This is a genomic window from Enterococcus camelliae (genome assembly GCF_042685105.1).
In the GTDB taxonomy this organism is placed as follows: domain Bacteria; phylum Bacillota; class Bacilli; order Lactobacillales; family Enterococcaceae; genus Enterococcus_G; species Enterococcus_G camelliae.
Genome location: NZ_JBHUMO010000005.1, coordinates 1 through 49,464, shown reverse-complemented (window position 1 = coordinate 49,464; position 49,464 = coordinate 1). Strand labels below are relative to the sequence as shown.

Here is a 49,464-nt window from a genome sequence, read left to right as displayed (position 1 = left end):
TCCTAAGTGTCTAGCATTGCGGCCCTTCGGGTCTGAAACTGTTTTCTTTCGTGGTCGCATCCTGGTCTTCATAGGTAAATCAATGTTACGAATTGAGAGCACAGTAGCATTGATCAACGCATAAACGGTCTTCGTGCATGGAACGCGTTCCTCAGGATGCGATTTCCTATAGGATCGCACAAACGTATCCACACTGTGAAGCCGTAGCCCATTCTTAGGCACTAGCTTTTCTGACAAAGCCGAAAGAAATGGTGCAGAATACTTATGATGATTTCTCGCATGCGAGTTGGCGCGATTTTCTTGATAGATTCGTGCACCTGAGACCGCGATATACTGTTCGTAGTAGTTACGTTGATAGTCAAGTTGGCGCGTTTTTCCGCGTCTCAATTCGCGGGAAACAGTCGATTGGCTGATTCCTAATTCGCACGCCATTTCAGCTTGTGTATAGGTACCGCATTTCGCCAGCTGTTCTAATTTTCCACGTTGGATGTCAGAAAGGTGCTTAAAGTGACGATTTTCTGTGGTATAATTGGCTTTAGTCATGTAGATACCTCTTTCATACTTATGGTTTTGTCGCTTTTAAGTATAACGTATCTACATGATTTTTTTTATTTCTTTATGCATTTCATTTTACAACTTACCTTTAAAAATTTTTATGTATGTTTGATTGACTGTCATATTAGGAAATGATAATATGATTCATATAAGAAAAAACTAATATGAGGTGATGAAATGAATGAAAACTATACTTTGCAGTTGAAATTATTGCATGGTTTTTCAAATAGGATCAGATATGCAATTTTAATGTCACTAAAAAATGGGGAACAAAATGTGACTGACCTTATTGAAACTGTTGGGGGTTCCCAATCGAGTGTTTCACAGCACCTTGCTTGTCTAAGAGATTGTGGATTGATTGAAAAACGTAATGAAGGAAAATATTATTTTTACCGGTTAACTACTCCTAAAATCGTTCAGTTATTGGATTTATTAAATGAAACAATAAGTGATTTTCATTGGGATGAAGCGACAGAAATTCTCAAATGTAAACATCATATGGATTAATTAGGAGGAAACGGAAATGCCAAAGAATGAAAAAGACAATGATTGCTGTACGGATGAAAAATTGGAACGGAATGAAACGGAGTGTCATGATGAATGTTGCATGAATGAAAAGTTGAAACAGAGCGAAGTAAATAGCACTGGCGCCTGTTGTGATGATGAGCTCAAGGAAAATAATCAAGGGAATCGTGTTAATAAATCTTATCAAATTGAGGGAATGGATTGCGGCAATTGTGCGTTGACGCTTGAAAAAGCCATCAATCAATTACATGGAATTCAAATGGTTACCGTCAATTTTAGTACTGGCACGATGAAGATTCTAGCCGATGATCAAGTGAATTTACAGGAGATTCCCGCAACAGTTGCTAAACTTGGCTATAAGATTGCGAATCAGCCTAAATTGGATATCATAAAAATTAAGGGAATGGATTGTGGCGGTTGTGCTCAAACAATTGAAAAACATTTTTCGACTCTACCACAAGTGGGCAAGGTATCCGTTAGTTTTGCCACTGGTACGATGCAGATTGAACATGCGCTAGCGATTAAAGACATTAAGCATGAATTGAAGAAGATTGGGTATTCTGGTTCCATAGAAGAAACCCATGATTCTAAAACATCTTTCTTTATTGTTGATGGCAATCAAGTGGTTATTATTTCAGGTTTATTATTGATTCTCGGATATTTTACTTCAATTATTTCAGCCTCATTTTTTTCAAATTTGTTTTTTGCTCTATCAATGATTATCAGTGGTTCACGGCCAGCTAAAAGTGCCTATTATACTTTGAAAAGTATATCACTGGATATGAATGTCCTCATGATTTCAGCTGCCATTGGTGCAGGCGTTATCGGTGAATGGAGTGAAGGTGCACTAGTTGTTTTCTTATTTGCGATTGGTAGTCTTTTGCAAAATAAAGCGGTTGAAAAAACGCGAAATTCTATTAAAAGTTTGCTGGATTTAACACCTGAAGTGACGCAAGTGAAACAAGGTGATCGTTTTATTGAAAAACAGGTTACTGACATCCAATTAGATGACGTGATTTTTGTTAAAGCCGGTGAGCGAATTCCTTTAGATGGTGTTGTGCTAAAAGGAAATTCTTCTGTTGATCAGGCACCAATTACAGGTGAATCAATTCCTATTACCAAAGTCGTCACTGATGCAGTCTTTGCTGGTACGATTAATCAGGAGGGTTCTTTAGAAATAAAGGTAACCCATTTGAGTGGGGAATCAACGATTGCTCGTATCATTCAAATGGTAGAAGAAGCGCAAGAAAAAAAGGCCCCTTCGGAAGCTTTTGTAGATCAATTCGCTAAAATATATACGCCAATCGTATTTATTATGGCGTTAGCAGTCATGATCGTTCCACCACTTTTTAGTCAATCCTCATTCTCGGAATGGTTTTATAAGGGATTAGAATTACTGGTTGTTGCTTGTCCCTGTGCTTTGATCATCTCTACGCCAGTGACTATTGTTTCTGCAATTGGAACCGCGGCTAAAAATGGCATATTAATTAAAGGAGGAAACTATTTAGAAAAAGCGGGGAGTTTAACTGCTATCGCTTTTGATAAGACTGGAACGATTACAGAAGGACGGCCAAAAGTTTCCAAAGTTCAAGGATATGGTGAAACTGAAACTGAAGTCTTACGTTTACTGGCAGCACTGGAAGTCCATACAACTCACCCAATCGGGCAAGCGATTGTAACTTATGCTACGGAAAAACAAGTACCAATTTTAGCAGCAACTGCTTTTCAAAATATTTCAGGAAAAGGAGTGACTGGAGATATTTCTGAAGTAACGTATTTTGCGGGAAATGTCGCTCTATTTGAAAAGGATATTTTAACACCTGAGCAGATGCAACAGGTGAAACAATTTCAAAGCTCAGGACATACAATTGTTCTTCTGGGTACGGCTACTAGAGTGTTAGGATTGGTAGCTGTTGCAGATAGTATTCGTCAGTCATCAAAGCAAGCAATTGAAAATCTGCAAGAGTTGGGTATTCGACAAACAATTATGCTAACTGGTGATAATCAGGGAGCTGCACAAGAGATTGCTCAAAAAACAGGAGTCACTACAGTTTATGCCAATCTATTGCCAGAAGAGAAGGTTCAGAGAATTGAACAATTAAAAAATGACGGAGAAGTTGTTGCAATGGTCGGTGATGGTATCAATGATGCACCTGCACTTGCATTGTCAGATGTTGGGATTGCAATGGGCGGGGTAGGTACCGATACCGCGATTGAAACAGCAGATATTGTTTTAATGGCAGATAATTTAACACAATTACCGTTTACAGTTGAATTAAGTAAAAAGGCTCAAAAAATTATCAAACAAAATATTACATTTTCACTGCTTGTTAAACTAATTGCTTTATTATTCATTTTCCCTGGTTGGTTAACTTTATGGATAGCAGTTCTTAGTGATTCCGGATCTGCGATTTTGGTAACTTTAAATGCTTTGAGAGTGATAAAAAAAGAAGAATATTAAGTTAAGATTGCATGTAAAAAAACGAATCTTGAACATAGGGGGGGATGACGGGAAAGTATCAACGGTTATGATTAGAATCAATAACAAATGACTTTATCATAATAATAGATGGTTACGTATATCAATTGATGATAAAGAATCAGGAACCGAAGAACACATAATCTCATTTTATAGTTTACTAAAGGTTTGATTCAGGTATAATAACACCTAGAGAACGGAGGAATTTGTATGTCCAAAAATAAAATAGCTACCTATGAACTAGTGTTAGCTCAATTAAAAGGTCTACTTGAAATCGAAACCAATTGGATTGCTAATTTAGCTAATTCTTCTGCATTATTAAATGAATCTTTTCCAGAAACGGTCTTTGCAGGTTATTATTTGTTTACTGAAGGCAAGCTGGTTTTAGGACCTTTTCAAGGGAAAGTATCTTGTACACGGATCGCCTTAGGTAAAGGCGTTTGTGGTGAAGCTGCTGAAAAAGGCAGCACGTTGATTGTTGAGGATGTTACCAAACATAAAAATTATATATCTTGTGATTCGGCAGCGGTATCTGAGATTGTTGTTCCGATGATTCACAATGAAAAGCTACTTGGGGTCCTTGATTTGGATAGCCGCTTGCTTGCGAGCTACGATCAAATAGACCGAGAGTATTTAGAAAAATTTGTTCACTTACTACTGGCCAATTTCAAAAAAGAACCTTCCCATAGTTAGGGAAGATTCTTTTACCGTTCAGCGTCATTTAATGGGTATATCGTTATCTCTTACCCGACAAAACGCCGTATAACCAATCAAATGGTGCAAAGAAGATATCTTCCATTAGTATCCGCCTCCTTGTAAGAAAAGCATAGCATGAAAAAAGATTACATGAAGATGAGTTTTGTTACGTTTTAAAAAAGTTTAAGACGAACATGACAAAAAAGTTTATTCTGGTTGAGGATAGATTTCAAAACCATATTGTTTAATATGTTCCTGTAACATTGTCAAATAGGTGGAAGCTAAGGGGCTAATGACCCTTTGCTTTTGCTTTAACCAACCGATTGTGATGGTGTCATCATATTCGAGAGGGATAGCAACAATTTTGTCATCATTCAATTCACTACTGATAATACCAGAGCTAATTGTATACCCATCTAAGCCGACCATGAGATTAAAAATTGTTGCGCGATCGCTCACTTTGATTTCTTTTTTGCGATTCCACGTACTCAGAATTTCTTCAGAAAAATAAAAAGAATTGTTTTCTCCTTGTTCGTAACACAAATACGGATAGGGTTCTAAGTCTGACAGGGTTAGACTTGCTTTTTTTGTGAGCGGATTGTTTCGACTAACAAAGACATGGGGTTTGGCATCAAACAAAGGAGTAAAAAGCAAATCTTTTTCTTTAAAAAGCTTAGTCATCACCTGACGATTAAAGGAATTTAAATAAAGAATTCCTAATTCACTTTTAAATTGTACAAGATCATCAAAAATGTTTTCTGTCTCGGTTTCACGTAAGGTAAATCGATATTCGTCATTTGGCACTTTCCGAATGAGTTCAACAAACGCGTGAACGACAAACGCGTAATGTTGCGCAGAAACGGAAAAACTTTGCTTTCGTAACCCTTGATGTTTATATTTTTCTTCTAACAAATTTACTTGATCGAGAATTTGACGACTATACATTAAAAACTCTCGCCCTTCATTTGTCGGTGAGACACCTGTTTTACTGCGCAATAATAATTGAATGCCAAGCTCCTGTTCCAATTCTTTAATTGCGTTTGAGAGGCTCGGTTGTGTAAGGTAGAGTTCCTTGGCAGCTTCATTAATTGAGCGTTTCTCAATAATTTTTTCTAAGTAAATTAGTTGTTGTAGACGCATTGTTTTCCTCCATTTTTTTCTTAATTATAGAGCATGTTATAGGGAATAGCTATAACGTGCTCTTATTTTTTTCAGTTATCGCTTTTGGATTCCTCGTGTTAGAGTAATGCTAATTAGAACAAAGGAGGAACGAACATGGTCAAAACATCGGTCATTGGCTTTCCAAGAATTGGTGAATTTCGAGAATTGAAGTTTGCAACGGAAGCGTTTTTTAGAGGCGATATTCAAAAAAAGGATCTTTTGGAAAAAGGAAAAGAGTTGCGTAAAAAACATTGGCAACTTTTAAAAGATGAAGGAATAGACGAGATTCCAAGCAATGATTTTTCATTTTATGATACAACGCTGGATACCGCTTGCTTATTGAATGTTGTTCCAGCTAAGATTCGTTCGTTGCAGTTAGAACCCTTGGAAGAATATTTTGCATTGGCTCGTGGTTATCAAGGAGAAAAGGGCGACGTGAAGGCCTGGCCAATGAAAAAATGGTTTAATACAAACTATCATTACCTTGTCCCGAAAATAGAGGCAAATACGAAAATTCAGGTGGTGGGTACCAAAATTTTTGATGAATTCACTGAAGCAAAAGTTTTAGGAATTGATACTCGTCCCGTTATCCTCGGTCCATTTACTTTCTTGCAACTTGCAGAAATCGAAGAAGGTATTGACCAAGAGAAGCTCATCTCACAATTGATTGCTGCATACCAAGAAATTCTTTCAAGACTAGCAGATCTTGGCGCCAAAATAATTCAATTAGATGAACCTGGACTAGTGATGGATTTATCGGCGAAACAAGTGCAAGTATTTGAAAAAATTTATCAACACTTGTTAGCAAAGCGTCCATTAAAAGTTTTGGTCCAAACCTATTTTGGTGATGTGCGTGATGCGTATCAAACGCTGATTCATTTACCCTTTGATGCAATTGGGTTAGATTTTGTTGAAGGAAAGGAAACGCGACGTCTCATTGCGGATGGATTTCCCACAGATAAAGTTTTGTACGCAGGTGTGGTCAATGGAAAAAATATTTGGCGTAATCATTTTCAACAAACATTGGCTCTTTTGGAGGACGTGAAAAACCAGGCGTTTGTTCTTTCAACTTCTTGTTCTTTATTGCATGTGCCTTACACAACAGCGAATGAAAACTTCCCTAATGAAATCGTAACGCATTTTGCCTTTGCAAAAGAAAAACTAACAGAACTAACTGCATTAGCAGAATTAGTTGCGCACAAAAGTATGCATTTACTTCAAGAGAACACGGAATTGTTTAGCCAAAAACGCTTTGAAGAAAACGAACTTGTAAAAGAAAAACTTCAACAATTAACTCCCGATGATTTTGAAAGGGTCCCTAATTTTGATGAGCGGCGCCCCATTCAAAAAACAGTGTTTCATCTTCCAGAGTTACCAACGACCACGATTGGTTCATTTCCTCAAACAAAAGAAGTGAAACAAAATCGGTTGAAGTGGAAAAAAGGCGAGATTGATCAGGAACAATATGAACAGTTTATTGAAGAGAAAATTAGTGAATGGTTGATTTGGCAAGAGTCTATCGGATTAGATGTCCTCGTTCATGGTGAGTTTGAACGAAATGATATGGTGGAATATTTTGGACAACAGTTAGAAGGCTATTTGTTCAGTAAGAATGGATGGGTTCAATCATATGGCACGAGAGGAGTTAAGCCACCTATCATCTGGGGTGATATTGCTCGTAAAGCTCCGATGACGGTGAAATGGTCTGTCTTTGCTCAAAATCAGACCCAAAAAGTTGTCAAAGGCATGCTAACCGGTCCTGTGACAATTTTGAATTGGTCTTTTCCGAGAGAGGATGTTTCGACAAAAGAATCAACGCTACAATTGGCTCTAGCAATCCAAGAGGAAGTGCTTGATTTAGAAAAAAATGGCATTCGAATGATTCAAATTGATGAAGCAGCTTTAAGAGAAAAATTGCCACTCCGTCGTTCAGATTGGTACTCAGAATACCTAGATTGGGCGATTCCAGCATTTCGTCTGGTCCACAGCAAAGTAAAACCAGAGACACAAATTCATACGCATATGTGCTATAGCGAATTTACGGACATCATTGCTGCCATCGATCAAATGGATGCAGATGTAATTTCTTTTGAGGCTTCAAGATCCAATTTAGCTATTCTAGATGAACTGGTTCGCCGAAAGTTTAAGACAGCTGTTGGTCCAGGTGTTTACGATATTCATTCGCCTCGTATCCCCTCCGTTGCAGAATTAACAGCAACGATTGAGGCAATTTTAGCAAAGGTTCCTCGTGAGAAGGTATGGATCAATCCGGATTGCGGATTAAAAACAAGAGGAATTGAGGAAACAAAGGCAAGTCTTGCTAACATGACAAGAGCAGTGAAAGGCATTAGAAAGAAGTGAACGTAGAATGGAACGATTATTATCTTTTGAGGTTTTCCCCGCCAACACAAATGATGGTTTTGTTAAATTAGTTGAGACTGTCAAGGCATTATCTGAACTTAAGCCCTCATTCATTAGCGTCACTTGTAGCAATAATAATCAGTCCATCGAGCAGACGACGATAAAAATTGCAAATTACATTCATAATGAATTGGGCATTGAAACGATTGCTCATTTACCAGCCGCATATCTTTCAAAAGCACAAGTAAAACGAGTGATTGATACTTTGGCAAACTTGGGGATTCATCAGGTGCTCGCCTTGCGTGGTGACCATTTACCTAACTTACCACCGTTAACTGATTTTTCCTATGCAAGCGAATTAATTACGTTCATTAAAGAAATAGCACCAGATTTCACGATTTCTGGTGCTTGCTATCCAGAAGTTCATCCGGATTCTCCAAATCGCGTGGCGGATATTAAAACATTGAAATTAAAATGTGATGCTGGCTGCAATCGTTTGATTACACAATTATTTTTTGATAATGAACTATTTTACGAATTTGTTGAAAGATGTCAATTGGCAGAGATTGATGTGCCGATTATCGCTGGCATTATGCCTATTGTTAATCGAAAACAAGCGATTCGGCTAGTTCAAACAACAAAAACCAAGTTACCAAGGAAATTTTTAGCGATTCTCGAGAAATATGAACACAATCCACAAGCATTGAGAGAAGCTGGCTTGGCTTATGCGGTCGACCAAATTGTGGATTTATTGACACAAGACGTTGCTGGTGTTCATCTTTATACGATGAATAATGCATCCGTGGCTCAACATATTCATCAACAAACAGCTGCTCTTTTCCAAATAGCCGCTTCTTTTGACCAATCCTTTCCCCAAAAACACTAAGAAGCTGAGGGTGGTGCATCTGTTTGAGAACTAGTAGGTATAAAAAAAGATTTTATGAAGGATTGGGTTTGCCTTGTCACAAAATTGAACGAAAAGAGTACCTATGAACTCTTGCGACAAACAGTAACTGTTTATCGTAAGAGTTTTTTTGTGAAAAAAAATCGAAAACGTAAAAAATTTGTATTTTTTTCAAAAAAAATCCTATGTTTTTCATTTTCGATTACCGTTATACTTGTGTCAAATAAAGCGCATACATTGCGTTTGTAAGGAGGAAAAGATACATGAAAAAGAGTCGTAAATTGATTACGTTGTCAATGGTTCTAGCAGTCGGATTAGGATTGGCGGCATGTGGTTCAGGAAGCAGTGGGGATAGCAAGGGATCGGACAAAGGGGGAGACAGTAGTTCTAAAGTTACAAACAAGGATAAACCGTTAGTTTGGTTTAATCGACAACCGTCTAATTCATCAACAAGAGAACTAGATAAGGCAGCATTAAACTTTAATGATAAAACGTACTATGTAATGTCTACTGAATAAAGCACAAACAGCAATAATGAGCTATTTCAAGCAATGATTATTTAAGTAAACTGCAAGGTTTTTAGCTAGTTAAAAACCTTGCAGTTGAGCAGCTTTTCCCTCTGCCAATAGCTTGCCGTCCTATTTTTCGCGCTAATTTTCTAGAATCGGCTCAATCTTTTTTGCCAGCAGAGCTTGCCGGTCTCCTGAAAGCTTTCCGCAGCCTCAAAAGTAAATGGGGAATTACTAGCTGTGGTCTAAGTTTTTACAGCTAGTTTGACACCATTTAGGAATGAAATCGGCACGTTTTTTGCCGAGTTGCTTCCGGCTGGCTGCTCAAAGCTTTGCAGGAGACAAGGAAAGCCTCCTAGCGATTCAGAATTTTCTCCTAATTATTCAGTAGGCATTATGTAGGATTTGATGCACAACAAGGGGCACAAGTTCAAGGACAAATGGTAAAAGACTATATTGAAAAATATTGCTAAGATTGATCGCAACGATGACGGAATTATTGGCTATGTACTAGCAATTGGTGATGTCGGTCATAACGACTCTATCGCTCGTACCAGAGGCGTTCGGGAAGCATTAGGAACAGCCTTTAAAGGATCGGGTGGCATTAATAGTGAACCAGTGGGAACCAACGTTGAAGGAAAAGCAAAAGCTGTCAAAGATGGTGAATTAGAAGTTAACGGGAAAAAATATATCATTCGTGAACTTGCTTCCCAAGAAATGAAAAATAACTCAGGAGCTACTTGGGACGCTGCAACAGCTGGAAATGCCATTGGAACTTGGGCATCATCATTTGCAGATAAAATTGATGTCATCGCTTCAAATAATGATGGCATGGGCATGTCTATTTTTAACTCATGGTCAAAAGACAATAAAGTTCCAACATTTGGTTATGACGCAAATAGTGATGCAGTAGCAGCAATTAAAGATGGTTATGGCGGTACTATTAGTCAACATGCGGATGTTCAAGCTTATTTAACATTACGTGTATTAAGAAATTCACTGGATGGCGTTGACATTGATACAGGAATTGGAAAAGCGGATGAGGCTGGAAATAGCTTAAGTTCCGATGTCTACACTTATAACGCAGATCAACGTTCTTATTATGCCTTGAACGTGGCAGTAACTGGTGATAATTACAAAGATTTCACAGATTCAACCAAAATCTATGAACCAGTATCACACCAATTAGATAAAAAAACCTCACCAGAGAAAAAGGTATGGCTAAATATTTATAACTCTGCAGATAACTTTTTGGGTTCAACTTATCAACCATTATTGGAAAAATACGACGATCTTCTTAATTTAAAAGTTGAATACATTGGGTTCGTTCATTTTGGGAGAAACTTCTGACTGGGGAAATAGAAAATGATAAAGATAAAGTGAAAAAAAGCACAAAAAGACTTGCGATTTTTTCTTTTTTAGGTAAAGTAGAGAAGTATTGAAAAGAAAAGGAGCGATGAATTGTGTATTCACCAGGAGAAATTTTAACTATCAGTATTGAAAACGGAACCAAAAAAATTGCGAAACCCTTTGTTGCCAAGTTGATTTTAGGTTTTATTGGCGGCGCAATGATTTCATTAGGTTATTTAGCCTATGTAAGAGTGTCAGCTTCGATCCCTAGTAATCTAGCTAGCTTACAAGCGCTTGTCGGGGCCTCTGTCTTTCCAATCGGATTAATTGTGATTTTATTAGCAGGTGGGGAGTTAATTACAGGGAATATGATGGCAGTCAGTACGGCTTTTTATGATAAAAAAGTGTCGTTCCAAGCATTACTTCTCAACTGGTTGACCATTACTTTAGCGAATATCTTGGGGGCTTTGTTTGTCGCGTATTTTTTTGGTCATGTAGTCGGCTTGACTGCTAATGGTGTTTACGCAGATCAAGTTCGTCAATTGGCCGAGCATAAAATTTCTGCTAGTTGGTATCAGGCAACGATATCAGGAATTGGTTGTAATTGGTTTGTCGGGCTGGCTCTATGGTTGTGCTACGGTGCAAAGGATGCAGCTGGGAAAATTCTTGGTATCTGGTTTCCAGTGATGATTTTTGTTGCTATTGGGTTTCAACATAGTGTTGCAAATGCGTTTTTGATCCCAGCTGCTATTTTTGAAGGAGCTGTCGGTTGGGGTGATTTTTTCCGCAACTTTGTATTTGTGTATCTTGGTAATTCAATAGGTGGAGCAATTTTTGTATCAGGTTTTTATTTTGTCAGCTATAAAGGTCATTAAGGAATATGCGATGAATGAATCTATGACTAGGTAAACAAAATCACAAAAAAGCCAAACAATGATTAGGCACTTCCTTTCTTGGCAAACGTACTGAAAGGAAGAGACACAATCTCAATTGATTGGCTTCTTTTTTGTATTAGTAAAAATTATTTTTAGTGGGAACTTCATTTGTTGAGTAACCTTGTTGTTGGAGCGTTTTTAAACGGACAACATAACTTTCTGATTTGGTATGCAAAATGACAGTATTCACATTAATTTTGGTAATCTGGCCTGATATTTCTTCGCCCGAGACATCCTTTGTTGTGATGAAATCTCCGATATTCAATTCCATAGAACCCATCCTCTCATCTGTATACACCCTATCATAACATAATTTAGGAATGGATGTATTTTTGATGATAAAATAATGAGAAAATATATTCTTATAAGCAATGAAATTCTCCATCATAGATAAACGAATGGTCTGAAGAGCGATGATGGCAGTATTTGGACTTGTGTGAATTGGCTTTTTTTTTAAATAATCATTACTTCCTAAAAAGTGATAGCAGTGGGGAATGGACTTTTATCGACGATAGAATGAACGGGGGAAAAATACAGATTGCGAGAAAAAGCCAACAATTGAACTAGCCGAAACAATGTTTCTTATTATTTGTCAGATAAAAACAAAAGCGGAATAATTGAATGATTCTTGGTAGGGACAAACGAGAAAAAGTGCTACAAATCTTTTAATAGCTTTTTTTGATGTAGATTTGGCTTTAATTATGCGAAATTTTGGGAAATAAAAAAAGAAGAAATACTGACGTACCAGCATCTCTTCTTTTTTATGAACACTTGTGAAACCCGTATGGAGGCGGCGGGAGTCGAACCCGCGTCCAAACATATTGCTACCTAAAAATCTACGCTCATAGTCGACTCATTTGAAGGTTCGCTTTACAGCTTGCCGAACGACAGGCAGTCTGTATTGCTAGTCTGATGATCTCTTCATTAGTTTACAGACGGAAAAATAATGCGTATCCCACTTACGTTAGGACCCTGATTCGAGCACATGGGCGATGCCGAGAGGATCTACGCTAACTGTTTTTAGGCAGCTAAAGCGTAAGAGTTGTTATTGTTTTTAGCAGTTATATTTAACTGTAACGTTTTTACGTAGACGTAACCTACGAAGCGCAATTCAGGCTCAATTATGCCTGTCGAATCCGTAACGCCCCCGTTAAAATAAGGGAGCTCTTAACAGCCCCCTTAGTATACCATAAAATGATAAAGGAATGGTACTAAATCAAATCAAAATGTTTCAAAGCATGAACAATGCCACCGTCAGTATTGTTTTTGGTTACAAACGTGGCGCGTTCTTTTAGTTCTTTTGTTGCATTGCCCATCGCAATTTTTTCGTCGCACGCATCAAGTAGGGCGATATCGTTGGGTCCATCACCGAATCCATACGTTGGAATGGTTGACAGTTGCAATGCCTCTTTGATTCGCTTGACCGCACTTCCTTTTGATGTTCCTTTGCGAACAACATCAATCGAAAAAGGGCTATTTCGATAAAAAGTTAGTTCTGGGAACATTTCATGATAATAGTGATCCGCTGTGTTACCTAGTATCAGAAGCATGTTTACTAGTGATTGCTGAAATTTTTGCGGGTGTACTTCAGGGACAAATGCGTGAATAAATTCGAAAGCCTCTACAAGGTAACGATTGGAACCAGATGCCCAAATGTCTTTCTCATTGTAAAATACGACTTCTTGATTTTTCAGATGCACCGCGTCAATCATTCGTTGGCAGATTGTCTTGTCAATATATTCTTGATAGACAACTTGATTATCTAAACGAATAAAGGCACCATTCATAACAGTATCAGAGGTGATACCAGCAGCAGCTTTAATTTGTTGAATCTGTGGTTCAGCTCTTCCCGTTGCAATAATTGGTAAGACGTTGTTTTGTTTGAGACGGGTGATTGCCTCGGCAACTTCAGGGGTAATTTGGGAATGGTTATCTAGTAATGTCCCATCTAAATCAAAAAATGCTAATGCACGATAAGTCATTTTGCTGCTCCTTTCAAATACTCTTTGATAATAGCAAAAAATGAACAAAAGGCAAAGCTTTCGCGAAGAAACGATGAATTTATTGGTAGAATCTGGATAATTTAGTATACTAAGCAGTAGTAATAAAGGAGCGAAATAATGATATTTTTTTATGTGGGCTTTTTTTTCTTGATAGTTGGCATTGCTTTTTTTCTTTTTCCACCTAAGGGAGAAAATTTGATTTATGGGTATCGGTCTGAACGTGCGAAATTTTCTGCAGATAGTTGGTTGTATGCGCAACGTGTTGCCAGACAATATTTTCTGATAGCGGGTGGTTTGATGACCGCAATTGGTAGTTGGCTACGGCTGTCGGGGCACACTAATTTTTTCCTAATTGAATTGTTAGTGATTCCGTGGTTTATTGCACCAATGTTTGGACGGATTGAACAAAAACTGGATCGATTTAATCGATCATTACGAGGTGATGAAAATGAACATATTAATGATTGAGGATAATGAATCGGTATCTGAAATGATGCAAATGTTTTTTTTGAATGAAGGATGGGAAGCAACCTTTAAGTACGATGGGAAAGAAGGCTTGGACTGTTTTCTCGCAACACCGAATGAGTTTGATATGATTACACTTGATTTAAATTTGCCTTCAATGGATGGTATGGTAATTGCACGGGAAATTCGAAAAGTTTCTAAAACCGTGCCCATTATTATGCTAACGGCCAGAGATTCTGAAAGCGATCAAGTGATTGGGCTAGAAATGGGTGCCGATGATTACGTGACTAAGCCATTTAGTCCATTGACCTTAATTGCTCGCATGAAGGCACTGCATCGTAGAACAGAATTAGTTGAAAAAAAAGGGAATCAACAAGTAAAAAATGATCAAGAGTTTGATATTGAGACCCAATTTTTGAAAGTAAATACCAAAACGCGAGAAGCCTATTTGAATGGCAAACTAATTGAAGGATTGACACCAAAAGAATTTGATTTGCTTTATACACTTGCAAAGAAGCCGAGACAAGTCTTTTCTAGGGAGCAACTTCTTGAGTTGGTCTGGGACTATCAGTACTTTGGTGATGAACGGACGGTAGATGCACATATCAAAAAATTGCGACAAAAAATTGAAAAAGTTGGTCCGCAAGTGATTCAAACTGTTTGGGGAGTTGGCTATAAATTTGATGATTCAGGTGTTGCCTGATGAGATATTTGTATCAACAACTAATTGCTTTTACAGTAGTTATTTTTATCACGCTTTTAACAATGGGCATTGTTTTTACTCGCATGACAAAGCAAACCGTGGAAGAAAACAACTACCAACAACTATTTGGGTATGGTGATGCTGTCCAAAAAGTGGCAGAAACCATTAACGATCAATACCAAGTCAATTTCTCGAAAGAAGCCGTAATTCAAAATGCGCTGGCAACTTCGGAGTTAATGTTAAACCAACAGAATGTAAATTTTGTTTTTATTACGACAAACAGACAAATTATTTATCCACTCCACTCGGTTGAAAAACCAAGTATATCCATTGCTACATCAACTTGGGATGCACTTTCCTCCGGGGAATCGCAGCAATTAACTTCTGATATGAATAGTTTTGGTAAAAAAGAGGCGACTTCTTATGCAATGATTCCCTTTGATTACGATGGTCACTTTTTTGGTGTTCTGATTGTGAGCCAACCGGCCAAGAATATTCAAAAATCAGTTAAACAGTTGACTGCTAACCTTCTAAAAGGCGTGATTATATCGGTTATTGTCGCTTTAGTCATTAGTTATTTTTACGCGCGTTTTCAGGTTGAGCGAATCAATCGTTTGCAAAAAGCAACTAAGGAAGTGGCCAATGGAAATTTTGATATTCATGTGCCAGTACATGGCCGCGATGAATTTGATGATCTAGCAGAAGATTTTAATCAAATGACTGTTTCTTTGAAGGACTCTCAGTTGGAAATTGAACGGCAAGAGGAGAGAAGAAAACAGTTTATGGCTGATGCCTCACATGAAATGCGTACACCATTGACAACAATCAATGGCTTACTCGAGGGATTACAGTATCATGCCATTCCCAAGGATCAAGAAGAAAATGCGGTTAAATTGATGAAGAACGAAACAGAGCGTCTGATTCGTTTAGTAACAGAAAATTTGGATTATGAAAAAATTCGAACCAATCAAATTTCAATGGTCATTAAAAAATTTGATGGGACGCAAACCTTGTCTGAAATTGTTACGCAGCTCCAAGCAAAAGCGGCTAGTTCAGGAGATACGCTGAGTCTAATCACGAAAGAACCTATTCAGGTTTATGCCGACTATGATCGGTTTAAACAAATTATGGTAAATATTATGCAAAATGCGATTCAGTTTACGGAAAATGGGACGATCACCATTCGCATTTATAAAAAAGATTTGGAAACAGTGATTGAAATAGCGGACACAGGTATCGGGATGACACAAGAACAACTAACCAATATTTGGGATCGCTATTACAAAGTGGATCCCTCTAGGAAAAATAAAAAATTTGGTGAATCTGGCTTAGGGTTACCAATTGTCCAACAATTAGTACGATTGCATCAGGGAACAATTAGCGTGACGAGTGAACTCGGAAAGGGGACCACCTTTACCATTGCTTTTCCAGATACAGAAAAAAAGATCAATGAAACAAGTTGAAAAACATACAACAAAAAAGCCAAATAGAAAAAATGCCGGTGAGTATATTTTCTGTTTGACTTTTTGTTTTAAAGAAGCAGAAACTAAAGAATGAACGCGGCTGAGAAGTGACTGACTGTTAGTGTCTGGCAAAAGCAATCTTTTTTATCTTTCTTTTTTTGTAAATAGAAAATAGGCAACCAGGATAGTTGCTAGAAAAGAAAGAATCAACACAATTTTTAAAAAAGTAAACACCGTGAGTTGTGTCCACTGTACTGAAGAAAGACGGTTTGTTTGAGCGAGTGCTTGAATCGTTGTTGGAGCTTTCACGGTTAGTCGGGTAGTTCTATTTGCATCTTTGATAGAGAAAGTATTATCCGGTACATTGTTTTTTATCAAAGAAAATTGTGAGTGCTCGATACTTTTCTCAATTTGTGGTTGAAAAAGAAAGAGTACAACGCCAATAATCAAAAAAATTCCTAATAAGGGTAGAATCATTTTTTTTAAAAAAACGCCCAAATTTATGTGAGGAGTGACTGATTGATTGTCCAACACTCGTCTGATATAAAAAAAGGACAGGAGTACAAATAATCCACCGATAAGAATCGTTGATAGATGAATAAAAACAGGCAAACGATCAAGGATAGTATGGGTTGTTTCCTTAATAGTTGCTCTTGCTGCTTGATAAGTAGATTGTTGAACATAGTGATTGATTTGTTCCATTAACTTTCTAAATGAAACTTCATATAGATATGCAAGTGTTAATAAACTAGCTGAGATGAATAGAGAAAACCAATAGAGGAATGTGGGGTGCTTCGTTTCTTCTAGAAATTGCTTCTTCATTTTTGACACCTTCTTCACGTTAAGTATAAAAAAGGAATTTGAATTATATATGAACATATCTAGAAAAAAATCGGAGTCAAAAAAGGACGATAGATGCTCTTTAAGGCATCTATCGTCCTAGGACAATGAGTTTTGCTATTTGCCACTTGTGGATTCTGTAGTGGAGGTCGTATCTGGATTTAATTGTTTGTAGGTTTCTGTTTTAAATAAATCGACGGTAGATTTGTTTCCATTCTTGGAGTAAACACTGGTTGAATTTTCGCCAAGTTTATTTTCTATCGCTTCCAAACGATCCATTTGTTTCAAGTAGCTATATTTCGTTGAATCAATTGTCGTTAGACCACTATCTGTATAGAATCGGAGTAAGTCCCCGTTATTAATCGTATCGGAGGTGTCTAATTGCTCTCGCACTTCTTTTTTCCAAGCTTTTACTTGTGCTTTCAGTTTTTCCGATGGTTCTGTAACGGCCTGACCAGTCGCATTTTCATAAAGGGTATCTCCATAATAGGTATAATTTGGTGTGACAAAGCTACCATCTCTGAATGCTACGACTTGATTGTGATCTTTTGAAAGTAAATCTTGTCCAAGTTGGATATATTTACTCGTATCAACTCCTAAAAGATGGAGCAGGGTTGGCAATGCATCTACTTCTCCACCATATGTGTGGTTCACACCACCACTGGTCGTACCTGGAATATGAATCATATAAGGGACTCGTTGCATTTGGGCATTATCATAATCCGTCCAAGTATCTTTTGTTTTCCCTAGTAAAGTTGCTAATTCTTTGTTTCTTGAATTTGAGATACCATAATGATCACCATAAAGAACAATAATCGAATTATCATAGAGACCACTCGCTTTGAGATAGTCGAAAAATTCTTTAATCGCGGTATCCATATAATTTTCAGTTGCAAAGTAGTTGTTGATGGTTTCGTCATCAGTTGTTGCTTGTGGGAAGCCAGCTTCATTCCCCGATAACTCTGAATATGGGAAATGATTTGAAACTAAAATGAATTTTGAATAAAAAGGTTGTTGCAACCGTTCCAAATATTTTATTGATTGGTTAAGGAAAGGTTTGTCCATTAAGCCATATTGGAATGAATTTTCATCATTCACATCATAATAGGAAGAATCGAAGAAATAATCGTATCCAAAATGTTTGTACGTTTCATTTCGATTCCAGAAATTCCCAACATTCCCATGAAATACTGCACTTGTGTAGCCTTGTGTTTGTTGTAGAATATTTGGCGCAGATTGGAACGTATTTTTTCCACCAAGTTGCGTGAATAGGGAACCTTGATCTAGCCCAAATAGTGAATTTTCCATCAGTGTTTCGGCATCACTTGTTTTACCCGCTTTCACTTGGTGGAAGAAATTGTCAAAACTGTAGGTGCTATTACTGTTGTATAGACTATTTAGAAAGGGTGTTACTTCATGTTCGACGCCATTCGCATCTTTTAGTTTATAGTTAATAATAAATTGTTGAGTACTTTCTAAATGGATGTAGATAACATTGCGACCCTTAGCAATACCAAATAAACTGTCATTTGGAGCTGCATAGTGTTGACGAACGTATTCCTTCACGGCGTCTAAATCCGTCGCACTCGCTTTCGCCCGTACTTGATTGGTCTTATAGGTTTGGACAGCATCATAACCTGTGAAGGTATTTATACCCAAGTATTTTACTAAATAATCATTTGAAAAGGTTCTGGTTAATAACTCAGGGCGATCCGTTTCAGCAAGAAATAAATTCCCACTGAAAATCATAATAGAGAGTGCAGAGACAGCGAAAGCCATACGTGCACGAACGGGTGCGACTTGCATTTTGATTTTTTTAAAAGCCAAAGCAAGTATTAAGACTAGGATATCTACGAAATAGAAAACATCGTACCATCGAAACAAGCGCAAAGCACTTTCGCCTAGACCACTCGAAACTTTCCCAGCTCCTAACATGGTATTGATTGTTATAAAATCAGTAAATTCTCGGTAATAATTGACATTCGCATAAAGCAGAATGGTCATCGCTGCATAAACGATCATCATGACCACGTATGAAGGTGCTTTACGCCGAATATATAATGCTACCGACAATAACAAAAGGGTAGAAGCGATTGGATTGATGGCCACAATAAAATACTGCAATGGATTTTCTAGGCCAACTTTCAAGTCCACCGTAAAGGCTAATATATTCTTTAACCATAACAATACGGCTAATAATGAAAAGAAGCCCAATCTCGTATTAATAAACGAGCTTATCTTTTGTTTAAACAAGGAATGATCCCCACTTTCTTTGTACTAGTCATGAATCAGTAAATAAATTTCTCTAGAAACTTCTCAACTATCCCCATTATTCTACCCACTTGTGAAACCAGTGTCAAATAAATCGGCAATATATAGAAGGTCGTTTTTTTAAATTAAACTTTTCTTTAACTAACTAGAAAGACAAATGGATTTATTTTTTGATATACTATTTATAATTGAAGAAGTAGGTGACTTAATGAAAGTAACAGTTACAAAGAAAGCAGAAAAAAAATTGAGGCAAGGAGTTCCTCTAATCCAAAAAGAGGATATCGAAGAGACAATTTTTTCTAATGATTGGGTTATTTTCCAATCTCAGCGAAATGAAGAGCTAGGCAGAGGCTATCTTGGAAAACAAAACAAGGGCATTGGTTGGGTTTTAACGAGAGAAAAAAGACCAATTGATGAAGATTTTTTTGCAAAAACATTTTTACACGCAAAGATGAAACGAGAATCATTTTTTAGTTGTTCAGAAACCACGGCTTTCCGCTTGCTTAATGGAGAAGGAGATGCTTTAGGTGGATTGACAATTGATTGGTATGATGGTTATGTTGTTTTTTCATGGTATAATGAGACACTTTATCATCACAATGAAGAAATCCTAGCCGCTTTTCAAACGGCTTTTCCGGAAGTGAAGGGTGCGTACGAGAAAATTCGCTTTGCTTCCAAATTAGAGGAGTCAAGGCATTTATATGGACAGAGAGCGCCGGAACCTCTTTTAATCAAAGAAAACGGTATTACCTATGCAACGTATTTGGATGATGGGCTGATGACAGGGATTTTTTTAGATCAAAGAGAAGTTCGTGGCAAATTGGCGTCAGGCTTTTTACAAGGCAAATCGATTTTGAATATGTTTAGTTACACAGGTGCTTTTTCGGTTGCGGCTGCCAAAGGTGGAGCAAAGGAAACGACCAGTGTTGACTTGGCCAATCGTAGTCTTGAACGGACAAGAGAACACTTTCAAGTGAATGACCTGCCTTTGAAAGATCAGCACATCTATGTCATGGATACCTTTGATTATTTTAAATATGCAAAGCGTAAAGAGATTTTCTATGACTGTATTATTTTAGATCCACCAAGTTTTGCTCGCAATAAAAAGCGAGTGTTCACTGTTGCCAAAAATTATGGGGAACTTATCGAGCAAAGTTTGGCTATTTTATCATCAAAAGGTTGGTTAATTGCATCGACAAATGCTGCGAATTTGCCTTTAGACAAATTTGAAAAGCAGATTGAACAAGCTTTCCTGAAGAAAGGAGTTCAGCTGAAGAAGCAAAGTGTTTTCTCCTTACCAGCTGATTTTGCAACAACCAAATTTTTTCCAGAGGGAGAATATTTAAAGGTACTTTTCTATCAACGAATCGATTAAAATGGAGGGGCGACACATGGTTACAGTAAAAGGAGTTACGTTTGGAGAAGGTCGGGTCAAACTTGCTGTGCCATTAACAGCAAGAAGCCAAGAGGAGTTAGTCAAACAAGCAGATCAAGCAGCGCATAGTGCGGCACAAGTAGTTGAATGGCGTGCTGATTACTATGAAGATGTGCTTTTAGAAGACAAATTAATTGAAACGCTAACCTTGATTCGAATGGAATTGGGAGAAAAAATCTTATTGTTTACTTTTCGGACCAAAGAAGAAGGCGGTGAACAAGAGCTATCACTGAAACAATACGAAAGACTATGCACTGTCATTGCGGAATCACAACGCGTTGACATGATTGATCTGGAATTAACGAGGGTTGAGTTTTTAGGTCGAGGCTTTATGCAAAAAATCAAAGCAGGACACGTTACAACGATTATCAGCACCCATCATTTTGATCAAACCCCACCTGATGGACAACTAATGTTTCAAATTGGCATGATGAATCAATTCGGGGCAGACATTGGGAAAATTGCAACGATGCCGCATTCTCTACAAGACGTTCTTCGCATTATGAACATCATACAACGGGCAAAGGGCATTAATCACTTACCTTTAGCTGTGATGGCCATGGGAGACTTAGGAAAAGTAACCCGTGTCGGTGGGGAATTAATTGGATCGGTACTGAGTTTTTGTTCGCTTAACCAAGCGTCAGCACCTGGCCAAATTCCAATTGAAACGATGAACACATTTATTGAAGCGATGGCAATTGAACAAATAGAAATAGAGGGTGACTAGTTTGGCAAAAAAGAAACTACCAAAGACCAACGCCATTCGTCTGATTGAGCAAAAAAAAATTCCATACAAGGAATACACTTATGAGTGGTCAGAACATCATGTCAGCGCAAGTGATGTTGCCTCTCAAATGGATGGCAAGGCAAATCGAATTTTTAAAACGCTCGTAGCCGTGGGGAATAAAACCGGACCAATTGTCGCCGTGATACCTGGTGAAGATGAAGTTGACTTAAAGAAACTCGCACAAGTAAGCGGAAATAAAAAAGTTGAGATGTTGCATCTCAAAGACTTAGAGGAAACAACGGGCTATATCCGGGGAGGTTGTTCTCCAGTTGGAATGAAGAAATTATTCCCAACGTACATTGATCAACAAGCCAAAGAACGGGCAGTGATAATTGTCTCAGCAGGACGACGCGGGTTACAAATGGAGTTGGAAGCTGAGGCTTTAGCAACAGTCGTTCGAGGAAAATTTGTCGATATTGTTTCATCCTAAACGAAAAGAGTTGGTCTCAAATCGAAGACAGATAGGTATCACTAGTTAATCATTGCTTCCAGTATGCTTTTATGGAGGAGTATTCAACTAGAGCTAATCTGTCTTAAGGATTTGTTGCACAACTCTTTTTTTTATTGAAAATAGGAAGCCTCAAGTGCCGCATGCACCCCCGCAGAATGCCCCGTACAAAATGCAGCAGTGATATTAAATCCGCCTGTATAACCATTTACATCCACCAATTCCCCTGCAAAGAAAAGACCGTTCTTCTTTTTGCTTTCCATGGTTTTCGGCTGAATTTCCTTTGTATTGACTCCACCACCAGTAACAAAGGACTTTTCAATAGGCAACGTTTTGTTTACCTGAATGGGAAATGCCTTCCACAAGTCAACAATGCCAGAAATTTGCAATTCCGTCAGTTGATTTGCTGGTGTATCAGCTACTCCCAATTGATTTAAAAAGAAAACAAGCAGACGTTCTGGTAAAAAAGTGGCCAGCTCATTTTTGGTCGCTTTTTTGGACTGATTAAGTTTCATGGATAGCGTGTGAATCAGCGTTTCTTTTGTTTGTTCTGGAAAGCAATCCAGAATAACGGACACTTTTGATTGTGTTTCTAACAGTTGATTGACAAATGAAGAACAACGCAGTGCCGCCGGACCAGAAAGACCAAAATGGGTAAATAAGAGATCCATTTTGTGCTCAGTCACAAGTTTCCCTTGAGCATTCACTACTTGCAATAAACAGTCACGTAAGGAAATTCCTTGCAGCTCCTTGGACTGGATAAAGGGTTCATCTGATAATAAGGGAGATTCTGTCGCATACAAAGGAGCAATTGTATGTCCAACTGATTTTGCAAAGCGATAGCCGTCTCCTGTTGAACCAGTGGAAGGATACGTTTTGCCACCAGTGGTTAAGACAACACAAGGAGCAGAGAAGGTCTCAAATTCTGTCTTGACTCCTGTTATGTGGGTGTCATCGAACAAAAGGGATTTGACCGTGGTGTTGGGGAGTAGCGTCACACCTAGTTCTTTTGCGGTATTGATCAACGTATCAACAATGGTCTTAGACTTGTTTGTTATTGGAAACATTCGTCCATGATCTTCTTCCTTTAAGGAGACTCCATGGCTTTCAAAAAAAGCCATTACATCAAAGTTGTTAAATTGTGCAAACGTGCTATAAAGGAAACGACCATTACCAGGAATATGGCGGATTAAATCATCTACTTCTCGGTTGTTAGTTACGTTGCAACGTCCACCGCCAGTCATTAAAAGTTTTTTGCCATATTTTTTATTTTTATCAATTAAGAGTACATTTGATCCTTGCTCCGCCGCAGCAATACTGGCCATCATGCCACTTGTCCCACCACCAACGACAATCACATCATAATTTTTATTCATAAACCCTCCATTAAGTAAGGTAACATTCCAATGTAAAAAAAGCATGCAACCTCGATTATTTTTTGATACTATATATAGTATCAAAAAAAGGAGGAACTTACATGTCAAATACTACAAATTATATTCAGAAAATTCAAACAAAAATTCATGAAAATGACCCACATCAACCTGAATTTTTGCAAGCGGTAGATGAATTTCTTTCGACGATTGCACCATTTTTAGAAGATCACCCTGAAATTGAGCAAAATGATTTACTATCTGTTTTAACAGAGCCTGAGCGTCTTTTGCAATTTCGTGTTCCTTGGCAAGATGATCAAGGGAATTGGCAAGTTAATCGAGGGTATCGTATTCAATTTAATTCAGCTTTGGGACCTTACAAAGGTGGGCTCCGTTTCCATCCATCTGTCAATCTTAGTATCCTGAAATTTCTAGCATTTGAACAAATTTTTAAAAATGCCTTGACTGGTTTACCAATTGGTGGCGGAAAAGGTGGCAGTGACTTTGATCCAAAAGGAAAATCAGATCAAGAAATTATGCGTTTTTGTCAAAGCTTTATGCTTGAACTAAGTAAGTACATTGGCCCCAATTTAGATGTTCCAGCGGGTGATATTGGTGTAGGTGGCAGAGAAATTGGCTATCTTTTCGGTATGTATAAACGTCTTCGTTCTTACGATGCGGGCGTATTAACTGGCAAACCGCTAGAATTTTGGGGGAGCTTGACACGCACAGAAGCAACGGGCTATGGGGTAGTCTATTTTGTTAAACATTTATTAGCAGATCAGCAAAAAAACATTGAGGGCCGAAAAGCGTTGGTTTCTGGTAGTGGAAATGTCGCAATTTATGCAATTGAAAAATTGCAGGAATTAGGTGCGACTGTCATAAGTTGTTCAGATTCAAATGGTTATATTATTGATGAGAATGGCATTGATCTCAGCCTACTTAAAGAAATAAAAGAAGTTAGAAGAGAACGCTTGACGGCCTATGTAAACGAAAAAGCGAGCGCTCAGTATTTTGAAGGATCGTTATGGGATAAAGAAATTTCGGCCGAGTTAGCTTTCCCATGTGCAACGCAAAACGAAATTGACGAAGAAGCAGCAAAACGGTTAGTAAGAAATGGTGTATCAGTGGTTGCCGAAGGGGCGAACATGCCTGCTTCACTTGAAGCAGCTAATTACTTTGTGTCAAATGGTATTTATTATTGCCCAGGTAAAGCGGCTAATGCTGGTGGTGTAGCGGTATCTGCATTAGAAATGAGTCAAAATGCTCAACGTTTACAATGGACCTTCGCGGAAGTAGATGCACGACTAGATGGTATCATGAAAGAAATCTATCAAGCTTGTTACGATACAGCTGTGAACTATGGACAAAAAAATAATTTTGTTCTGGGAGCGAATATTTCCGGGTTTGAAAAAGTTGCTAAAGCAATGCTTAGACAAGGACTTGTCTAGTTTGAGGCGATAGGCGGTGCATCAATCTTTGCTTGCCATTTTATCAAAAAAAAAGTAAAGTTAATTTGTAGTTAATTTATCTCATAGGAGGAGAAAAAATGGCCCATATCGCATTTGATTATTCAAAAGTTGCCCCATTCATTAATGAACATGAATTAGGGTATATGCAAGGAATGATTTCAGCAGCAGATAAAATGTTGCGTGAAGGAACAGGTCCTGGCAGTGATTTTCGTGGATGGTTGAACTTACCTAAGGATTATGACAAAGAGGAATTTGCACGTATCAAACAGGCTGCCAAAAAAATTCAAGATGACTCAGAAGTATTAGTTGTAATCGGTATTGGTGGCTCTTACCTTGGCGCGCGAGCAGCTATAGAATTTCTACACCATTCTTTTTACAATGTTTTACCAAAATCAGAAAGAAGCTGCCCACAAGTCTTTTTTGCAGGAAATTCTATTTCCTCTACGTACCTTGCTGACTTAATAGAAGTAATTGGGGACCGTGATTTTTCTGTCAACGTCATCTCCAAATCAGGTACGACAACGGAACCTGCAATTGCATTCCGTGTATTCAAAGAATTATTAATTAAAAAATATGGAAAAGAAGAAGCCAATAAGCGAATTTACGCTACGACAGACAAAGCTCGTGGAGCAGTTAAAGTGGAAGCAGATGCTGAAAAATGGGAAACATTTGTTATTCCTGATGATGTTGGTGGACGTTTTTCTGTTTTAACTGCTGTTGGTTTATTACCTATCGCAGCTAGTGGAGCAGACATTGATGCCTTAATGCAGGGGGCTGCAGATGCAAGTGAAGCTTATTCAAGCGACAAACTGGAAGAAAATGAAGCCTATCAATATGCGGCGCTACGAAATATCCTTTATCGTAAAGGAAAAGTTACTGAATTGTTAATTAACTATGAACCAGGGATGCAATATTTTTCTGAATGGTGGAAACAGTTATACGGAGAATCGGAAGGAAAAGATCAAAAGGGAATCTATCCATCAAGTGCAAACTTTTCAACTGACTTGCATTCTTTAGGACAATTTATTCAAGAAGGCAATCGGAACATCTTTGAAACAGTCGTAAAAGTTGAAAAAGCAAGAAAATCAGTGACAATTCCTACCCAAGAAGCTGATCTGGATGGATTAGGTTATCTTCAAGGAAAAGAAGTTGATTTTGTTAACACAAAAGCATTTGAAGGTGTGTTGCTTGCACATACAGATGGAGGAGTACCAAATCTATTGGTGAAAATTCCAACAATGGATGCCTACACTTTGGGGTATTTAATGTATTTCTTTGAAGTTGCTGTAGGTGTATCTGGTTATTTGAACGGCGTGAATCCATTTGATCAACCAGGAGTGGAAGCTTATAAAAAGAACATGTTTGCCCTACTAGGCAAACCAGGCTATGAAGAATTATCAAAAGAATTGAATGCACGCTTGTAGAATCACGAAAAAGTACACTCACTGAGTGTGCTTTTTTTGTGCAAAAAAAAAGGCCATTTTTAGCTCTAGTCTAAAAATGGTCCCTACTGTTTGTTTTCGTCAGACTGTCCACAAGTCATTGTCAATCGAACTCCTCTTATTTGTCGGATTTTAAGTTCTTAATTGCATCTTCAATTGTAACGCCATAAGCAAAGTGTTGTTCATCAGTTGCATCAATGGCCACGAAAGCATTTTTGACAGAATCGAACGCAATTCGATAAGTCATATTTGTTTTGGTAAAAGTCATTTGTCATTCCTCCTTCTTTTTTATATGATGAGATGGTGTTATTCCCTAACACCATCTCTAAGCTACCACCTTTTCATTTATTTTTCAAAAATATCGTTTCTTTCTTAATTAAATTTTTAAAAAGGTTAACCGAATCCAAGAACAAAAAACGCTAATTTATCTGCATAACTAATATTGTGAATGTCTCTTTTGGTTTGATTTAAATAATCCATCCGATCAGTAATAATCCCATTAACGCCATAAAGCATCATTCTTTCCATTGTGTTTTTATCATTTGGTGTCCACACATAGATTTCTTTCCCTTTTTTTTGAACGAGAGAAACATATTTAGTAGTCAAGGAAGTCATTTCCATTACGATAAAATCGCCCTTTGTTGTAGGCGGACTTACAAGATTAAAAGGTGTAATATAGCCTGTCTTGATGCTTGGCGACAAGGTTTTCATTTGTTCTACCACATCGTAGTTTAACGACTGAACTTGATGATGTTCCTTTTTAATAATGCTACCGTACTGTTCTAAAAATCTCTTAACCATCGCTTCAGGGTTCTTTTTCTGTGTTTTGATTTCAATCAGTAGCTTTTGGTTTAATGCTTGAGCTGCTTTTAAATAATCATCAAAAGTTGGAATTTTCCCCGTTTGCCCGTTCTCTTTAAGAGTTAAATTTAAAGCTGTCTCCAGGGTATTACGCTCAGGAACGAGTCTTTTATTGGCCAGATGGTTGTAATTAAAGTCGTGAAAAACGATAAAGTGATGGTCACTGGTTTCTTGAACATCCATTTCAACATAATCTGGATGAAATTCTTTTGAGGTTTTGACTAAACTTGGAATCGTATTTTGAATACCGTTCTTATCGGATACGCCGCGATGCGAAATGGTTATTGGATTTTTGATTGAAAAAGCTTGTAAATAGTTAAAATTGTAAGTCAATGTTGCCCCACTCAAGAGAATTCCTAAAAAAAGGAATAAGTATTTGCTCATTTTGAGTTGAGTAGCAGAAACGGAAGCGGGCAGACTCTCATCAATTTCAGGCAAACATTTCTCTTTTTCCATCATAAAGATCATATAATAAAAACTGCTAAAAGTTGTGAGTACGAGTGAAACGACTAGCATGATTTGTAAACAAAGCATAAAGAAAACAGCAGAGTAGATTGAAATAGATGGGAGAGCACGATCAAAATAAAATTGACTAAACGAAACAATTGAAAAAATAAGGGTATTCATCAGACTTATCATAAGAAATAAGAGGCCAAAACTACCTAACATAAATAGAAAAGTTTTTTTTGTTAAAGCAAAACTTGTTCGAACTGCATGTTTGACAGTGGAGCGATTTAAAATAAGATCCGGTAATACAAAAAACAATCGATAACCAAGATAGAGGAAAAAAAGATATATCAGACAAAAACCAACAACGAAAAGCCAGCGATTTGTAAAAATATAATCAAGTATGAAAGCTGGTATTTGGACTTTGGCTAACAAATCGGATCGATACGGCAAAAAACTAAAGGGGAATAGTAAAACAATGTAAAAAAGAAAAAAGAACACAACGGCCGCATTAAGCGATTTTAGTTGCTTTTTCGCCAATGAAAAAATTTTTTTGACAGATACGGATTGTTGTTTTTGGATAAAAAACATACTATACAGCAAAAAAGAAAACTCCAAATATAAAATAGCTAAAAAAGTAAGAAGCAAAAGAATAAAGGCCAGAAAGAGAATAGGTTGGTGATATATCGCTTGTGGAAAATTTGAAATTGAAAAATAGGTACTATCGGTTTGATCCAGTAAAAATTTTGTCAATAGTGTGAGCCCAGGTATAGCAATAATTAGGATAAACAAATGGGCAAGTATCACATCACGGAAATAGGCTCGACTGTTTTTGAAAAAAGTGAGTGGCCAGAAAAAATCTTTTTTCAATGTCTTCATGTAAGCATCCCTCCAGAAAATAAAAAAAAACATCTAAATGGTGGCTACGCAATGGTTTGTCAAAAAAGCTCTGACAACTGGTAGTCACCACTTAGGAATGTTAAGTGTTTATAGTTAACCAAGTAAACTAGATAAAAATGTTCCGCCATAAATAAGCGCAAGGCTGTAAAGATAAATTGAGAAAGGTTTGGCCAAGAAAATAATGAAGGCATATCGCTTAAAGGATATCTTCGTAAGACCTGCCATCAAACAGAGTGCATCATCTGGTGCAACTGGTAAGAAAATGGCTAATGCGAAAAATCGTTCAAACCGTTTTTCATTTGTTAACCAATTCGAATATTTGTTATAAGTGTGTTCACTCATCATGCTTAATATGAACGGTTTGCCATAACGCCGTGCTAACAGAAAAATAATCAAGGAACCGACGCAAATGCCAATGTAATTGTATAGAAAACCAGCATAAGGTCCAAATATTAACACACCAGCGGCAGTTGAAATACCACCTGGAATAATTGGAATAACAACCTGCAATATTTGGATAAGAATAAAGATGATTGGACCAATAACTGTCGACGTGCCAACTAATCCTCTTAATGAATTAATGTCTTTAAAAACACCAAGATTGTAAAAATAGACAGCCAAAGCTACGGAAAAACCGATACCTATTACTGAAATGATGTTTATAATCCGTCGTGAAATTGCTACATTCATTCTTTCTGTCCCCCTTTATTGTTTATTTTCTCTATCATAAACAGAAAAACCGAAAAATACTAGTAAAATCATCGAAATGTTACGAACGGTTTTGTAAGATAGCACGATGATTTCTCAACACCATTATACCAATTGCTCTTAACAAATAAATGGGACTTACGAACGATTTTTTTTAACATAGTGCCATTTTAAAACCAATTGTTCTACCAAACTTGTCATCATGAATGCAGCTGCAATTGCGCCAGCTGTTAGAATGACCGTCAACATATTCTGAACGCCCACTCCTGAATTACCCAAAACAAATTCTCTGACTGCTTGGTAAGCTGGTGCGCCAGGAACTAATGGGACAATACTGGGAACAATAAAGATAATCATGGGCATTTTTTTTCTTCTTGAGAAGTAAACACTTGCCAATCCTATGAAAAACGCCGCAAAAAAATTGGCAGAACCAATCCCAAAGGAATGTTCTCGAAGGAAAAGAAAGATTAGCCAACTAATCATTCCTGTTATACCACAAGCATGCAAGGCCTTTCTAGGGATGTTTGTTAGCACACCAAAGGCGATAGTTCCCAAATAACTAAGTAATAATTGCATCAACCAGTTCATTAAAGAAGCCCTCCTAAAAGCGTTAATGCCGTTGCAATTCCAACGGCAATGGCAGAAGCAACGATAATTGCCTCAGTACCTCTAGCTTGACCGCTGATAATATGCCCGGCGAGGATATCCCGAAAAGAGTTGGTGATAGCTACTCCTGGAACCAATGGCATAACACCTCCAATGATGATATGATCGGCGTTCATTGACTGAAAAAAATGACCCAATAAAATAGCAATAACGCCAATCAAAAATGAGGCAAAAAACATATCAAAAAAGCGCAATTCTATACGTTTTTTTATAAAGATGCTAACAAAAAAGCCCGAGGCACCTACCAAAAAAGTCGGGAAAAATTCCATCCAAGTACCACCAAAGGCATACATTAGCGTACTGCTGACGATGCCTGCACAAATAATCTGTAAATACAAAGGAAAGGACGGCGTATGTTGGTTGGCTTCTTTTAACGAGTGATTCAACGTTTGAAGCGTTATTTTATTCTCTGCAAATTCGCGCGAGAGTCGATTAACAGCCACGACTTTCTCAAGATTAATCAAACGATCGCCCACACTTTCAATCTGCGTCAATTGTTGATTACGAAAACTCATAAAAATACCTGTGGCAGTGACATAGCTGACACTTTTGGGTTCACCACCATTTTTTGCAATCCGATTCATGGTATCTTCTACTCGATAGACCTCAGAACCATTTTCCATCATGATTCGTCCAGCAAGAAGACATGTTTCCATTAATAAATCACGTGAGTCTGTCATGAAACCCTCTCCTCAATTTGTTAAAATAATGCAACTACAGTTTACCCTTTCAAAGAAATCGCGACAAGATTAGATTAAAGAAACTTTGATAAAAAAACAAATAACCTTTGCTTTTTTTGGGCTATCTTTTAAAATAAGAGTAAGATAGTTGCAAGTAGTCTACGGATAGGAGGGAGTTTATGCGTCATAAGGTCTATACAAAAGAGCAAATTCTAAAAGCAGCACGTAAATTGGTAGCAGAAAGTGGCTTTGAACATTTCACCGCACGTAATATTGCAAAAAAAATGGGAGGGTCAACCCAACCCATCTACATGCACTTTAAAAGTATGAATGAGTTGAAACGAACACTTATTGAGCAATTACTCGATGAAATTGGCATAGACGTACCACCTACAAACAAAGATGAAAAAGCAACTCTGGCTGAGTGGACTCGTTACATTGATTTCGCTCAAACCAACCCACAAATTTTTAAAGCGCTATTTTTTGAAAATAGTGGGTCAGGTACTGAACTGTACCAACAATCGATGGCATATTTTTTGAAAAACCATGAAATACTAGTGCCTGAACATGGTGATTTATCTGAAGAAGCTATTGGTCATCTACACGACCGTATGTGGATAGCCTCAACAGGCATGGCACTTTTAAAGAAATCCGGTATTATTCATCCGTCACTTGAGCAAGAAAAGAAATTGTTGGAACAATTTGTGGCACTCTTGGGCGTTCCTAAAAAATAAAAAAACAGAGATTTCTTTATTTAGTATAGTGGAAATAAAGGAATTCTCTGATGGCTTCTCTTTATAAAAAAACACTTGACTTTTAAATCTGAAAAGAAGAAAATAATGGTCATGGAGAGTTGGCAGAGTGGTAATGCACTGGACTCGAAATCCAGCGAGCCGGCTTATACCGGTGCACGGGTTCAAATCCCGTACTCTCCTTAATAGCAATGATTGCGGTGGACGACATCTATAGTTGTTCACCGCTTTTTATGAAAAAGGACCGCTTTGTCAAAGATTAAAAATAGATTTTAGCAGATTGCCGTAGCATGATGCGGAGGATCTTTTTTACCATAAAAATTGGAAAAGGTTGATGTATAATAAAAGTAATAAGTAAAAAAGGAGAGACAAAGGAATGAGTGAGTACAACTTCTTATTTTCGATTGACGACTCTTATGTTGAACAATTAAAAACGACTTTACTATCTATTAAGACGGCAAGTAAGGAAGGGGAAACAATCCATGCCTATGTGATGGTGAAAAAAACATTGCACAAGATGACTGAGCTATCAGTTTTTTGTCAAAAACAAGGTATTCTTTATCATCCCATTCTGGTAAATCCCCATGATTTTAAAGAAGCGCCTGTTTCCGAACGTTATCCGGATACCATTTACTATCGTTTATTGGCACATGAATATCTTCCTGAAGACTTACAAACAATTTTGTACCTTGATGCAGATATCCTGTGTCTAAACAACTGGAAGTCTGTATTTGAATTTGATTTAGGCAATAATTTGTATGGGGCATGTAGTCATGCTAAACTGACCAACTTAACCAATGTTATCAATAAGGTTCGGTTAAAGAGTTATGAATCTGAAGGCTATTTCAATTCAGGCGTGCTACTTATGAACCTTCCCATGATTCGAAAAAAGGTAAAAAGAGCTGATATTTATCAATTTATAAGTGAAAATACATTTAATTTGTTATTGCCAGATCAAGATGTTTTAAATGCGTTGTATGGCGATCGAATTGTCTCTTTACCAGATGAGAAATATAATTACGATGTGCGAAAGAAGACAACTTATGAATTAATAAGCAAAGGAAAGTGGACGCTTGATTGGGTGATTGGCGAAACTGTTTTTCTGCATTTTTGTGGTAAAGAAAAACCATGGGATCCAAACTATACTGGGAGATTCGCTAGTTTGTATAAATATTTTGCTAATCAAGCAAGGAAAGTAGAGTGAAATTAAAATGAAAGTGTTGGTTATGGGGTATAGTGGTAGTGGAAAATCCACATTGGCTAGAACCATTGCCTTAGATAGGCAATTGCCACTTTTGCATATGGATCAAGTGAACTTTGTTGATAACTGGCACGAAAGAGATAACGTAGAATCAGAAACACTGGTAAAATCTTTTATAAGTCAAGAAAACTGGGTAATTGATGGAAATTATCGGAAATTTTTTTATGAAGAACGATTGGAAAAAGCCGATAAAATTTATCTTCTTTTGTTTTCGAGGTGGAATTGTCTGTGGCGTGTTCTAAAACGAACAAAGCAATACTTTGGACGAAGTCGTCCAGATATGGCGGATAATTGCCCAGAAAAGCTAGATTGGGAATTTCTGCTGTGGATTCTATACTATGGTAGAACAAAAGATAAACGAGCTAGTTACCAATCGATTAAACAAACGTACGGTGAGAAAGTTGTCATGATCCGCAATCAACGAGAATTAGATAATATTTACCAAACGATTTCATAAAATAAGGAAGAGGTTCGTACGTATTTCGAGTAGCAACACTGAATTCAATCAAATAAAAAATGTGAGCGATGAAAGTGGGAATCGCTCACGTTTTTTATAATGCTAAATATTTTTCCAAATAATCGGCCAAACCATCCTCGTCGTTTGTTTTTTCCGTAATATCATTTGCATAAGACTTTAATTGATCTGTGCCATTTTTCATCACGACACCCCAGCCAGCATAGTCAATTAACTCTACATCATTGTGTTCATCACCGAATGCAATGACATCTTTTTGAGGAATTTTTAGGGACTGTGCGATGATGTCTACACCCATAGCTTTTTGAACACCTTTGGGAACAACTTCTAAAATAGCATTTGGGCCACCCCATGTACGCACGTCAATCTCATCTTTAAATTCAGACATCAACTTTTCTGATGTTTGCGAAGCATATTCATGTTTGGTTTTCAATAACAGCGAAGTAGGGTTGCTTGAAAGATTTTTAAAAAGATTCGTTGTTAAAATTTTATCTGCTGCAAAGAAATGGGGCTCCACCCCTTCAATTTGATCAACGTAAAATGATTGTCTATTTTCAGCTGCCACAAAATCAAGCTTTAGCTCTTGTTTTTTTTCCAAAATCGAAAATGCTATTTCTCTTTTAATGGAATGTTCTTTTTCAAAAGGCCACTGTTGATTTGGCAAATGAACTAGTGCACCATTGAAATTAACCATCGGAGAAGTCAATGCTAATTGTTGATAAAATTGAGAACTCATCCGATAGGGCCTACCTGTGGCGATACTCACAACATTGCCTGCGGAAACAACTTTTTTCAAAACAGTTTCAGTTCGTTTGGTAATGAGTGATTGAGCATTTAAGGTGGTGCCATCCAAATCAATAGCAATTAATTTTCTTGTCATGTTCGTTCTCCTTTCTCGTCAAATCGACGTCAGTTAAGTGTAACATAATTAAAAAAAATGACAAATGAAATTAAATAGTAGATCTAGGTAAAACACGAACATTAAGACCGGCTTATTCATTTTTTTGCAAACAAATCCTTGAAAAAGAAAACTTGATTCGATATAATCACTAAATGTAAAGGATATAAACGAATATTTTTTGTTTTTTTTATGTGTTTGTTTGTGTTTTTATATTGATGAATTAGGAGTGAACATGATGGAAAAGTTTTTCAAATTAAAGGAAAACAACACAACTGTTTCAACGGAGGTTATGGCCGGGTTAACAACATTCTTTGCGATGAGCTATATTTTGTTCGTGAATCCGAGTATTTTATCCGCTACAGGAATGCCGTTCCAAGCTGTTTTTTTGGCAACAATCATTTCTTCAATTATCGGTACACTGGTTATGGGGCTGTTTGCTAATGTTCCTTATGCGCAAGCTCCCGGCATGGGATTAAATGCCTTTTTCACATTCACAGTTGTTATAGGGTTGGGTTACAAATGGCAAGAGGCACTTGCCATGGTATTTATTTGTGGTCTTATTAATATTTTTATCACCGTAACAAAAATTCGAAAGTTAATTATTTATTCTATACCAGAAAGTTTACAACATGCCATTAGTGGTGGGATTGGGATTTTTATCGCTTATGTAGGTCTTAAAAACGCGAATTTATTAAATTTCAGTGCAGATTCCGCGACGATTACAAGCTCAGTTGTAAAAGATGGCGCCGCTACAAACGTAAATATGAACGGTGGAATCGTTCCAGCATTAGCGAATTTTAATAATGCACCTGTTCTATTGGCTATTATTGGGTTAGCAATTATGGCAGTATTGGTAGTTATCAATGTTCGTGGAGCAGTTATTATCGGTATTTTGGTAACGACAATTATTGGTATATTTATGGGTGTAGTCGATCTTAGTACAATCGATTGGCATGCCAATTCATTAGGAAGTTCTTTTAAAGAATTGGGAACAACTTTTGGTGCAGCATTTGGTGACCAAGGAATGCAATCATTATTTAGTAATGCTTCCAAAATTCCGCAAGTATTAATGACAATCATTGCGTTTAGTCTTTCAGATACATTTGACACAATTGGAACATTTATTGGAACTGGTCGTCGTACAGGTATCTTTTCAAAAGCTGATGAAGATGCGTTGGAAGATAGCAAGGGCTTTAACACGAAAATGGATAAAGCTTTGTTTGCAGATGCAATTGCGACATCAATTGGTGCAATTTTTGGTACATCAAATACCACAACCTACGTTGAATCTGCTGCTGGTATCGGAGCAGGTGGACGTACTGGATTAACGTCAGTCGTTGTGGCTATTCTATTTGCCATTAGTAGTTTCTTCTCTCCATTAATTTCGGTCGTGCCAAGTCAAGCGACTGCACCAGCATTGATTCTAGTTGGTGTGATGATGATGGCTTCCTTCAAAGATATTAATTGGGTTGATATGGAAGAAGCTCTACCGGCATTTTTCGCTTCTGTTTTCATGGGATTATGTTATAGCATCTCTTACGGAATTGCAGCTGGATTTATCTTCTATGCGATTGTCAAAGTTGCTAAAGGAAAATCGAAAGAAGTTTCAACTATTCTATGGATTGTTGATGCCTTGTTCATTCTGAACTTTATTATCTTAGCTGTATTATAGTGAAGAGGTAAATGAAGTTCATAGCATTTCTACGATAGATTAAATTTGATAAACAGCTAGACCTACCATATTAGATCAACAGTCTAATTTTGGTAGGTCTTTTTTGTTTATTTTTTTGAATGAATCTAGCGCTGGATTTAAAAAATTCCTTGTATTAATTTACTTATTGCCACTAGACAGACTAATCCAAATGAACGTTTGCTTTCTGGCCCTGCGAAATTGTATTTTTTCTTTATAGTGTACGAAGTAAGGATTATTGCTAATGGTAGTATATAATCTGCCAAATTCAACATAATATTATTCATATCTTGAAAAAAAGAAAAAACTATAACTATAATAATGGAGCAACTGTTAACATAGGTATACTCTTCAATCTTCATGGTGTGATTCACTTCGTTATACTCTCACTTTCTATCTGAAACGATTGTCGGGATAGTTTAATGATCACTTATTTCGTGAAGATTTTGGCTCGTTTATTTTTTTGAAAAGAAGGTGTTCATTCAATCTATTGTAAGCGCATCAAAAAAAGGGCGATATTGCCAACGAATTATTGAAGAATTAGTATTTTTTTGTCTTTGTATTTATTTGTCCTTTAGTGTGTTGTTATGTAAGTTTTATAGTAATTTTGGAGAAAACAGGCAAAAAACCCTTTTGCGCTTTTTAGGTGCAGGATTTAATGATGCTTTGATGGTAAAATTTAGGTACTATTTTATAACTGGGAGGTAAAAAATGAAATTTTGTTCACTACTTAAAACTCATTGAATGGATCATCATCTAACACAGGAGCAATTGGCTGATAAACTGCATCTTTCACATCAAACGATTTCGAAATGGGAAACAGGAATCAACACCCCTAGCATTGACAATCTGCTATTATTAAGTGACTTATATAATATTCCTTTGGATGAGTTGATTCGAGGTAGTAGATATTTTCAAAAACCCTTTTTAGTTGGAAAGAAGATGTCGAGATGGACATTTTTGAAAATAAGTATTAGTTGGTTCACAATCGTTTCTATTTTGACTGGATTTAGTTTTCAACCGTGGTGGCTATTTTTGTTACTTTTTGTACTAGGTGCACTAAATTGTTTCTCCCTTTTAGTGGGTAATTATTGGATAGTCACTCAGAAATCAATTGATTATTGTAACTATTCCAAATTACCTATCAAAAAAATACAACAAATATTTGGAATGCTAATCAAAAAAATGTTACAGAGACAAGCATCTTTTACCAAGAGATACAAAATTTTGAACTCATTTACAATAATAAACAAAGGATGAGCCCATTTGATATAAATCCTGACGATTTTTCGATTCAGTTAACAATTAAAAATTCCGAGAAGTTGAAGTTACTAATTCCACAAAATTTTACGGAATATCTTCCGCAAATGGTTTCTTTTATCGAAAAGAAAGGAATCAATATTATTGACAAAAATCATTTGATTTCAGCTATTCTGAATGAGAAAAACTTATACGACTATATGCATGAAAAAACTTCAAAATAAAAAAGTAGCACTCTTTATCGTTTTAAGATTAAATAAAGGAAGATGAAAACTTCGTTGAAACCAACGGATTTTCGCCTTTTCGTATTTCTATTTTTCTGAAAATGGGCTATAGTGGATGAGAAAGAAGGTTTGTCTATGGGGATTGATTGGAAACGAAATTTATATATTTCTTGGATTGGTTGCTTCTTTACAGGTGCGAGTTTTAGTTTGGTGATGCCATTTCTTCCACTATATGTTGAAGAATTAGGTGCGCCCAAGAGTCAAGTGGAGTTTTTTGCTGGGTTGGCTTTATCAGTGACTGCACTAGCAGCAGCAATTGTTGCACCACTGTGGGGAAATCTGGCTGATCAGAAAGGGCGCAGGTTGATGATGATTCGTGCATCGGCTGGTATGACGCTTACGATGGGATCGCTAGCATTTGTTCCAAATGTTTATTGGCTACTTATAATGCGCTTTATGACCGGTGTTTTATCCGGATACATACCAAATGCAACAGCATTGATCGCTTCTCAAGCACCAAAAGAAAAAAGCGGCTGGGCATTAGGCACGTTAGCGACTGGGGCTATTGCAGGAAATTTGATTGGGCCATCTTTAGGGGGACTACTAGCGGAACTTTTCGGAATGAGAAGTGTATTTATGATTACTGGTACTGTTCTGTCTATTACACTATTGTTGACTATTTTTCTAGTAAAAGAAAATTTTCAACCAATTGAAAAAAAACATATGGTTCCAATGTCTGATATATTCAAACAAATGAAGAATGTTAAGATTATTTTTGGCTTGTTTTTAACTTCTCTTATTTTGCAATTGGGTATTACTAGTATCAGTCCAATCCTAACCCTTTACATTCGAGAGTTGAGTGGAAATGGGAAAAATGTCTTGTTGACGAGTGGGATTATTGTATCCATCGTTGGAGTTTCAGCGATGATATCCTCTCCAATTTTAGGACGATTAGGGGATCGAATAGGAAACCATAAAGTTCTGCTTGGTGGTTTAATATTTTCATTTGTCTGCTTTATTCCGATGGGATTTGTTCAAACCCCTTTTCAACTGGGAGTATTACGATTTTTATTAGGCTTTTCGACAGGAGCGTTGATGCCTTCAATAAATACACTGATTAGTAAAATCACTCCGTTAGAAGGAGTGAGTCGTATGTATAGCTATAACCAAATGTTTAATAACTTTGGTCAAGTAATTGGTCCGATGATTGGTTCAACAGTAGCGTATCATATGGGATATCGAGCAGTTTTTTGGGTAACCAGTTTATTTGTGGCAATAAATATATTGCTGTCAGTCCTTAATTTTAGAAAGGGCGTAGATTATAACCTTTAAAAAATAAAAAAAACCAGTTACAATTAGGTAACTGGTTTTTTCTATTCTATTCTTTCGCTTGTGAATCAGTTTGACCAGCGGTTCCAACTTCGCTGAATAAGATGATGACAATAGCTACAATGATAGAAAGGATCAAACACGTTTGAAAATGGTAGGTGGCACTCATTAAAGAGCTACCTAGATAACCAACGACTTGACCTAAAATGATTGTCCAAAAAAATGTCACAAAATAGCGCACGTCTTTTCCTTCTTTCGTGATCGATTTTGTCTATAGTTTAACACATTTTTTTTGCTTGTAAAGTGGGTTAGTTCTAAGAAAAGCTAAGAGAAATGAATGGAGGGTACAAAGGTGTATATTCCTGTATTAACGAAATCGGCCTATTCGTTACTTGAAAGTACAATTAGATTGCCGGAATACGTTCAAAAAGCTAAGGAGCTCCATTATGATGCAATTGGGTTAACTGATCATAATAATATTTATGGAGCCGTTGAATTTTATCAATTGTGTCAAAATGCTGAAATTAAACCAATAATTGGTTTACTACTTGATTTACAGATATCGGATCATGAGTCCTATTCTTTTTACTTTATTGCAAAGTCCTATCAAGGCTATCAACAGCTGATGCTTCTTTCTACAAGAAAAATGCTAGCTGAAAGGCCAATTATTCAGTCTGCGAGTGCATTATCGGACGTTTTTATTCTATTTCCAAAAGAAACAGGGCAGGCGTTTGATTTTAAAAACCAACTAGCATCGAAGGACTCCTGGTTAAGCCAAAATCAAAAGCATACGTATTTTTGTGTTTCGCCTGAAATGCTAAAGCATGATGACTTTCAATCCTATCAGGAAAAAATGAAAGCATTAGGGTTTAAACCAATTGCTGTCCAAGAGAGTGTTACATTAAATGAGTCAGAAGATTTAGCAATTGAGGTTTTGAAACATATCAAAAATGGAACCACTCTTGATTGGCGAATGCTTGATTCGCAAAAAGAAGTAGTCCATTCCATAAAAAAAGCCAGTGAAATGGATGCGTTTTTTAAAGACTATCCTGAAGCGGTAACGGAACTTGAGCGAGTGGTAGCGGAGTGCCAAGTGGCGATACCTTTGCATCAAACCCTGTTACCAAAATATCCAATACCTACTGAGCAGTCTGCCAAGGACTATTTAGCTAGTTTATGTGAACAAGGTCTTCAAAATCGTAAACTTGAAGGAGAAAAGAACTATCGAGAACGCTTAACCTACGAGTTAGCCATTATTCATCAAATGGGCTTTGACGATTATTTTTTAATTGTTTGGGATATTATGAATTTTGCGCATGAAAATCAAATTGTTACTGGTGCAGGAAGAGGTTCCGCCGCAGGATCACTTGTTTCATACCTATTACACATTACGGAAATTGATCCACTTGAATCTCATCTTTTATTTGAACGTTTTCTCAACCCCGAGCGGTACACAATGCCTGATATTGATCTGGATATACCGGATAATCGTCGGGAAAGCATTCTTCATTACGTGAAGGAAAAGTATGGGGCGAATTTTGTCGCTCAAATTGCAACCTTTGGAACAATGGCAGCCAAAATGGTGTTGCGGGATGTTGCTCGCACATTTGGTCTTTCTCAAAGCGAAATGAATCGATGGTCCAAAACGATTCCCAATCAGTTAAAAATCACCTTAAATGAGGCGTATCAAACATCAAAAGCCCTTCGAGAGCTCATACAACTGAGTGAAAAGAATAAGCAGCTTTTCAAAATTGCGATGCAATTAGAAGGGCTGCCACGGCATGTATCAACTCATGCTGCAGGGGTAGTAATTAGTGACCAAGATTTACGGAATTTTGTCCCACTGCAAGCGGGATCCGGCGAATTATATTTAACACAGTTTACGATGAATGATGTTGAAGCAGTGGGTCTTTTGAAGATGGATTTTTTAGGTTTACGGAATTTATCGATTATTGATGACACTTTAAAGGGAATTTTCTATTTGACAAAGCAACCCTTTACGCAAACTATGATTCCGCAAAATGATAAACAAACCTATGAGTTGTTTCAAACGGGGGACACCGTTGGGGTTTTTCAATTCGAATCAGCTGGTATTCGAAACGTATTGCGCGAGGTTCACCCAACTAATCTTGAGGAATTAGCAGCCGTCAATGCGCTCTATCGTCCAGGGCCAATGAAAATGATTGATTCCTATGTTAAAAGAAAAAAAGGAAAAGAAGCGATTACTTATTTAGATGAGTCCCTCAAGCCAGTTTTAGAGACCACTTATGGCATTATGGTTTACCAAGAGCAAGTCATGCAAGTAGCTTCCGTAATGGGCGGATTTACCCTGGGGGAGGCAGATATTCTACGAAGAGCAATTAGCAAAAAGAAACGGACCGTGTTGGATCAGCAACGAGCAAAATTTTGTGAAGGTGCTCAAAAAAAGGGGTATTCTTTGAAAACGGCGGAGAGAACGTATCAGTATATTGAACGATTTGCTGATTATGGATTCAACCGCTCACATGCATTTGCGTATTCAGAAATTGCTTATCAAATGGCCTATTTAAAAGTGCATTATCCAGTTCCTTTTTACCGTGCGTTGATTCAATCTGTTCGTGGAAATACCAATAAAATACGCGAGTATATCAATGAAGCCAAACGACAAGGTGTAGTATTCTTATCACCATCAATTAACAAGAGCTACGGGGGCTTTTCAATTGAAAAAAATGTCGCCATTCGCTTTGGGTTAAATAGTATCAAGGGACTTCGCAAAGATTTTACTGAATGGATTATCACTGAACGAAAACAAAATGGTCCTTTTCAATCATTTGATCAGTTTTTATTACGACTTAACCAACTAAATCCAAAACTCCTAAAAAAAGAATTACTTGAACCACTTATTAAAGTAGGGGCTTTCGATCAAATGGAGGAGAATCGCAAACAACTGTTTCAAGAATTAGAAGGCAAAATTCAAAATTTAGCCTTTAGTGCTGGCAGTATGGATTTACTGGAATTAATGCCATTAAAATCAACAAATGTGACAGATTTTTCAATGATGGAAAAGTTAACGATAGAAGAGGAATTACTGGGTGTTTTTATTTCTGGTCACCCTATTCAGGAGTACGACTACTTAAAAAAACATTGGCAAACAACGCAACTAAGTGATCTTATTCCTGGAAAGTCAGTTTATGTATTAGGGTACTTAAAAAATATTCGGGAAATACGTACCAAAAAAGGAGAAAAAATGGCTTTTCTCGATATGATGGACATAAGTGCTGAGGGGAGTGCGACTATCTTTCCAGATTTGTATCGGATGGTAAGAAAAGATTTAGCCGTAGAAGAAGTCTACCTAATTGAGGGGAAAGTTGAAACAAGTCGGTACAATGGTGAAATGCAAATTTTGGTGCAGAAAATTCAATTGGCTAGTCAGGTGAGAAAAGAATCAAGTCAAGTAACTTGTTATTTGAAAATAGACAAGCAACATCAAGAAATAAGCATTTTAAATCAATTAGCCAACATTATCCAAGAAAATAAAGGAGATATTCCTGTTATTTTATTCTACGAAATGGAAAAAAAACGGAAAAATTTGCCTGATAACTTACGGGTCGAAAATAATACCAAAGTAGCGGAGATACTAAAGAATTTGTTAGGAAAAGAGAATGTAATTTTCAAGTGATTGTTACATTTTTCGTTACGTTGGTTAAAATTTTCACGTTATTTCAAGACAATAACTAATAAAAATGGTAAAATATCAGTTGTGGATAACACGAAAACAGTGTGTTTTAGTAGAAGAGCAAATAAAAATAATGAGGTGAATGTGTAAATGAAACGCATCGGAATTTTAACTAGTGGTGGCGATGCACCTGGGATGAATGCGGCAATTCGCGCAGTGACTCGTAAAGCAATTTACGAAGGCATGGAAGTTTACGGAATTAACTATGGATTTGCAGGTTTGGTGGCAGGTGATATTCGTAGATTAGATGTGGCAGATGTAGGAGACAAAGTGCAACGTGGTGGAACGTTTTTATATTCTGCGCGCTACCCTGAATTTGCAACCGAAGAAGGTCAATTAAAAGGAATTGAACAACTCAAGAAATTTGGGATTGAAGGACTTGTTGTCATTGGTGGAGATGGATCTTATCATGGAGCGATGGCCTTGACCAAAAGAGGGTATCCAGCTGTAGGGGTTCCAGGTACCATTGATAATGATATTCCGGGAACAGATTTTACAGTAGGTTTCGATACAGCGATTAATACTGTGTTGGATGCAATCGACCGTATTCGTGATACAGCAACGTCGCATGTGCGTACGTTTGTTATTGAAGTAATGGGGAGAAATGCGGGTGATATTGCGCTCTGGTCAGGTGTTGCAGGCGGAGCGGATGAAATTATCATTCCTGAACATGACTTTGATATTCAAGAAGTAGCAAAACGAATTCAAGCAGGACGTGACAGAGGGAAAAAACACTGTCTAATAGTGCTAGCTGAAGGCGTTATGGGTGGAAATGAATTTGCTGAATTGTTGTCTCAATATGGTGATTTCCATACCCGAGTATCTATTTTAGGACACATTGTTCGTGGGGGCTCTCCTAGCGCACGCGATCGCGTTTTAGCAAGTAAATTTGGCGGCTATGCTGTTGATTTATTGAAAGAGGGAAAAGGCGGTCTATGCATAGGTATTGAAGAGAATCAAGTCGTCGCTGCAGACATCATTGACACGCTTGAAAACAATAAGCACAAACCTGATATCTCTCTGTATCAATTAAATAAAGAATTATCATTTTAATCTTGTTAAAAAACGGCATAATGCCTGTTTAATAAATGAAGAGGAGCAAATTTTTCCATGAAAAAGACTAAAATTGTTAGCACATTAGGACCAGCAAGTAATACACTTGAAATCATCACTCAATTAATTGAATCAGGTGCAAATGTTTTTCGTTTCAATTTCTCCCATGGGGACCATTCAGAACAATTGGCCCGCATGACATTAGTGCGTGAAGCTGTGAAAAATACTGGAAAAGACGTTGCAATCCTACTAGACACAAAAGGTGCAGAAATTCGTACGACGGTTCAAGCAACAGAAAATGGGAAAATCGCTTTTGAAATTGGTGATGTAGTTCGGATTTCAATGGATGCTTCATTGGAAGGAACAAAAGAAAAAATTGCTGTTACTTATCCAGGATTATTTGATGATGTAGCAGTTGGTGGACATGTATTATTTGATGATGGCCTGATTGATATGCAAATTAGTGAAAAAGATGAAATTAACAAAGAATTAGTTACAGTTGTGAAAAATGCCGGTATTTTAGGATCACGCAAAGGCGTGAATGCACCAGGTGTATCAATCAGCCTTCCAGGAATTACTGAAAAAGATGCTGAGGATATCCGTTTTGGTTGTGACAATGATATTGACTTTATTGCAGCAAGCTTCGTTCGTAAAGCACAAGACGTTTTAGATATTCGTGAAATTTTAGAAGAAAAAGATATGACACATGTTCAAATTTTTTCTAAAATTGAATCACAAGAAGGTATTGACAATATTGATGAAATCTTGAAAGTTTCTGATGGAATCATGGTAGCTCGTGGAGATATGGGTGTTGAAATTCCTGCTGAATATGTACCAATGGTTCAAAAAACTATCATTAAAAAATGTAACGCAGTCGGTAAAGCAGTTATTACTGCAACTCAAATGTTAGAATCAATGCAACACAACCCTCGTCCAACAAGAGCAGAAGCGTCAGACGTTGCAAATGCTGTGTTTGATGGAACAGATGCAACGATGTTATCAGGTGAATCTGCAAATGGAGAATACCCAGTAGAGTCCGTTGCAACGATGGCACGTATTGACAGCGAAGCTGAAAAAGCATTGAACAGTATGGGAACATTCCAAATCAATCAATTTGATAAAACAGATGTTACTGAAACAATCGGATTATCAGTTGCACGTGCAGCAAAAAATCTAAACGTAAAATGCATTGTTGCAGCAACTGAATCAGGTCATACTGCAAAAATGATTTCAAAATACCGTCCAGATGCTGATATTTTGGCAGTAACCTTTGACGAACGAACAAAACGTGGCTTAATGCTTAACTGGGGTGTTTACCCAACTGTAACTGAAAAACCAAGAACAACAGATGAAATGTTCGAATTGGCTACGAAAAAAGCTGTCGAATTAGGATTTGCTAAAGAAGGCGATCTAATCTTGATTACTGCAGGTGTTCCAGTAGGTGAAAGAGGAACAACAAACGTTATGAAAATTCAACTAATTGGTTCGAAATTAATTGAAGCTCAAGGTGTTGGTGAACGTTCTGTTGTTGCAAATGCAGTTGTGGCTAAGAATGCAGAAGATGCTATTGCTAAGGCACAAGATGGTATGGTTTTAGTTGTCCCAACAACCGATAAAGAATACATGCCTGCTATTGATAAAGCAGCAGCTTTGGTTGTAGAAGATGGCGGATTGACCTCACATGCAGCCGTTGTTGGAATTGCCAAAGATTTACCAGTCATTGTCGGTGCAAAAGGCGCTACCAATACAATTAAAGATGGCGAATTGATTACCGTTGATTCTCGACGTGGTATCGTTTATCGTGGTGAAACAACAGCCATTTAATTTAAGGTAATCCAAATCCCCTCTCGCGAAGAGTTGTTGAAACAATCTGCATAAAACAAATTGTTTACAGATTCTTAGCACGAGGGGTTATTTTATGCCTGTCAAGAAAAATACATTGACAAACATATTTAAGCTCCGTATAATAATCTTTGTTGCTTAAGAGGTGATAAATAATGAAATGGTCGTTGCTAGAATTAACCAAGTATAAAAAAGAATCAATCAGTTTTGATACATCGCTAGATATAACTGATCGCTTGAAACAAAAAGAAGCGATGATTCTCGATGCAGCTCCTGTCAAAGTGAAAGGAACACTCACCGTTGAAGCGGATTCTTATTTGCTATTCTATGAAGTAGAAACAATGCTAACATTGCCTTCTACACGGTCATTAGAACCGGTGCGTTTGCCAATGGTTTTCCAAGTGGATGAATTATTTATGACTCCTGAACAATTTCGTGCAAACAAAGACAAAATCAATGAGCAAGAAGTGCTTCTTCTTGAAACACAAACGCTTGATTTAACGGAATCTGTAGTGGATAACATTGTCTTGGCTATTCCTCTTCAAGTATTAACGGAAGAAGAACAGAACGGAAAAGATTTACCTTCAGGAGAAGGCTGGAAAGTCTTGTCTGAAGATGAATATGAATCATTGATTCATGAAAAGCAACAACAAAAAATTGATCCTCGTCTTGCAAAATTATCAGATTTTTATTCTGATGAGAATAAGTGAGATTGGAATAAATTGCAACTCTATAGTTGTTTGACAAATTAAGGAGGTGTAAGACATGGCAGTACCAGCTAGAAGAACATCAAAAGCTAAAAAAGCGAAACGCCGTACACACTACAAGTTAACAATCAATGGTTTAAATGAATGTTCAAATTGTGGTGAAATGAAAAAAAGCCATCATGTTTGCGCGAATTGCGGACATTACGATGGAAAAGACGTAACTTCAAAAGAAGCATAATTCATTTTTTCAGAAATGAATGTAAAATCCAAGGCTAACCATGGAGCCTTGGATTTATTTTTTTTTCTGAAAATATGAAATTAAGAAAGAAGAGTTTCATAAAGATCTTTTTTACGATATAATGGTTTAGAAAAAAGAACAACGAAAATCGTATTAGGAGGAGTACGCATGACAAAACAGCAAATTGGCGTTGTCGGAATGGCCGTGATGGGAAAAAATTTAGCGTTAAATATTGAAAGCCGCGGGTATTCAGTTGCTTTATACAATCGCACGGGATCAAAGACAGAAGCCGTTGTCGCAGAACATCCAGATAAAAATTTGAAGGCAACTTATAGTGTAGAAGAATTTGTTGACTCAATTGAAAAGCCTAGAAGAATTGTGCTGATGGTTCAGGCAGGTAAAGGAACCGATGCAACCATTCAAGCCTTGCTTCCTCATTTGGATAAAGGAGATGTACTCATCGACGGTGGAAATACGTTCTTTAAAGATACCATTCGTCGCAGTGAGGATTTGGCAAATTCAGGAATTAACTTCATTGGTACTGGTGTATCTGGAGGAGAAGAAGGAGCGCTAAAAGGCCCTTCCATTATGCCTGGGGGACAAAAAGAAGCATACGAGCTTGTCGCACCTATCTTAGAACAAATTTCTGCCAAAGCAGAAGATGGAGAACCATGTGTCACTTACATTGGACCCAATGGAGCAGGACATTATGTTAAAATGGTTCATAATGGTATTGAGTATGGAGATATGCAATTGATTGCTGAATCCTACGACTTAATGAAAAATATCCTTGGCTTATCTGTCGATGAAATGGCAGAAATTTTCAAGGAATGGAACACTGGCGAGCTAGATAGTTTCTTAATTGAAATAACTGCGGATATTTTAACGAGAAAAGATGATTTGGGAACTGGAAAACCGATTGTCGATGTAATCTTAGACGCGGCTGGAAATAAAGGAACTGGAAAATGGACAAGTCAAAGTGCGCTAGATTTAGGTGTGCCGTTACCACTTATCACAGAATCCGTATTTGCACGATACATTTCTGCTTATAAAGAAGAGAGAGTTGCTGCAAGCGAAATTTTAACTCAACCTGACTATGCTTTTACCGGTGATAGAGAAGAATTTGTAGAAAAAATTCGCGAAGCTTTATATTTCAGTAAAATTATGAGTTATGCTCAAGGCTTTGCTCAATTAAGAAAAGCGTCGAAAGAGTATGATTGGGATTTGCCATTCGGAGAAATTGCAAAAATTTGGCGAGCTGGCTGCATTATCCGTGCTCGCTTCCTGCAAAAAATTACGGATGCTTATGACAAAAACGCTGACATCGAAAACCTACTAGTAGATGATTATTTTAACGATATTACCAAAAAATATCATCAAGCAGTGAGAGATGTAGTAGCAATTGCCGTAAAAGCTGGTGTCCCAGTACCAACATTTTCATCTGCTATCGCCTACTTTGATTCTTATCGTTCGAAACGACTACCTGCAAATCTCATCCAAGCACAAAGAGATTATTTTGGAGCGCACACATATGAACGGACAGATCGCGAAGGAATCTTCCATTATTCTTGGTATGAAGAACAATAAAATAATTTTGTAAAAAAAGAGATGCTGCAGAACAAGATGTTTTGTAGTGAATCTCTTTTTTTATTGATTAGTTCGTGTTAAAATCGGATTGTTGCTTAGAATAAAAAAAGTGTTTTCAATAGAAAGGGAAAAGTAAATAAATGAGTAGGGTATTGATTATAGAAGACGAGAAAAATCTCGCTCGCTTTGTTGAATTAGAATTAAAACATGAAGGATACACAACTGATGTCCATTACAATGGCCGGACAGGCTTGGATGCCGCTCTCAATAATGAATGGGATGCCGCTCTCAATAATGAATGGGATGCCATTTTATTGGATTTAATGTTACCCGAATTAAATGGCTTAGAAGTTTGTCGACGGATTCGTCAAGTGAAAAATACCCCCATTATCATGATGACTGCGAGAGATTCTGTTATTGATCGCGTTTCTGGATTGGATCATGGTGCGGATGATTATATTGTGAAACCTTTCGCAATTGAAGAGTTGCTTGCGCGCTTACGTGCGTTACTTCGTCGTGTTGATATTGAGAGTGATAAAAATATCTCTAAACAAACGACCATTACGTATCGCGATTTAACGATTGAAAAAGAAAACCGAATTGTCCGTCGTGGAACAGAAGTCATTGAATTGACAAAACGTGAATACGAATTGCTCTTAACACTAATGGAGAGCGTGAACGTTGTGTTAGCCAGAGATGTTTTATTGAATAAAGTCTGGGGCTACGAAACGGAAGTTGAAACCAATGTAGTGGATGTCTATATACGTTATTTGAGAAATAAAATCGATGTGCCAGGGGAAGAAAGTTATATCCAAACAGTTCGTGGTACAGGTTATGTGATGCGTTCATGAAATCGATGATTCAAAAAAAGAAGAGAAACAAGAATGAAGGACTGAGAGGGCTATCTTTAACTGTGAAGTGGGCTCTTGCAAGTTCTTTCTTCATATTTGTTGTATTTACTGTGTTTGCGGTAATTACTTATAAGTCTTCTGTCAATTTATTTGTTGAGAAGGAGCGGAAAAACGCAGCTCAAACGACAGAGGAGGCTGTTTCGCGATTAGCGAATTCAAATCGAGAATTGAACTTAGTTGAAAGTTACCGAACGCTGACGAATAGTAGCAACGGGGAAAATAGTGTTTATGATCGGACGTCGACTATTGAGGGGATTTTGATGGATATAGATCCATTTATTTCCGATTTGGGTCAACCAGAGATGCGAATGTATATTTATAATCTCCAAAAAGATTTGGTTTTTAAAACCAAGAAAGAAGACATGGCGTTAGTAGGTACCAACCAATCAGAACCGACAATCATAACAGTCAATGATACTTCTGGATTTATTTTCGTACAAAAAGTGGTTTCTAAAGAAACAAAAGAGACGATTGGCTACGTTCAAACGTTTTATGAATTATCAGGTTTAGCCGATATTCGACAACGTTTGCTTCTTTTGCTAATATTACTGGAAATTATTTCTCTTGTATTAAGTAGTGTTTTGGGGTATTTTCTTTCCGTCTATTTCTTAAGGCCATTGAAAGTACTGCGAGATACAATGGAAGAAATTCGAAAAAATCCACAGTCTGACATTCATATGCCTGAAATAACGACGCACGATGAACTAGCAGATGTAGCGGAAATCTTTAATGAAATGCTAGATCGCATGCGTTCTTATATCGAACAACAGGAACAATTTGTTGAAGATGTCTCTCATGAATTAAGGACACCAGTGGCAGTAATAGAAGGACACTTACGTCTACTAGATCGATGGGGAAAAGATGATCCAGAAGTATTAGCAGAATCTTTATCCGCAAGCATGCAAGAAATCAGTCGAATGAAAGTCTTGGTTCAAGAAATGTTAGACTTGTCCAGAGCAGAGCAAGTAGATGTCCACACTAGTGTTGCATTAAAAAATTTTTTTATTCCATGAAACAAAAAAATCCTTTATACTAGCACTTGGATGACTTATCCAAGACCAATAAAAAGGACCACAACAT

Annotated in this window: 43 protein-coding genes, 1 tRNA gene, 1 other RNA gene and 1 pseudogene; 31 read left to right on the top strand and 15 right to left on the bottom strand. The window is 37.2% G+C overall.

Features of this window, described 5'->3' with window-relative positions; translation table 11 throughout:
- The coding region (locus ACFSR0_RS01235) for a helix-turn-helix domain-containing protein (protein WP_379979096.1) at nt 1-543 on the bottom strand (543 nt) is incomplete at its 3' end.
- Nucleotides 544-732: 189 nt separating this feature from the next.
- Here ACFSR0_RS01235 and ACFSR0_RS01230 point away from each other — a divergent pair.
- The 3 genes from ACFSR0_RS01230 to ACFSR0_RS01220 all read left to right on the top strand — a co-directional run bounded on the left by ACFSR0_RS01230 (nt 733) and on the right by ACFSR0_RS01220 (nt 4,252).
- Nucleotides 733-1,062, top strand: a complete 330-nt coding sequence (locus ACFSR0_RS01230) for an ArsR/SmtB family transcription factor (protein ID WP_379979094.1) — start codon at nt 733-735, stop codon at nt 1,060-1,062.
- A gap of 16 nt (nt 1,063-1,078) precedes the next feature.
- Nucleotides 1,079-3,541 carry a heavy metal translocating P-type ATPase gene (locus ACFSR0_RS01225; RefSeq protein ID WP_379979092.1) on the top strand — a complete coding sequence of 821 codons (2,463 nt, stop codon included), beginning with the start codon at nt 1,079-1,081 and terminating at the stop codon, nt 3,539-3,541.
- 228 nt (nt 3,542-3,769) lie between these two features.
- The gene (locus ACFSR0_RS01220) at nt 3,770-4,252 is read left to right on the top strand and encodes a GAF domain-containing protein (RefSeq protein WP_379979090.1); all 483 of its coding nucleotides are present in this window, start codon (nt 3,770-3,772) and stop codon (nt 4,250-4,252) included.
- A 210-nt stretch (nt 4,253-4,462) separates the two neighbouring features.
- On the opposite strand, the gene ACFSR0_RS01215 is transcribed toward ACFSR0_RS01220, so the two are convergent.
- A complete protein-coding gene (locus ACFSR0_RS01215) occupies nt 4,463-5,395 on the bottom strand; it encodes a LysR family transcriptional regulator (RefSeq protein ID WP_379979088.1) in 933 nt (310 codons plus the stop codon).
- A gap of 135 nt (nt 5,396-5,530) precedes the next feature.
- Between ACFSR0_RS01215 and metE the strand changes: the two genes are divergently transcribed.
- The 5 genes from metE (at nt 5,531) to ACFSR0_RS01190 (ending at nt 11,415) form a co-directional block, all read left to right on the top strand.
- The gene (gene metE, locus ACFSR0_RS01210; protein WP_379979086.1) at nt 5,531-7,777 is read left to right on the top strand and encodes a 5-methyltetrahydropteroyltriglutamate--homocysteine S-methyltransferase; all 2,247 of its coding nucleotides are present in this window, start codon (nt 5,531-5,533) and stop codon (nt 7,775-7,777) included.
- 7 nt (nt 7,778-7,784) lie between these two features.
- Complete coding sequence (metF, locus tag ACFSR0_RS01205) at nt 7,785-8,663, top strand: methylenetetrahydrofolate reductase [NAD(P)H] (RefSeq protein WP_379979084.1); 879 nt, start codon at nt 7,785-7,787, stop codon at nt 8,661-8,663.
- Nucleotides 8,664-8,944: 281 nt separating this feature from the next.
- The gene (locus ACFSR0_RS01200) at nt 8,945-9,199 is read left to right on the top strand and encodes a hypothetical protein (protein WP_379979082.1); all 255 of its coding nucleotides are present in this window, start codon (nt 8,945-8,947) and stop codon (nt 9,197-9,199) included.
- Between the two features lie 447 nt (nt 9,200-9,646).
- Complete coding sequence (locus tag ACFSR0_RS01195; RefSeq protein WP_379979080.1) at nt 9,647-10,540, top strand: substrate-binding domain-containing protein; 894 nt, start codon at nt 9,647-9,649, stop codon at nt 10,538-10,540.
- Between the two features lie 113 nt (nt 10,541-10,653).
- Nucleotides 10,654-11,415, top strand: a complete 762-nt coding sequence (locus tag ACFSR0_RS01190; RefSeq protein WP_379979079.1) for a formate/nitrite transporter family protein — start codon at nt 10,654-10,656, stop codon at nt 11,413-11,415.
- A 136-nt stretch (nt 11,416-11,551) separates the two neighbouring features.
- Here ACFSR0_RS01190 and ACFSR0_RS01185 read toward each other — a convergent pair whose 3' ends face one another.
- The 3 genes from ACFSR0_RS01185 to ACFSR0_RS01175 all read right to left on the bottom strand — a co-directional run bounded on the left by ACFSR0_RS01185 (nt 11,552) and on the right by ACFSR0_RS01175 (nt 13,457).
- Nucleotides 11,552-11,746, bottom strand: a complete 195-nt coding sequence (locus tag ACFSR0_RS01185; RefSeq protein WP_379979077.1) for a hypothetical protein — start codon at nt 11,744-11,746, stop codon at nt 11,552-11,554.
- Nucleotides 11,747-12,257: 511 nt separating this feature from the next.
- Nucleotides 12,258-12,624: a transfer-messenger RNA gene (ssrA, locus tag ACFSR0_RS01180) on the bottom strand.
- Between the two features lie 62 nt (nt 12,625-12,686).
- Complete coding sequence (locus ACFSR0_RS01175; protein ID WP_379979075.1) at nt 12,687-13,457, bottom strand: Cof-type HAD-IIB family hydrolase; 771 nt, start codon at nt 13,455-13,457, stop codon at nt 12,687-12,689.
- 138 nt (nt 13,458-13,595) lie between these two features.
- Between ACFSR0_RS01175 and ACFSR0_RS01170 the strand changes: the two genes are divergently transcribed.
- From ACFSR0_RS01170 to ACFSR0_RS01160, 3 genes are read left to right on the top strand one after another with little or no spacing between them, the layout of a single operon-like run.
- The gene (locus tag ACFSR0_RS01170) at nt 13,596-13,946 is read left to right on the top strand and encodes an SdpI family protein (RefSeq protein ID WP_379979073.1); all 351 of its coding nucleotides are present in this window, start codon (nt 13,596-13,598) and stop codon (nt 13,944-13,946) included.
- Nucleotides 13,927-14,646, top strand: a complete 720-nt coding sequence (locus ACFSR0_RS01165) for a winged helix-turn-helix domain-containing protein (RefSeq protein WP_379979071.1) — start codon at nt 13,927-13,929, stop codon at nt 14,644-14,646. Before ACFSR0_RS01170 ends, ACFSR0_RS01165 begins: the two co-directional genes overlap by 20 nt.
- The gene (locus ACFSR0_RS01160) at nt 14,646-16,109 is read left to right on the top strand and encodes an ATP-binding protein (protein WP_379979069.1); all 1,464 of its coding nucleotides are present in this window, start codon (nt 14,646-14,648) and stop codon (nt 16,107-16,109) included. Before ACFSR0_RS01165 ends, ACFSR0_RS01160 begins: the two co-directional genes overlap by 1 nt.
- 144 nt (nt 16,110-16,253) lie before the next feature.
- On the opposite strand, the gene ACFSR0_RS01155 is transcribed toward ACFSR0_RS01160, so the two are convergent.
- Nucleotides 16,254-16,931 carry a hypothetical protein gene (locus tag ACFSR0_RS01155; protein ID WP_379979067.1) on the bottom strand — a complete coding sequence of 226 codons (678 nt, stop codon included), beginning with the start codon at nt 16,929-16,931 and terminating at the stop codon, nt 16,254-16,256.
- A gap of 135 nt (nt 16,932-17,066) precedes the next feature.
- Entirely contained in the window at nt 17,067-19,202 is a 2,136-nt protein-coding gene (locus ACFSR0_RS01150) for an LTA synthase family protein (RefSeq protein WP_379979065.1), read from the bottom strand.
- A gap of 226 nt (nt 19,203-19,428) precedes the next feature.
- On the opposite strand from ACFSR0_RS01150, the gene ACFSR0_RS01145 reads away from it, so the two are divergent.
- From ACFSR0_RS01145 to ybaK, 3 genes are read left to right on the top strand one after another with little or no spacing between them, the layout of a single operon-like run.
- A complete protein-coding gene (locus ACFSR0_RS01145) occupies nt 19,429-20,595 on the top strand; it encodes a class I SAM-dependent rRNA methyltransferase (RefSeq protein WP_379979063.1) in 1,167 nt (388 codons plus the stop codon).
- Nucleotides 20,596-20,611: 16 nt separating this feature from the next.
- Nucleotides 20,612-21,382, top strand: a complete 771-nt coding sequence (aroD, locus tag ACFSR0_RS01140; RefSeq protein ID WP_379979061.1) for a type I 3-dehydroquinate dehydratase — start codon at nt 20,612-20,614, stop codon at nt 21,380-21,382.
- A gap of 1 nt (nt 21,383) precedes the next feature.
- A complete protein-coding gene (ybaK, locus tag ACFSR0_RS01135) occupies nt 21,384-21,872 on the top strand; it encodes a Cys-tRNA(Pro) deacylase (protein ID WP_379979059.1) in 489 nt (162 codons plus the stop codon).
- Between the two features lie 131 nt (nt 21,873-22,003).
- Here the strand turns inward: ybaK and ACFSR0_RS01130 are convergent, their stop codons facing one another.
- On the bottom strand, nt 22,004-23,266 hold the full coding sequence (locus ACFSR0_RS01130) for a BaiN/RdsA family NAD(P)/FAD-dependent oxidoreductase (RefSeq protein WP_379979057.1): 1,263 nt from the start codon (nt 23,264-23,266) through the stop codon (nt 22,004-22,006).
- Nucleotides 23,267-23,367: 101 nt separating this feature from the next.
- Here ACFSR0_RS01130 and gdhA point away from each other — a divergent pair, with 101 nt between their 5' ends.
- Together gdhA and ACFSR0_RS01120 are read left to right on the top strand one after the other, a co-directional pair.
- Nucleotides 23,368-24,714, top strand: coding sequence for an NADP-specific glutamate dehydrogenase (gene gdhA / locus ACFSR0_RS01125; protein WP_379979055.1), 1,347 nt, complete (start codon nt 23,368-23,370; stop codon nt 24,712-24,714).
- Nucleotides 24,715-24,812: 98 nt separating this feature from the next.
- Nucleotides 24,813-26,159, top strand: coding sequence for a glucose-6-phosphate isomerase (locus ACFSR0_RS01120; RefSeq protein ID WP_379979053.1), 1,347 nt, complete (start codon nt 24,813-24,815; stop codon nt 26,157-26,159).
- Between the two features lie 136 nt (nt 26,160-26,295).
- On the opposite strand, the gene ACFSR0_RS01115 is transcribed toward ACFSR0_RS01120, so the two are convergent.
- The 5 genes from ACFSR0_RS01115 to ACFSR0_RS01095 form a co-directional block, all read right to left on the bottom strand.
- On the bottom strand, nt 26,296-26,445 hold the full coding sequence (locus ACFSR0_RS01115; RefSeq protein ID WP_379979051.1) for a hypothetical protein: 150 nt from the start codon (nt 26,443-26,445) through the stop codon (nt 26,296-26,298).
- A 125-nt stretch (nt 26,446-26,570) separates the two neighbouring features.
- Complete coding sequence (locus tag ACFSR0_RS01110) at nt 26,571-28,364, bottom strand: glycerophosphoryl diester phosphodiesterase membrane domain-containing protein (protein ID WP_379979049.1); 1,794 nt, start codon at nt 28,362-28,364, stop codon at nt 26,571-26,573.
- 114 nt (nt 28,365-28,478) lie between these two features.
- The gene (locus ACFSR0_RS01105; RefSeq protein WP_379979047.1) at nt 28,479-29,075 is read right to left on the bottom strand and encodes a TVP38/TMEM64 family protein; all 597 of its coding nucleotides are present in this window, start codon (nt 29,073-29,075) and stop codon (nt 28,479-28,481) included.
- A gap of 156 nt (nt 29,076-29,231) precedes the next feature.
- Entirely contained in the window at nt 29,232-29,681 is a 450-nt protein-coding gene (locus tag ACFSR0_RS01100) for a threonine/serine exporter family protein (protein WP_379979045.1), read from the bottom strand.
- Complete coding sequence (locus ACFSR0_RS01095) at nt 29,681-30,439, bottom strand: threonine/serine exporter family protein (protein WP_379979043.1); 759 nt, start codon at nt 30,437-30,439, stop codon at nt 29,681-29,683. Before ACFSR0_RS01095 ends, ACFSR0_RS01100 begins: the two co-directional genes overlap by 1 nt.
- Nucleotides 30,440-30,618: 179 nt before the next feature.
- On the opposite strand from ACFSR0_RS01095, the gene ACFSR0_RS01090 reads away from it, so the two are divergent.
- The 4 genes from ACFSR0_RS01090 to ACFSR0_RS01075 all read left to right on the top strand — a co-directional run bounded on the left by ACFSR0_RS01090 (nt 30,619) and on the right by ACFSR0_RS01075 (nt 32,909).
- Nucleotides 30,619-31,173, top strand: a complete 555-nt coding sequence (locus tag ACFSR0_RS01090; RefSeq protein WP_379979041.1) for a TetR/AcrR family transcriptional regulator — start codon at nt 30,619-30,621, stop codon at nt 31,171-31,173.
- Nucleotides 31,174-31,286: 113 nt separating this feature from the next.
- Nucleotides 31,287-31,374 (top strand) — tRNA-Ser (locus ACFSR0_RS01085).
- Nucleotides 31,375-31,567: 193 nt separating this feature from the next.
- Nucleotides 31,568-32,395 (top strand): glycosyltransferase family 8 protein, encoded by an 828-nt coding sequence (locus tag ACFSR0_RS01080; RefSeq protein WP_379979039.1) that lies wholly within the window; start codon nt 31,568-31,570, stop codon nt 32,393-32,395.
- A gap of 7 nt (nt 32,396-32,402) precedes the next feature.
- Entirely contained in the window at nt 32,403-32,909 is a 507-nt protein-coding gene (locus ACFSR0_RS01075) for a DNA topology modulation protein FlaR (RefSeq protein WP_379979037.1), read from the top strand.
- Nucleotides 32,910-33,003: 94 nt separating this feature from the next.
- On the opposite strand, the gene ACFSR0_RS01070 is transcribed toward ACFSR0_RS01075, so the two are convergent.
- Complete coding sequence (locus ACFSR0_RS01070) at nt 33,004-33,807, bottom strand: Cof-type HAD-IIB family hydrolase (protein WP_379979035.1); 804 nt, start codon at nt 33,805-33,807, stop codon at nt 33,004-33,006.
- Between the two features lie 256 nt (nt 33,808-34,063).
- Between ACFSR0_RS01070 and ACFSR0_RS01065 the strand changes: the two genes are divergently transcribed.
- From ACFSR0_RS01065 to ACFSR0_RS01055, 3 genes are all read left to right on the top strand, one after another.
- Nucleotides 34,064-35,500, top strand: coding sequence for an NCS2 family permease (locus tag ACFSR0_RS01065; protein WP_379979033.1), 1,437 nt, complete (start codon nt 34,064-34,066; stop codon nt 35,498-35,500).
- A gap of 762 nt (nt 35,501-36,262) precedes the next feature.
- Nucleotides 36,263-36,778, top strand: coding sequence for a helix-turn-helix domain-containing protein (locus ACFSR0_RS01060; RefSeq protein ID WP_379979031.1), 516 nt, complete (start codon nt 36,263-36,265; stop codon nt 36,776-36,778).
- A gap of 359 nt (nt 36,779-37,137) precedes the next feature.
- Nucleotides 37,138-38,334: a multidrug efflux MFS transporter gene (locus tag ACFSR0_RS01055; protein WP_379979029.1), complete on the top strand. Its 1,197-nt coding sequence runs from the start codon at nt 37,138-37,140 to the stop codon at nt 38,332-38,334.
- A gap of 46 nt (nt 38,335-38,380) precedes the next feature.
- Here ACFSR0_RS01055 and ACFSR0_RS01050 read toward each other — a convergent pair whose 3' ends face one another.
- Nucleotides 38,381-38,572 (bottom strand): YjzD family protein, encoded by a 192-nt coding sequence (locus tag ACFSR0_RS01050; protein ID WP_379979027.1) that lies wholly within the window; start codon nt 38,570-38,572, stop codon nt 38,381-38,383.
- Between the two features lie 111 nt (nt 38,573-38,683).
- On the opposite strand from ACFSR0_RS01050, the gene dnaE reads away from it, so the two are divergent.
- The 8 genes and pseudogenes from dnaE to ACFSR0_RS01010 form a co-directional block, all read left to right on the top strand.
- A complete protein-coding gene (gene dnaE, locus ACFSR0_RS01045; protein ID WP_379979025.1) occupies nt 38,684-41,989 on the top strand; it encodes a DNA polymerase III subunit alpha in 3,306 nt (1,101 codons plus the stop codon).
- 147 nt (nt 41,990-42,136) lie between these two features.
- Nucleotides 42,137-43,099 carry a 6-phosphofructokinase gene (gene pfkA / locus ACFSR0_RS01040; protein WP_379979023.1) on the top strand — a complete coding sequence of 321 codons (963 nt, stop codon included), beginning with the start codon at nt 42,137-42,139 and terminating at the stop codon, nt 43,097-43,099.
- A 57-nt stretch (nt 43,100-43,156) separates the two neighbouring features.
- Complete coding sequence (gene pyk, locus ACFSR0_RS01035) at nt 43,157-44,923, top strand: pyruvate kinase (RefSeq protein WP_379979021.1); 1,767 nt, start codon at nt 43,157-43,159, stop codon at nt 44,921-44,923.
- Nucleotides 44,924-45,096: 173 nt separating this feature from the next.
- The gene (locus ACFSR0_RS01030; RefSeq protein WP_379979019.1) at nt 45,097-45,651 is read left to right on the top strand and encodes a YceD family protein; all 555 of its coding nucleotides are present in this window, start codon (nt 45,097-45,099) and stop codon (nt 45,649-45,651) included.
- 55 nt (nt 45,652-45,706) lie between these two features.
- On the top strand, nt 45,707-45,886 hold the full coding sequence (gene rpmF, locus ACFSR0_RS01025; RefSeq protein ID WP_379979017.1) for a 50S ribosomal protein L32: 180 nt from the start codon (nt 45,707-45,709) through the stop codon (nt 45,884-45,886).
- 168 nt (nt 45,887-46,054) lie between these two features.
- A complete protein-coding gene (gene gndA / locus ACFSR0_RS01020; RefSeq protein ID WP_379979015.1) occupies nt 46,055-47,473 on the top strand; it encodes an NADP-dependent phosphogluconate dehydrogenase in 1,419 nt (472 codons plus the stop codon).
- Between the two features lie 140 nt (nt 47,474-47,613).
- A complete protein-coding gene (locus ACFSR0_RS01015) occupies nt 47,614-48,324 on the top strand; it encodes a response regulator transcription factor (RefSeq protein WP_379979013.1) in 711 nt (236 codons plus the stop codon).
- Nucleotides 48,325-48,329: 5 nt separating this feature from the next.
- Nucleotides 48,330-49,361: pseudogene (locus ACFSR0_RS01010) on the top strand (histidine kinase dimerization/phospho-acceptor domain-containing protein); the annotation flags it as partial.
- Nucleotides 49,362-49,464 lie beyond the last annotated feature (103 nt).

Coding starts and splice junctions, on each gene's coding strand:
- ACFSR0_RS01090 (WP_379979041.1), top strand. CDS start 30,619: ATGCGTCATAAGGTCTATACAAAAGAGCAAATTCTAAAAGCAGCACGT.
- ACFSR0_RS01105 (WP_379979047.1), bottom strand. CDS start 29,075: ATGAATGTAGCAATTTCACGACGGATTATAAACATCATTTCAGTAATA.
- gdhA (WP_379979055.1), top strand. CDS start 23,368: ATGTCAAATACTACAAATTATATTCAGAAAATTCAAACAAAAATTCAT.
- aroD (WP_379979061.1), top strand. CDS start 20,612: ATGGTTACAGTAAAAGGAGTTACGTTTGGAGAAGGTCGGGTCAAACTT.
- ACFSR0_RS01110 (WP_379979049.1), bottom strand. CDS start 28,364: ATGAAGACATTGAAAAAAGATTTTTTCTGGCCACTCACTTTTTTCAAA.
- ACFSR0_RS01160 (WP_379979069.1), top strand. CDS start 14,646: ATGAGATATTTGTATCAACAACTAATTGCTTTTACAGTAGTTATTTTT.
- ACFSR0_RS01055 (WP_379979029.1), top strand. CDS start 37,138: ATGGGGATTGATTGGAAACGAAATTTATATATTTCTTGGATTGGTTGC.
- ACFSR0_RS01225 (WP_379979092.1), top strand. CDS start 1,079: ATGCCAAAGAATGAAAAAGACAATGATTGCTGTACGGATGAAAAATTG.
- ACFSR0_RS01220 (WP_379979090.1), top strand. CDS start 3,770: ATGTCCAAAAATAAAATAGCTACCTATGAACTAGTGTTAGCTCAATTA.
- ACFSR0_RS01070 (WP_379979035.1), bottom strand. CDS start 33,807: ATGACAAGAAAATTAATTGCTATTGATTTGGATGGCACCACCTTAAAT.
- gndA (WP_379979015.1), top strand. CDS start 46,055: ATGACAAAACAGCAAATTGGCGTTGTCGGAATGGCCGTGATGGGAAAA.
- ACFSR0_RS01080 (WP_379979039.1), top strand. CDS start 31,568: ATGAGTGAGTACAACTTCTTATTTTCGATTGACGACTCTTATGTTGAA.
- ACFSR0_RS01065 (WP_379979033.1), top strand. CDS start 34,064: ATGGAAAAGTTTTTCAAATTAAAGGAAAACAACACAACTGTTTCAACG.
- ACFSR0_RS01175 (WP_379979075.1), bottom strand. CDS start 13,457: ATGACTTATCGTGCATTAGCATTTTTTGATTTAGATGGGACATTACTA.
- ACFSR0_RS01120 (WP_379979053.1), top strand. CDS start 24,813: ATGGCCCATATCGCATTTGATTATTCAAAAGTTGCCCCATTCATTAAT.
- metF (WP_379979084.1), top strand. CDS start 7,785: ATGGAACGATTATTATCTTTTGAGGTTTTCCCCGCCAACACAAATGAT.
- pyk (WP_379979021.1), top strand. CDS start 43,157: ATGAAAAAGACTAAAATTGTTAGCACATTAGGACCAGCAAGTAATACA.
- ACFSR0_RS01230 (WP_379979094.1), top strand. CDS start 733: ATGAATGAAAACTATACTTTGCAGTTGAAATTATTGCATGGTTTTTCA.
- ACFSR0_RS01170 (WP_379979073.1), top strand. CDS start 13,596: ATGATATTTTTTTATGTGGGCTTTTTTTTCTTGATAGTTGGCATTGCT.
- pfkA (WP_379979023.1), top strand. CDS start 42,137: ATGAAACGCATCGGAATTTTAACTAGTGGTGGCGATGCACCTGGGATG.
- rpmF (WP_379979017.1), top strand. CDS start 45,707: ATGGCAGTACCAGCTAGAAGAACATCAAAAGCTAAAAAAGCGAAACGC.
- ACFSR0_RS01015 (WP_379979013.1), top strand. CDS start 47,614: ATGAGTAGGGTATTGATTATAGAAGACGAGAAAAATCTCGCTCGCTTT.
- ACFSR0_RS01185 (WP_379979077.1), bottom strand. CDS start 11,746: ATGGAATTGAATATCGGAGATTTCATCACAACAAAGGATGTCTCGGGC.
- ACFSR0_RS01100 (WP_379979045.1), bottom strand. CDS start 29,681: ATGAACTGGTTGATGCAATTATTACTTAGTTATTTGGGAACTATCGCC.
- ACFSR0_RS01145 (WP_379979063.1), top strand. CDS start 19,429: ATGAAAGTAACAGTTACAAAGAAAGCAGAAAAAAAATTGAGGCAAGGA.
- ACFSR0_RS01215 (WP_379979088.1), bottom strand. CDS start 5,395: ATGCGTCTACAACAACTAATTTACTTAGAAAAAATTATTGAGAAACGC.
- ACFSR0_RS01130 (WP_379979057.1), bottom strand. CDS start 23,266: ATGAATAAAAATTATGATGTGATTGTCGTTGGTGGTGGGACAAGTGGC.
- ACFSR0_RS01165 (WP_379979071.1), top strand. CDS start 13,927: ATGAACATATTAATGATTGAGGATAATGAATCGGTATCTGAAATGATG.
- ACFSR0_RS01060 (WP_379979031.1), top strand. CDS start 36,263: ATGGATCATCATCTAACACAGGAGCAATTGGCTGATAAACTGCATCTT.
- ACFSR0_RS01115 (WP_379979051.1), bottom strand. CDS start 26,445: ATGACTTTTACCAAAACAAATATGACTTATCGAATTGCGTTCGATTCT.
- ACFSR0_RS01075 (WP_379979037.1), top strand. CDS start 32,403: ATGAAAGTGTTGGTTATGGGGTATAGTGGTAGTGGAAAATCCACATTG.
- ACFSR0_RS01155 (WP_379979067.1), bottom strand. CDS start 16,931: ATGAAGAAGCAATTTCTAGAAGAAACGAAGCACCCCACATTCCTCTAT.
- ACFSR0_RS01095 (WP_379979043.1), bottom strand. CDS start 30,439: ATGACAGACTCACGTGATTTATTAATGGAAACATGTCTTCTTGCTGGA.
- ACFSR0_RS01030 (WP_379979019.1), top strand. CDS start 45,097: ATGAAATGGTCGTTGCTAGAATTAACCAAGTATAAAAAAGAATCAATC.
- ACFSR0_RS01200 (WP_379979082.1), top strand. CDS start 8,945: ATGAAAAAGAGTCGTAAATTGATTACGTTGTCAATGGTTCTAGCAGTC.
- metE (WP_379979086.1), top strand. CDS start 5,531: ATGGTCAAAACATCGGTCATTGGCTTTCCAAGAATTGGTGAATTTCGA.